Below are 55,719 nucleotides of genomic sequence, written 5' to 3'. Positions count from 1 at the left end.
TTTCTTAAATCCGACCCGTCACAGGACCGGCCTGACCTGCAGTTGCACTTTGTGGTGGGCATCGTGGATGATCACATGCGCAAGATTCATTTTCAGTATGGATATTCCTGCCATGTCTGCGTGCTGCGTCCACATACGCGGGGCACGGTCGGTCTGAATTCAGCCAAGCCCGGTGATGCACCTCGTATTGATCCGCAATATCTATCTGACAAACGCGACCTTGAGCTTCTGATGAAAGGCGCTCGGCAGATGGAGCAAATCCTGACTGCCCCGCCACTCGATCCATGGCGCGGCAAACAGCTTTACGCTCATGATGGCAGCGACAGCGCACTGGAGGCTGATATTCGCAAGAGGGCCGATACGATCTATCATCCGACAGGCACCTGCAAGATGGGGACGGACGACATGGCTGTCGTCGACACCTCTGCACGGGTGCACGGCGTTGAGGGTTTGCGCGTGGTTGATGCGTCGGTGATGCCCCGTCTTGTAGGGGGCAACACCAATGCGCCGACGATCATGATCGCCGAGAAGATCGCGGATGAGATGCGGAAAGGCTAACCCATATCACCGCACCCGCGCAGCTTGGATCAATCGCGAGGTGGGGTGACCAGACCCTTCTGCACGGCGGGACGCGCCGTGAAACGGTCAAGGTAGTCCACAAGATTGCTTTGATCTTCCCAACCCACGGCCTCTTTGGCGCCGTAGAAATCCAGCGCGCGCAGCCACGGTGCGATGGCGATGTCCGCGATTGAATAGTCTCCCGCGATCCAGTCCTTGCCCGCCAGTTCAAGGTTCAGCACGTTCAGCAGGCGCTTGCCCTCGTCGATGTAGCGCTGCTGAGGGCGCTTGTCTTCCCATTCGGATCCGGCGAATTTATAGAAGAAACCAAGCTGGCCCAGCATTGGCCCCAATCCTCCCATCTGAAACATCAGCCACTGCGTGATCTGCGCCCGGTCTGACGCGCTGTTGCCCAAGAGTTTGCCAGACTTCTCAGCCAGATACAGCAGGATCGCGCCGGATTCGAAGATACCGACAGGCGCGCCATCCGGACCATTCGGATCGATGATCGCCGGGATCTTGTTGTTGGGATTCAGCGACAGGAATTCCGGGCTTTTCACATCCGCGTCGGCCAAGGTAACTTTATGGGCCTCATATGGAATTTCCATTTCTTCAAGCGCAATGGAGGCTTTCACCCCGTTGGGTGTCGGAAAGGAATACAGCTGCAAAACATCTGAATTCTGCGGAGGCCATTTCTTGGTAATCGGGAATGCGGAAAGATCGGCCATTTTTTGCTCCTGTTAATCTAAGGTGAAGAGATAGGCGATTTTCCCCATAAGAACAGCCTTCCCGATGTACATGAATATGTTAATTATTGTGCAGCGGCGAACCGTAGGGCGTGAACAACGGTCGTGCGTGACTGGAAAAGGGACAGAAAATGATTCAAGAATTCAAGGATTTCATCGCCAAGGGCAATGTCATGGACATGGCTGTTGGTATCATCATCGGCGCGGCGTTCACCGCGATCGTCAGCTCTTTGGTTGCTGACCTTATCAACCCGATCATCGGGCTTTTCACAGGTGGTCTGGACTTTACGAATAACTACGCCGTGCTGAGCGGTGAGGTGCCTGCGGGTGCATCTCTGGAAGCGGCCCGCGAAGCTGGCGCGTCGGTTTTTGCTTACGGTTCTTTCCTGATGGCCGTCGTTAACTTCCTGATCATTGCATGGGTCGTTTTCATGCTGGTCAAGATGGTGAACCGTGTCAAAGCGGCAGCCGAAAAGCCTGAAGAAGTAGCTCCAGCGGTTGAGACAGGCCCTTCCGAACTGGATGTTTTGCTCGAAATCCGGGACTCGTTGGCAAAGGGGAGCTAAAGCCCTCTTAGCGTTGAGACGTAAGGCCCGCCAGATTGGCGGGCCTTTTTCGTTTGTGCCGTACTATCGAGCCATTGTGCCACAGACCCGGCGTTGAAACCCCGTAGGTTACTGCTTGAGGGCAAGACGAGGCGACAGAACATCGATCCCCAATGCCTTGCCCACGGCGTGATACGTCAGTTTGCCAGCGTGCACGTTCAGACCGTTCAGAAGGTGTTCGTCCTCCGCACAGGCGTCGCGCCAGCCCTTGTTTGCCAGATCCAGCATGAATGGCATTGTCGCATTACCCAGTGCGATGGTCGAGGTTCGTGCCACGGCACCGGGCATATTGGCCACGCAATAGTGCATGATGCCGTCAACTTCGTAAATCGGATCCTGATGGGTGGTCGCCTTTGACGTCTCGAAACAGCCACCCTGGTCAATCGCCACGTCTACCAACGCCGCACCCGGCTTTAGCTCTGCCAACTGCGCCTTGGATATAAGCTTGGGCGCCGCTGCGCCGGGAATGAGAACTGCGCCGATGATCAGGTCCGCTTCACGCGCCAGTTCGATTGTGTTCTGAGCCGAAGCGTACCGTGTCTTGAACAGACCGCTAAAGGCGTCATCAAGATACCGCATCCGGGTGAGGGAGCGGTCCAGCACTGTCACATCCGCGCCCATGCCAGCGGCGACCCGCGCCGCATGGGTGCCAACGACACCGCCGCCGATCACCATGACGTTGGCGGGCCCTACGCCGGGGACACCGCCCATCAATACGCCGCGGCCTCCGTTCGCCTTTTGCAAGGTCCAGGCACCGACCTGCGGTGCAAGCTTGCCCGCAACTTCGGACATGGGCGCCAGCAGTGGCAAACCACCCATGCGGTCAGTCACGGTTTCATATGCGATTGCGGTGCAGCCAGAGTCCATCAGGTCCTTTGTCTGCTCCGGGTCCGGCGCAAGGTGCAGGTAGGTAAACAGCACCTGACCTTCGCGCAGCATCTTGCGCTCCACCGCTTGGGGTTCCTTTACCTTGACGATCATATCAGCGCTGGCAAAGATTTCTTCGGCAGTGTCGATGATCTTGGCACCAGCGGCAGTGTATTGCGCATCATCAAAGCCAGCGCCGATACCCGCACCTTTCTGGATAATGACCTCGTGACCTGCGTTCACTGCTTCCAGTGCTGCACTTGGCGTCACGCCGACGCGAAATTCCTGTGGTTTGATCTCTGTTGGGCAACCGATTTTCATGGTGCTCTCCCTGATGTTCATAGTCTGCCTGCTATTTAGGCAAAACCAACCGCAAAGAGGCGCGAATTTTCCCTGTGTTCGATGCTGCGAATGGGATAGTCTTGCGGAAAAGACAAACTTAACGCGAGAAAGTTGCGTATATGAGCCTTGATGAGATTGATCGGCGTATCCTTCGCGCACTTCAGCGCAATGGACGAATGTCGAATTCAGAGCTGTCTGACGACGTGCATCTGTCCCCCTCCGCCTGCCACCGCCGTGTGCAAAGGATGGAGAAGGAAGGCTACATCCGCGACTATGTTGCGCTTCTGGATGCGCGCAAGCTGTCGGTGCCAACGACGGTGTTTGTAGAGATCACATTGCGTGGTCAAGCCGATGACATTCTGGACGCTTTCGAGAAATCGGTCGCCCGGATACCTGACGTGCTGGAGTGTCACCTGATGGCTGGAACGGCGGACTACCTGCTTAAGGTCGTGGCAGAGAATACGGAAGATTTCGCGCGCATTCACCGGCAGTATCTGGCGCGCCTACCGGGGGTACAGGGGATGCAATCCAGCTTTGCGTTGCGCACCGTCTTCAAGACCACGGCGCTGCCGGTATGAGCGGAGATTTCGACTATATCGTTGTCGGAGCAGGGAGTGCCGGCTGTGTCGTGGCAAACCGTCTGGCAAATGCAGGCCACCGCGTGCTGGTGTTGGAAGCAGGTGGAAAGGACAATTACCACTGGGTGCATATCCCGATGGGATACCTCTATTGCATCGGCAATCCACGCACTGACTGGATGTACAAGACCGCCGCTGAGGACGGATTGAACGGGCGTTCCTTGCTCTATCCCCGGGGAAAAGTGCTGGGCGGTTGTTCTTCGATCAACGGGATGCTGTACCTGCGCGGACAGGCGGCAGATTACGACGGTTGGCGGCAGATGGGCCTGGCGGGGTGGGGGTGGGACGACGTGCTGCCCTATTTCAAGAAATCCGAGGATTACGTGGATGGCCCTTCGGAGATGCACGGCACGGGAGGTGAGTGGCGCGTGGAAAACCAGCGTCTGCATTGGGATGTGCTGGATCACTGGATCGCGGCAGCAGAGGCTTGGGGGCTGCCGAGGGTGTCCGATTTCAATGCCGGTGACAATGAGGGTGTCGGGTACTTCCGCGTGAACCAGCGCAGCGGTTGGCGGATGAATACCGCCAAGGCGTTTTTACGCACGGTGACAGGTCCGGGGCTCAAGGTTGAAACGCAGGCGCATACTCGGCGTATCCTGTTGGAAGGCGGGCGTGCCGTCGGGGTGGAATACGAACGTGGCGGACAGACCCATCAGGCACGCGCCTCAGCAGAGGTAATTCTGTCCGCCGGGGCGGTGAATTCCCCTCAAATCTTGCAGCTTAGCGGGATCGGTCCCGGCGCATTGTTGCAACAACACGGGATAGAGGTTGCAGTAGACGCCCCGCAAGTGGGCGCGAATTTGCAGGATCACCTGCAGTTGCGCTGTGCATGGCGGCTGGAGGGGGCCGTGACACTTAACACGCTGGCAAACTCGCTATGGGGCAAAGCAAAGATTGGCTTGGAATATGCACTGAAACGCAGTGGGCCGATGTCGATGGCCCCAAGTCAGCTGGGCGCATTCTCCAAATCCCGGCCTGATCTGGCGACAGCGGATCTGGAGTATCACGTGCAGCCCTTGTCACTGGAAGCATTCGGCCAGCCGCTTCATGATTTCCCGGCGATCACGGCAAGTGTCTGCAATCTTCGCCCTGAAAGCCGCGGAACGGTGCAAATTGCCTCGGGCAATCCGCACGACGCACCCGTGATTGCGCCCAATTACCTGAGCACAACAGGCGACCGGCGCGTTGCGCGGGATGCAATCCGTCAGGCCCGGGCGATCATGGGGCAGGGGCCGATGCAGCGTTACGCCCCGCAAGAGATGAAGCCGGGTATTGAAGCAGAGGATGATGCCGCACTGGATCGCGCGGCAGGGGACATTGGAACAACCATTTTCCATCCAACCTGTACGGTGCGGATGGGCGGTGACGATGCACCCTTGGACCGCGAAATGAAGGTGAGGGGCGTGCAAGCACTACGCGTGGTGGATGCAAGCGCGATGCCCGCCATTACCAGCGGCAACACAAACGCACCGACGATCATGATGGCGGAAAAGGCCAGTGATATGATCTTGGGTTCAGGGTAACGTGAGCCGGAGCAGATCGAGTAATGATGGATTCGCCGGGATCGTCGGGTGATTTGACTATAGTCACGGACCCATCCGCTGTGATGCGGATCGCCAAACGGCTGTAATGTAACGAGAGACAGAAGTTTCCAATGGATCAAGCCACATTCTTTCTGGAAGCGTCTCATGAACTGCGCCGCCTTTTTGATCAGACATTTGTACCGCAACGGCTTAAGGCTGGCGAAACGCTCTTCGAGCAAGAGGATTTCGACGACAGGCTCTATGTTCTGGATGAGGGATTGCTTGAGGTCAGTGTCTATTCGGCATCGGGACGCAAGTTGTCTTTAAATCTGCTCCGCGCGGGGAGTGTGTTTGGTGAAATCGCGATGTTCGATCCCGGCCCGCGCACGGCCCGGATCGCTGCTGTCGAAGACTGCAAGTTGCGATCCATCAGTCAGTCTGCTGTCATCGCAGGGATTGAAACCGCGCCTCACCTTGCTGCAGAATTGCTGAGCTTTGCGGGCAAGCGGATGCGCTGGCTGAGCCAGCAAGTGGAGCATCAGGTGTTTTTGCCTCCGGCAGCAAGGCTGGCCGCGAAAGTCCTGTACCTTGCGGGCGGGGGTAATGAGATCACCATGTCTCAGGCGCAGCTGGCCGATTATGTCGGTGTCACACGCGAGGTTGTGTCCAAGACGCTGGCCGAATGGCAGCGCGAGGGATTTGTGGCGCTTTCACGTGGACGGCTGCAATTGATCGACGAGCAAGCGCTCGAAAATATCAAAAATTCAGAAATTGTTTAATTTTCTTTCCATTGTGTGAACCGCTTCACAGAGCCACCAGTCAAAGCGTGTCAAAACTTCCCCATGGTCATTACAGGCCAGGTCATCATAAGCGGAGGGGAAGCCGGAAGAAAGATCCAGACAAAACAGACCTTTACCTCTTTCGGGTCCGGGTAGCGCCACGTTCAGCCACCACGTTCAGATCGTTTCTAAAAAGCAAGATACAGTCACGTTGCGTTCCAATGTCAGGAAACTCCCACCCGGTGTGATGCCGGGCCTGCCAAGGAATTGCTCCAAGTATCGCGCAGCTGGTTTTCCCAACCACCGCAATATGCATTTACCTTGCGGAGTGCCGGAGATGTCCGGTGCCCACTGGGACCCAAAACGCCTCGGGATTATCTTCCCGATGTTCTGGGGCGCTACCCGCAATTACGGGTTTGGGCCATCGCTGGATCGCAGCAGAATTACCTGCGTACCGACCAGCGGTGGCCCTACTATTTCTGCCTGCCCTTTGAACGACAGGCGTTCACTGCTTTGTTCATGCAAAGAAAAACCCCCGCAGGGCAAACCTTGCGGGGGTCTAAATTTCTCAGCTTGCGCGTCAGAGTGACTTACATCATACCTTCGCGTTGCGCTTTTTTACGAGCCAACTTACGGGCCCGACGGATCGCTTCAGCTTTCTCGCGCGCTTTTTTCTCGGACGGCTTCTCGAAATGTTGCTTGAGCTTCATTTCACGGAATACGCCTTCGCGCTGTAGCTTTTTCTTCAGGGCCCGGAGGGCCTGATCGACATTGTTGTCGCGAACACTAACCTGCATGTGGTTGTCACCACCTTTCTAGATAAAGTTGCAAGGATTTGCAGGAAATCGCCCTATATCAAGACGAAAGACGTTTGTCGAGTCGCTTAAGCCTCATGCGAAGGAAGAAATCATGACCGATCCCAAAGACAGATTGCTGGATGCCGCCCTGCCACACGTGCCGTTTGATGGCTGGTCCCCGGCCACATTCAAGGCCGCGATGGCCGATTCCGAAATGGATCCAATTGTCGCGCGTGCGGTGTGCCCAAGGGGCGCAGTTGATCTGGCCGTGGCGTTTCACCATCGCGGGGATGAGAAAATGCTTGAAGCGCTGAAAGCGGAAGACCTGAGCGCGCTGCGCTTTCGCGACCGGATTGCGCGTGCGGTGCGCCTGCGGCTGGAAGTGATCGAGGACAAGGAAGCTGTGCGGCGCGGCACGACGCTGTTTGCTTTGCCTCCGTATGCGCCGGATGGGGCCAAGCTGGTATGGGGTACCTGTGACAAGATCTGGGATGCGCTCGGCGATACATCGACGGATTACAACTGGTACACCAAGCGGGCGACGCTGAGCGGCGTCTATTCCGCCACGGTAATCTTTTGGCTGGGCGACACAAGTGAGGGTCACGAGGCGACATGGGCGTTTCTGGACCGGCGCATAGACAACGTGATGCAGATCGAAAAGATCAAAGCGCAGGTGCAAAAGAGTCCAACACTGAGCAAGCTTTTTGCAGGGCCAAACTGGGTACTGAGCCAGATCAAGGCGCCGACAAAATTTCCGAAAGGGGATTTTCCTGGTTCGTGGACCGCGCCGCGGGATTAGCCCGCGAGCAACGTAAGCGACAGAAGGGCGACCACGCAGAGATTTGCGATCACGACAGGATGTAGAACGCGCACGGCTGCTGCCGTAAGTACTTTGTAAATGATTTGAAGCGGGAACAACGTCAGGGCCACGTTACGAGCGACATCGACGTTGCCCGCCACCATCTGGCCAAGCGCATAGAGGCTGATCGCCCCAATGGCGATGTAGATACACATCAGGATGCGTCGGGCTGGCGTATCGCCCCCGTAGACTTCAGTTATGCCGGGATGGTCACGCCAGATGCCAAGGCTCACCGTGAAAGTCAGCGTGGCGTTCAATAAGAAAGACAAGGCGTACAATAACATGACGCAGGAGGTAGTCCTGCCTTGCGGGTGATCAAGCACCCCTGTAGAGCATCCCCGCCGCAGTTCACCGCCCTTCGTGAGACATATGCCCTCCGTAACTTCGCCCCTGATTGATTTGCACGATGTGGCCTATGCTGCAGAAGGCAAGCAGATCCTGTCCGGTGTCACGATAAGAGCAGACGAACGCCGTATCGGAATCGTAGGGCGCAATGGTTCAGGCAAAACAAGCCTCGCGCGCGTCATGGCAGGGCTGATCCCGACTGATCAGGGCCGGGTCAGGATAGACGGCGTGGAGGTCGCACAGGATCGCAGGGCAGCGCTGCGGCGGGTCGGTATCCTGTTTCAAAACCCGGATCATCAGATTATCTTTCCCACGGTCGAAGAAGAAATCGCCTTTGGCCTGACACAGATGGGCCTGTCCAAGTCTGATGTGAAACGCGGCGTTCACAATGTATTGCGGCGGTTTGACAAGCTGCACTGGGCTCCGGCGGCAATTCACCAGCTTTCACAAGGTCAGCGACAGTTGGTGTGCCTGATGTCCGTACTGTGCATGGTCCCCAAGGTGATCATTCTGGATGAACCGTTTGCAGGTCTCGACATTCCGACCACCCGCCAGTTGGAGCGGGTCTTGGCTTCGCTTGATCTGACAATTGTCCACATCACACATGCACCTGACGCGGTGCGCGCCTATGACAGGGTTCTGTGGATCGACCAAGGGCGCGTCTTGCAAGACGGCGCGCCGCTGCCGGTGCTGGCCGCATTCAGTCGGCGCATGATGGAAATCGGAGACAGTGATGATCTCTCTGACCTCGCCGGTTAAGACTGCCGCGCACGGCTGGCCGGCGGGGGGCAAGCTGGCGTTGTTGTGTGCGGCAACTCTGGTGCTGTTCGCGGTTGACGGCGCTGCATTGCATCTGGGATTTCTGGCAGCAACTGCGGTCCTTTATGCCTTGCCCGGACGGATATTTCTGGGCGCGGGGTTAAAGCGGCTATTCGTGCTTTGGCCCTTTGTAGCGTTGATTCTTCTATGGCACCTGATCACCGATGATGGTGCGGCAGGCGCGACCATAGCGTTGCGGATGGTCACGGCTGTTGCGCTTGCCAATCTGGTCACCATGACAACACGGTTGAGCGACATGATGACAGTCGTGCGTTGGCTGACAACGCCGCTGCGCCGCTTTGGCGTGGGAACGCAAAGCATCGAATTGGCGATGGCGCTGGTCATACGCTTCACGCCAGTGTTGGCGAATAAGGGGCAGGCGCTGTCCATGGCGTGGCGTGCGCGGTCAGTGCGGCGACCGGGATGGCGGATTGTACTGCCCTTTGCAGTGACCGCCATTGATGACGCAGAGCATGTGGCCGAGGCATTGCGTGCGCGTGGGGGACTTTAGGTAACCGGTTGAAGACACGAGTGTTTCGGGCTAGCGCCTCCGCGAGTCAAATAAAAGGAATTCCCATGGAACGCTCTGTCGCCCTGATCGCCATTTTCGCCGCCCTGATCGCTGCGCTTGGCTTGTTGCCCAACCTGATGTTGACCTCCGGTGTGCCAATCACCGCGCAAAGCCTTGGCGTAATGCTATGCGGTACGGTTCTGGGGGCCAAGCGAGGCGGGCTCGCAGTGCTTCTTTTTGTTGGGTTGGTTGCCCTTGGACTTCCTCTTTTGTCCGGTGGGCGCGGTGGTCTTGGGGTCTTTGCCGGACCGACAATGGGTTTTGTCGTGGGCTTCCCCATCGCAGCGTTTACGGCAGGCTTCGTGATGGAGCAGTTGCGGTCCTTGCCTGTCGGGTTGGCAGCGGGGATTGCTGCCGCCGTGGGTGGCATTCTGGTGCTTAATATCTTTGGGGTCGCGGGCTTTATGATGGTGCTCAACAAAAGCTTGATTGAAACGCTCACGGTTTTCAGCGTTTATATTCCCGGCGATATCATCAAGGTCGTGCTGACTGGGCTGATTACATCAGGTCTGGCCCGCGCCCGACCTGCAAGTGTCCTGTCCCGAACAGAATAATTCGGCTGCGGTCCAAACCCTGCACATTGGCAGGTTGCACTAACTGGGTGCGCCCGCCGCCGCGACGTTCTAGGTTAAGGAAAGAACGAATGAAATGGAGGTTCAGATGACCGGAACTATGCGCGCAATGGAAATCACCGAAGCAGGTGGGCCAGAAGTACTGCAGCTTTGTGAACGCCCCATGCCTGAGCCTAAGCACGGCCAAGTTGTGATCAAGGTGGCCTATGCCGGGGTCAATCGCCCTGACGCGCTTCAACGTGCCGGCATGTACGCACCGCCCCCCACGGCCAGTGATCTGCCGGGGCTTGAGGCGTCGGGCGAGGTTGTTCAAGTCGGCGAAGGCGTCGCGGATGTCGCGGTGGGTGATCAGGTCTGTGCGCTGTTACCGGGCGGTGGTTACGCTGAATATGTCGCCACCCCTGCGGCACATTGCCTGCGCGTGCCAAAGGGCATGGGGATGAAAGAGGCTGCTTGCCTGCCCGAAACCTTTTATACCGTCTGGTCAAATGTATTCATGCGCGGCGGACTGAAGGCCGGAGAGCGGTTTCTGGTGCATGGCGGATCGTCTGGTATCGGAACGACGGCAATCCAGTTGGCACATACCTTCGGCGCACGGGTTTTCGCCACGGCAGGGACAGATCGCAAATGTGCTGCCTGCGTTGATCTCGGGGCTGAGGCTGCGATCAACTACCGCGATACGGACTTCGTGGATGTGATGCAGGCCGAGGGCGGGGCGGACCTGATCCTTGATATGGTCGGCGGTGGTTATATTCCGCGCAACCTGACTGCGTTGGCCGAAGACGGTCGCCTTGTACAGATCGCCTTTCTGCAAGGCCCAAAGGTCGAAGTGAACTTTGCGACGCTGATGACCCGACGGCTGACGATGACCGGATCGACCCTGCGCCCACAAAGCGATCTGGCCAAGGCACGCATCGCGCAAGAGCTGCGCGAGGCGGTGTGGCCGCTGTTGGATGAGGGTCGCGTTGCCCCGGTGATGGACAGTACTTTTGATCTGGAGGCAGCGGCAGAGGCCCATGCGCGGATGGAAAGTAGCGGGCATATCGGAAAGATCGTGCTTGGAGTAGGCGGCTAATGCAGGTGGCGCAGGCAGGCTTGCGCCACTCGATATTTCCGTTTCCGCGTTGAATCACTCGGTCAAGAACGGGTGGTCCGATCCACCAGCATCGGTGCTACAGCGTCCCCGTTCAAAATGAGTAACCTTTTGTTAACCAGAATCAGGGTTTTTTGCGCCTCCGGTACAGGCTGAAGAGCCGATGAAGGTACCACGAGTAAGCGGTTGCTTTCTTGGAAAAGAGGAGAGGCGCACACCTCTCCTCTTTTTGTCTTCAACGGGAAGCTGACGGCGCCTTTTGACGTTGTCTATTGTTGCTTATCTTACCGGCGCAAACAGCGCTTTTTTCAGTTTGCAATCGCGCACCACGTCTTGCCCGCAAGGCACCGGGTCCAGCGATTTGGAAAGGCAAATCCGAGCCTCGTGTATTTGATCCGCGCGGCAGGTGATGGTGACGCCGTCGGCTTCCATCGCGGGATTGGACTGCAGAAAGGCGTCTTCGACCACGGTTGCGGGCAACCTCACATGCCGCTTGAGTTTGCGGAAGATTTCAGGCCGGGTGACCCGGGCATATGCATCACGGGACAAGGCATAATAGCTTGTCGCTGAAAGCCCGGTGCAGGTGCCATGTTTCTTCCACTGATGCCAAGCCAGGCCACTGGTGCCCATGATATCGGCCATGTCGCGTGTCATGCGGCGGGTTGGTGGGCGCTCGGCGGTTTGGCAAAATGACGGATAGCCTCGATGAAACTGGGGCCAGAGGCCATGGAGAATCCACCCATGACCAGTGCCTTTCTCGCATTGCGGTGAATCGCGCGCGTCGCCTTCGCGCAGGCACCAGTTTGGCGACCAGCTGAGCGAGACGACATAGTAATCGAACTCTCCCGCACGTTCGCCTTCAGCGGCGGCAGTCACGGCAATGAGCGCGGCCAGCAGGCCAGCGAGGAGCATGCGCATTGGGTCTTTCCTTATTTCTCGACCCTCAGTATAAGGCGGCCAAGTTCCCCGACAATGGAAACCGTCTCGGCCCACCGAGACAGCCCTTTCAGGCGACGGGAAAGTTGCGTTTTGAAGGAGAGATCATCATGGCAAAACCTATTATGGCCAAAGCGACCGCGGTATGGCTGGTCGACAACACCACCATCAGCTTCAAACAGATTGCTGACTTTGTCGGCATGCATGAGCTGGAAGTGCAGGGCATTGCCGATGGCGACGTGGCGCAGGGTGTCAAAGGCTTCGATCCGATTGCGAACAACCAGCTGACCCAGGAAGAAATTAATGCAGCGCAGGAGAATCCGCTGCATAAACTGACGCTGAAGTTCAACGCTGCGGCGCAAGGCGAAGAAAAGCGGCGCGGACCTCGGTATACACCGTTGTCCAAGCGGCAGGACCGTCCTGCATCCATTCTTTGGCTGGTGAAATTCCACCCGGAACTTACCGACGGTCAGATCGGTAAGCTGGTAGGGACAACAAAACCCACCATTCAGGCGATCCGCGAGCGGACCCATTGGAACATTTCGAACATCCAGCCTATCGATCCCGTCGCACTCGGGCTGTGCAAACAATCCGAGCTTGATGCGGCCGTGCAGAAAGCTGCAGCCAAGAAAGCCGCCGCCGGCGATGTCATGAGCGATGATGAACGTCGCAAACTGGTCAGCACCGAGCAGAGCCTTGAAATGGAAGCTGAGCCGAAGATCCCGACAGCGATTGAAGGGCTGGAAACCTTTACCCTGTCCGGTGACGACGCGGATGGCGAAGAGAAAGACGACAGCAACTATGCGGACGCGGACAGTTTCTTCTCTTTGCCTGAAGGGGATGACGACGCGGATGAGGATGATAGCAAGTCTTGACCTGATGGCGGTTGAGCGGAACAAATGTCCTTAGTTATCGTTGAATGATATGAAAGGCGCGGACGATTGGGTCTGCGCCTTTTTTGCAGTCCCGGTCCAGGTGAACAGAAGGGCGCGATCATGAACATCTGGGGTTATGGCCTTTTCGGACTTCTGACCACCTTCCTTGTGTTCGCGACGATCCTACCGCTCAGCAAGGTGCCATTTGGCGCGATCCGTGGTCTGGACTTCCCGCGTCAGCAATATTTCGTTTTGTCGATCATATTGTTTGCATCTTCTATTGCTTTCATACCCGGATTGGCAGGCGTCTCATTGGCCGTGCTTGCGTTCGTCTTGGGTGCGGTTCAACTTCTCTACATTGTCAAATTCACGCCGGTGTGGGCAAAGCAATCCGTTGACGCGTCAGACGCCTTGAGGCGTGGCGTGGATCATCAGGTCAGCATGTTGGCGTCGAATATCAAGATGTCCAATCGCGACTATGACGCGCTGGTCCGGCTTGTACTTGAGCGTAAACCCGACATCGTGATGGCCATTGAGGTGGATAAGCACTGGGTGGATGCCCTGAAATCGGCCCTTGGAGATCATTTTGATCATTGGATCGAAGTACCCAGGGACAACGGATACGGTCTGCTCATCATGTCAAAGCTGCCTTTGACAGAGGTAGAGGTGCGCGATCTGATCACAAAGGACGTCCCATCGGCGCGGATGCGGGTGACACTTCGCAATGGCGAGGCGTTCCGGCTTTATGTCGTGCATCCTGAACCGCCGGTCATGAGCCACGACACCAAGGGCCGCGACGGAGAGATTGCCATGGTGGGCCTTGAGGCTGCGAATGATAATTTGCCAGCGGTTGTCGCGGGCGATCTGAACGATGTCGCGTGGTCGACGACGACGCGGCGTTTTCAGCGGCTTTCAGGTCTGCTTGATCCGCGGGTCGGCCGGGGGTTTTTCAACACGTTCAGTGCCACAATGCCATGGATGCGGTGGCCGCTGGATCATCTGTTCCACGATCCAAAGTTCCGATTGATCGAGATGCGGCGGTTGACCAAAGTCGGCTCGGATCATTTTCCAATGTGGTTTGTGCTGGCGCTGGCCACGACGGAGGCAGAAGAAGCCTCTCCGGGAGAGGCTGGCGATGGCGAAGCATTTGAGGCCAAGCGAATGATTGTAGAAGAACAAAAGCGCGATCGTGGGCCAATTGGAAGCGATTGGGAAGATGACTAGATATTTGGATCTAGAGCCTTTTTGCTGCGCCAAAGAGAGCACAGGATTTGGGGTATCAAATTTATTTTTGTCACAAGCAATTTTCGGACTTGTACGAATCTGAAACTGGCGTAAATGGCGCAACACAGACGCCAACGCACGCACCTCTGGCCGGTCAGATCATACCCTGACTGACCCGCGTTTATGTAGCGACGGTAACGTCTCTTGAAATGACATATGGGGGCACTCTTGCCCCATCTGCTCTTTGGAGATGACCATGAACGCTACAGTCCCCGGCGCCCTGCGCGCCGCCTCCCCTGTTTACGCTGATCCTGCTGCGGCCTATATCGCGGCGAATGAATTCGACCGCCCGACACTGGTGGTCAGCCGCGACCGTATTGCCGCACAATATGACGCCTTGCACGCGGGTCTGGGACGCGCGCACATCCATTACGCGGTAAAGGCAAACCCGGCAGCTCAGGTCATTCGCACTTTGGTTGCCAAGGGTTCCGGTTTCGATTGCGCCTCACGTGGTGAGATCGAGCTGTGCCTGTCGCAGGGCGCAAAACCCGACCACATCTCGTTTGGCAACACGATCAAGCGCGCATCTGATGTAGCTTATGCGCATAGTGTTGGCGTTACGCTGTTCGCCGCCGATAGCGAGGCGGAGCTGGACAAGATCGCGGCACACGCACCCGGTGCCCGCGTATACATTCGCCTGATCGTCGAAAATTCGATGGCTGACTGGCCGCTGAGCCGCAAGTTTGGCTGTGCTGCTTCTGCCCTGCCGGATCTGCTCGACTACGCAAAGGCGCTGGGTTTGACGCCTTATGGGCTGTCTTTTCACGTCGGTTCTCAGACCCGCAAATCTGAATTCTGGAATCCTGTTCTGGATCAGGTGGCGCCGCTTTGGCACGCAGCGCGTGCTGCCGGTCATGACTTGCAGCTGTTGAACCTTGGTGGCGGTTTCCCTGCTTTTTACGGTGAAAGCATCGAAGCGCCCCGCCTTTATGCTGCCCGCGTCATTGAGGCAGTTGAGGCGCGTTTTGGCTTTGTCCCGCACCTGATGGCAGAGCCCGGTCGCGGGCTGGTGGCCGAAGCGGGACACATTGCGTCCGAGGTTATGCTGGTGTCACGCAAATCTGCGGATGACGTGCACCGTTGGGTCTATCTGGACGTCGGTCGCTTTTCTGGCCTGGCCGAAACAGAGGGTGAGGCAATCCGCTATCAGCTGGTGACGCCGCATGATGGTGGTGAAGTTGGCCCATGTGTACTTGCAGGACCCTCTTGCGATAGCGCTGATATCTTGTATGAAAATAGACCAGTGTTGTTGCCAATCGCCTTGCGCGACGGTGACAAGGTGATGATCCGGAACTGCGGCGCGTACACAAGTTCGTACAGCTCTGTTGGTTTCAACGGATTTCCCCCGCTGGATGTGATCGTTCTCTGAACGGATCGCGTCGCGGAGGATCAGGCCGTCTGCTTTGGGAGGGGCAGGCGGCCGTCTTATTTTCGGAACAGTTGGCTGGTGCCTTGCCTTGAATGGCTTTGGCGCTGTCCGATTGCGAAACTCGGCTACAGCGATTTCCGCGCGCGCATCGCGGCGGTGATGGTGCCATCGTCGAGGTAATCCAGTTCTCCTCCGATGGGGACACCTTGGGCGAGTGACGTAAGCGTGACCTGACCGTCAAGCTGATCAGCGATATAATGCGCCGTGGTTTGCCCATCGATGGTCGCGTTCAGGGCAAGGATCACTTCGGTGATGTTCTCGGTCGACACACGGTCGATGAGCCTTGGGATACGCAGCTCTTGTGGTCCGATGGCATCAAGCGCGGACAGTGTGCCGCCAAGGACGTGGTAGCGTCCCTTGAATACGCCCGAGCGTTCCATCGCCCAAAGGTCCGCCACATCCTCAACCACGCACAATTCTCCGTTCGCGCGTTTCTCTGAGGTGCAAATGTCGCAAATATCCGACGTGCCCACGTTGCCGCAGTTCAGGCATTCGCGTGCTGTTACCGCGACTGTTTGCATCAGATCTGCCAAAGGGGTCAGCAACAGCGCACGTTTGCGTATAAGGTGCAGCACCGCGCGACGGGCCGACCTTGGGCCAAGCCCCGGCAGCTTGGCCATCATGTCGATCAGGGCGTCGATTTCGCGGGTTGAACTCACGGCAAGGACCCTGTGTTGAAAGACCGGATCAGAACGGCAGCTTCATGTCCGCAGGCAGCCCCATGCCTTCTGTTAGCTTTGCCATTTCTTCCTGCGCGCGCTGGGTCGCCTTGGCCTGTGCGTCTTTGATCGCCGCAAGGATCAGGTCTTCGACAACTTCCTTGTCATCGCCATTAAAGATCGATGGGTCGATGTCGAGTGATTTCAGCTCGCCTTTGGCGGTGCAGGTTGCTTTGACCAGACCCGCGCCGCTTTCGCCGGTCACCATGATATTGGCCATGTCTTCCTGCAACTGGGCCATCTTGCCCTGCATTTCCTGCGCTTTTTTCATCATGCCGGCCATATCGCCAAGCGCACCTAGTCCTTTGAGCATTGCTCTCTCCTGATCTGGTTTGTTTCTATATGCGGTTCTGTTCGACCGGGATCAACCGTCCTCGAAAGGGTCCCATTCATCTTCGACCTCTGGCAACGCCTCCTCGACCGCCTCGGCGGCGATCTGTTCGGGGGTGCGGATGGCAGTGATCTTGGCGTGCGGGAACTTGGCCAGGACGGCTTGCATCAACGGATGTGCCTCTGCATCAGCCTTGAGAGCCAGTTCCTTGGCGTCGCGCACTTCTGCGATGGTTTCCCTGCCTCCATCGTTCACAATCGTCACGGCCCAACGGTTGCCTGTCCAGCCCTGCAGGCGGTGGCCGAGGCGCTGGGCAAGGTCGCGGGGGGCCTTGTCGGTCGGGACGAATTCGATGCGTCCGGGTTGATAGGCGGCAAGGCGCAGGGTGGTTTCTACTTCGACCAGCAGTTTCACGTCGCGGTTGGCACGGATCAATTCAACTACGTGGTCAAAGGTCGGAAAGCGGGAGAGCGCAGCGTCAATGTCTTGTGCCAGGGCTGTGGTTTGCCCGGCGGCCGTCGGGTTGGACGCCATGCGTGTCTGGGCCTGCTGGACAGCTTGGGCGCCGGACGGTGCGGACGACGAGCCTCCACCTAACGGCGAAGAGGCGGGTGGCGGTGTGGTGTTATGCAGCTTGCGCACCAGTTCTTCGGGGCTGGGCAGATCGGCCACATGTGTCAGACGGATAATTGCCATTTCCGCAGCCATCATCGCATTGGGCGCATTGGCGACCTCATCAAGCGCCTTAAGCAGCATTTGCCACAGGCGGGTGAGCACACGCATGGGCAGCGCGTCGGCCATCTGCTTGCCGCGGTCCCGCTCTTCCGGAGAGATCGTCGGGTCTTCGGCGGCGTCCGGTGTGATTTTGACGACCGACACCCAATGCGTGATCTCGGCAAGGTCACGGAGGACGGCCATCGGATCAGCACCATCGGCATATTGCGCCGATAGCTCGGTCAGGGCACCAGCGGCGTCGCCCTTCAGGATCATATCAAACAGGTCCAGCACGCGGCCCCGGTCGGCAAGACCCAGCATCGCGCGGACCTGATCTGCGGTGGTTTCGCCCGCGCCGTGGCTGATGGCCTGATCCAGCAGCGACAGCGCGTCGCGCACAGATCCTTCTGCCGCGCGGGTGATCAGGGCGTAGGCATCCTGTGCCACCTCTGCCCCTTCGGCCGCCGCAATCTTTTTCAACAGGGCAATCATTACTTCCGGCTCAATCCGGCGCAAATCGAAGCGCTGGCAGCGGGACAGGACCGTGACGGGCACCTTGCGGATTTCCGTGGTCGCAAAGATGAACTTGACGTGCTCTGGTGGTTCTTCCAGCGTTTTGAGCAGCGCGTTAAACGCCCCGGTGGACAGCATGTGCACTTCGTCGATGATGTACACTTTGTACCGGGCGGAAGCGGCGCGGTAATGCACGCTGTCGATGATCTCGCGGATGTTGGCGACGCCGGTGTTCGATGCGGCGTCCATTTCCATCACGTCAACATGGCGGCCTTCCATGATGGCGGTGCAATGCTCGCACACGCCACAGGGTTCGGTCGTCGGGCCGCTGTTGCCGTCAGGCCCAATGCAGTTCATGCCTTTTGCGATGATCCGGGCGGTCGTCGTCTTACCAGTCCCGCGGATGCCCGTCATGATGAAGGCCTGCGCGATGCGATCAGCCTCGAACGCATTTTTCAGCGTGCGCACCATTGCGTCCTGCCCCACCAGATCGGCAAAGGTTTCGGGCCGGTATTTACGGGCCAATACGCGATATGCGGATGTGTCGGACATGAAGGCTCCGTGAGCGGGGGATTCGGATCAGAGGCGCAGGGTAGGACGGGTGGACAGGCGCGGCAACCGGTTCAGAGAGCCCAAAGGATGGCGCCCACGGCGATGGCCCCGAAACCGAATACAATCGAAAGAATGCGCATGCGGTTCATCGGCTGGGCATGGGCCTCGTTATCATTCAGGCGACCCAGCGTTTTGCACGCGGCCTCTTGCGCGGCCCAAAAGATGTAGACCGCCAAGATGATGAAGATTGTCGCAATGCCCTTGGCCACCCAAGTTGGCTCAAATTCGCCAAATACGGCGCGCAAACCCACTGCCAGCGCCACCGACGCCATACCGGTGCGCATCCAGCCCGCAAAAGTACGTTCATTTGCCAGAATGGTGCGGTCTTCGGCCCAGTCGGTGCGGTCTTGTGCCAGTTCATTGCTACTGCTCATTGAACTATTGTGCGGGCGGCGCGTTCGACTGACAATAGGCGCTACTGAAAAAGGGAGCATCGCATGCGGCTCAGAGGAATCAGGCGCAGTCGGAACGTTGAAGTGCGGGGCGGGCGCCGTGGCGGTAGGGTAGGCGGCATAGGAATTGCCGGTGTGCTGGTCGTCTTGGCAATCGGATATTTCACCGGAATTGATGTCAGCCCGCTGTTGCAGGGCGCAGGTCAGCCCCAGACCCAGCAAAGTACGCCGGTTACCGAAGGCGACAGCCGCGCGACGCAGTTTTCGGCGCAGGTTCTGGCCACGACCGAAGATGTCTGGACGCAGGTGTTTCAAGAACAGTTGGGCCGGGACTACGTTCCCCCCAAGCTTGTTGTGTTCTCGGGCGTGACACAAAGCCCTTGTGGCGGCGCATCCGGTGCGACTGGGCCGTTTTACTGCCCGGCAGACAGCAAGGCCTATCTGGATACGCAATTTTTCACCATGCTGGACCGTCAGATGGGGGCGGGGGGCGATTTCGCGGCGGCCTATGTGATCGCCCATGAGGTCGCGCATCATGTTCAAAACGAATTGGGTATCCTGCCCAAGGTCAATGCGGCCCGCCAGCAATCAAGCAAGGCCGAAGCCAATGCACTTACGGTACGGCTGGAGCTGATGGCGGATTGCCTGTCGGGCGTCTGGGCACGAAATGTGCAAGGCTTGATGGAACGGGGCGACCTGCAGGAAGCGTTGAACGCCGCCCGCAAGATTGGGGATGATTACTTGCAGCAACGGGCCGGACGTGTGCCTCAGCCGCATACCTTCACCCACGGTACATCAGAGCAACGTGCGCGGTGGTTCGCGCAAGGTTATGAGACCGGTGCGGTGGGCCAATGTGATACGTTTGCGGCTGATCAGCTTTAGCAGACCACCAACACCCTCGGCATGCGCAGAACACAAATTAATCGCGCAGCCTCAAGGTATCCAATGAACTTTCAGACGTGCGATGTAATTCTTCTGGAGTTTTCTCAGCACAGACACGTCGTGTATCACAGGCCGTGCGCTGTACTGGTGAGAGATTGATAACGACCCAAGCGGGACTCGTTACGGCTGCTTCCTTCCGGATCTGACCGGGTTGGCGAGGCGCCTGCCCGCACCAACCTCTCGATGCCCATATAGGATGCTAGATGCCCAAACGCAAGCGTCAGAGAGACAGTCGAATGCGTGCTAAACCCTCAGGGTCAGTGCCTTGGTAAATTGGCGAAAGATGCACAATGTCGCGCAGGTACTTGCGGCTTTCGGGGGCGCTTCTGATCACGGCGCTCACAGGATACGGGGTGGCAAACTGCCAAGGCCTGCCCGCCAGATCATACGCATAGTCGCCTTCTTTCAACAGGTCGATCAGGGCAGAGGAAACTGAGGTTTCGCTGCGCAGAATGATCTGGCTTTCGTCAAACTGATGTCCCCCACCGCCACCTGCGGCACGGAACTGAATGGTCGCAAGGACGAAGCTTTGATCCGGTGTTACAGGGCGGCCTTTGTACATGAAACGTACCAGCCGCGTGCCGGCGGGGCGGGTGGGGTCGATGGCGTAATCCAGTCCAAAGATCGTGTCGAAATCAAAGGCAGGGCGGTCCTGTCGCAAAAGCGGCTGATCCGGGTTTTCAGGGGTCAATTGATGAAAAACCCCTGCCGTATGTTCCAGCCAGCGGCGTAAGTCATCACCGTTGACGCGCAGGGCCCAGATTGCATTTCCATAAGGGCTGAGACCCGCCAGATGGCGACGATAGACCGTTCCGGGCGGGATGTGCAGAAAATGCGCAGGGCCGCCGCGTCCGCCAGCGGTATGCGCTGACGCGGTGGCAAGGATGGGCAGATCACGCTCTGGCAGGTCGGCTATGCCACGGGCGATGGCGCGGTACTTTGCGCAAGAGACAAGGGCGCAGGTTGCTGTTGGCGTCGCAAGTGAAAAGAAATTGTGAATTGGTAGGTCGCTGTGACCGCAAGCACGTGCCAGATCCGATCGAAGCGCGTCATGGGCGGGTTTGCAGCGGGCGACGATCCGGGGATCGGGCGGTGTGTCAGGCAGGTTCGGGCGCAGGCAGGCCTGGTGATCCAGCACGCGCCAGCCCAGACCTTCTGACCAGCCAAGTTTTAGGTCTAGAACGGCAAGATCAGACGCTTCAAATCCGGGCATGGCCGCAGGTCTGGAGGCCAAAGCGCCCTTGTCGGTATCCACATGTGCATACCCTTCATGATCTTGTCCGGGCAGGCGACGGTGGGTATGCCCGGATATGATCGCATCGATGCCGTGTATCGTGGCAAGTGCACGCGCGTCATCGGTATATCTCTTCTCAGCCGGACGGCCTTCAAGCCCCATGTGTGCCAGAAGGATCACAAGGTCTGCGCCCTGCTGTCGAAGACGACGCGTTTCCGCTGATACTCTTCTGCGGGCTGAAAGAACGCTGGCATTGCCGCGCAACTGATGTTCGTTCCACACCGCAGTCAGTTCCGGCAGGGCTGACACCAGACCGATATGCAGTACTGACGGGGTCGGATCACTGGCATCTGGAAGCCTGCAGCGGATCAGCGCGTGGTGCACCGCGGGAAATTCAGACGGAAATGCTAGATTGCTGCTGACCACAGGCGCAGAAAGGTGTTTTGCGATATCAGCCAGATAGGCCACGCCATGGTCAAGGTCATGATTGCCAAGCCCCAGGCCGTCATATTGCAGATCGTTCAGACAGGCGACCACAGGATGCGATGGAGTGACCGGCAGCCTGGCCAACTGCTGCCCCAGAACAGACCCTTGCAGCAGATCGCCGTTATCAATCAGAATTGAGGGCATCGCTTGTGCCTTGGCCTCGGCTCTGGCCTCGCGGATCAATGTGGCAAGGCCTGCCAGTCCGTGGTGCTGTGCTGGTCTGTCGAGAGTATAGTCATAACCCAGAAGCTGCATATGGATGTCGGTCGTGGCGAGCACCCGCAAGCAAGCAACGGATTGCCGTGTATCAGCATCGCGCTGACCAAAAGGGCGCACGCCGGGATCATGCAAAGTATGAAGATCGTCTCTCACAGCACCAATAACAACCATTGAGTGTTTTCATTCCTGCATATCAACTCTGGATTATCAAGACGGTTGCTTTGACGGGATTGTGCGTGAGGTGCAGATGGCACACAAAGGCGTTTGACGCGCGACTAAGGCAAAGGACAGCTCATGCGGCATGCGGAGAAGGTGACATTCGGCGGCTCAGGGCTGGACCGGGCAGGAGAGATCCGGGACAACCCGGCCGTGGTGAGATTTGCGCGGGATGCGGCGGACACCCTTGCCGTGGTATTCTGGCGCGGCAAACCCCTGATCAACCGGGCGCGCCCCGCGTCGCTGGTACGTCTGCCGATGGATCATCCCGTTCTTGCAGAGGCGATCGAGGACCCGATCCTGTTGGGCCGTGAGGATGGGGCTGCGCGGTTCGCCGTCGATATTTCAGCATGGGTGCCGGAGAACGTCGATGAGGCAAGCCTTGGTGGTTTTCTGGATCCAACTGAGCAGCAGCATCCCAAACTGTCCGAAGACATGGTGTTCGCAGAGTTACGCCGCGTGATGACTTGGCTGGATGCGCGCGATGCGGAATTGGCGGCAACCGGCAAGGCGATCCTGGGATGGCATCAGACCCATGGTTTTTGTGCGTGTTGCGGGGTGAAGACCGAGATCTGGCAAGCCGGATGGCAGCGTAAGTGTCCGGCCTGCAACGCGGGCCATTTCCCACGGACCGATCCGGTTGTGATCATGCTGATCACGCACGGCAATTCTGTACTGATGGGCCGGTCGCCCGGCTGGCCGCAAGGCATGTATTCATTGCTGGCTGGGTTCATCGAACCCGGCGAGACACTTGAAGCCGCGGTGCGGCGCGAGGTGTTTGAGGAGGCAGGCGTGCACGTCGGGGCCGTTAACTATCTTTCCAGTCAACCCTGGCCTTTCCCGGCCTCTTTGATGTTTGGATGTCAGGGCGAGGCTACAAGCACGCAGATCAATATTGATCCAATAGAAATCGAAGATGCGCTCTGGGTCAGCCGGGAAGAAATGATGGAGGTCTTTGCTGGAAATCACCCGAATATTTTGCCGGCACGTAAAGGGGCTATCGCACACTTTCTACTAGTAAACTGGCTTGCGGACACGTTGGAATGACGCAAGTATTGGTTAACAAAAGGTTAACGAGTATAAGTTGTCGACGTTACGCAGGGCCGTGGTATGAAATTCTCGACCAATGAGGACATCGAAGCACCGATCGATGAGGTGTTTGAGATGTTTTGTGACTTCGAGTCTTTCGAGCGCTCTGCTATGCGGCGAGGGGCCGACGTGCAGCGAACTGACAGGATGACAGTACCTGGCGTTGGCATGACCTGGCGCGCGGCCTTTGAATTGCGCGGCAAACCACGCAAGATTGACCTTGAGATGGTCACTTTTGACCGTCCGCATGAGATTGTCCTTGAAAGCACCTCTCCGGGGATGGTGAGCAGAACAAGTTTTGAATTGATTGCCCTGTCGCGCAACCGCACGCGGATCAGGGTTGAGTTGGAGGTCAAGCCGCTGAACCTGTCGGCGCGTCTATTGGTGCAGTCGCTCAAATTGGCAAAGAATTCACTGACCAAGAAATTCAAGCTGCGTGTGGCAGAGCACGCCAAGGTCATGGAAGAACGCTACGCCCGGCAGGCGTGAGTTTCCGTTAGTTCCGCTGCTGTAACAAATAGGCTGATATCTATCCTGCGTGTCGGTTCGGATTTATCGCATCATTATGTGCAAAGTCGTCTGACATCAGCTCTTCCATGAAAAGACTGATGAACTGCGCACGTCCGTCACTGCCTGACTTGGCATAAACGCGGGTCGCCTGCGCGCGGACAGTGCCGGGGGCGGTATGTCTGACTTGAGCAATGGTTTCATTGTCGAGCCCTTTCAGGATCATGATGGCGACGTCGCGCTCTGCCTCGGTCAGGTTCCAGCCGTCAAAGAAGTCTTGCATGACGTCGGCCATCTGTCCCTGCGCAGCCCGCAACCCTGTGTCCATATCCCCCATGCGGATCAGCAGTCTGCGCAACTCATTCATCAGAAACAGAATACCTGCAATCAGCGATACTGCGGCCAAGGCCTCTAATCCCAGATGTACGTCAGCAATCTGGGCAACCGCTGTGATGTCGGCGAGGACGTCACCTACGAAGAATAATGCGCAAATGGCCTGCAAAAGAATGATCCCGGCAAGCACGGTCGCGCGGCGTTCTTTCGTCTTTGCAAGCCTTCTGGGTCGTTTCATTCCACCTTCGATCCTTGAGGTATGCGCTTGCGTCCACTTACCATGGCGCGGACCAGATTGACACCAGACCGCCACGTATCAAAGCCGACACCGGCAATATGCAGCGCAACGGACAGCAACAGCCAATTGAAAACCACCTCGTGCAGCTCTTCGACCCAGTCGATGCCAAAAAAGCGCAGCGTGGTCATCATGTATCCCGTCACACCAAGGGCGATGATTGTCAGCCACAGATTATAGACCATCAGCGCCCCTAACGGATTGTGTGAGAGATGAACGGTCCTGTCACCGCGAACCACGGATCTTGCGTAGCGCATGGCCCGCGCCGGACTGGGTGGGAATGCAGAAAATCGCGCCTGCGCCGGCCCTATGTTTGCCCAGACAAGACGAATGATCACCAGACCCAAGGCGACGTAGCCAATCCATTCGTGTAGGTCTCCTTCCGGGTCTGTGACAGCGCCGTTCAGCAGGATCATCAGTGCAAGTGATCAGTGGATCATTCGGACCAACGGGTCCCAGACCTGCACCTCGCGGGCGCTGTTGCGCCCGCCCTGTGCATCAGATGTGACTGACATGATCAGCTCTTCAGGTCGAGTTTGGTGATCTTGCCAGTTGCGGGACTGACATAGACTTCGCCCATTTTGCCATCCTTGACAAAATAGACCTCGATTTTGCCGTCTTCCATTTCGGCCTTGCGGACTTCGTAGCCCATCTCAGTCAGTTTGGATTGGACTTCTTCCATGGTGGTGCCAAGCATGGTGTCCATGTTCAGGTCTTCTGCAAATGCAGGCGTCGCCAGCGCGAGAAGTGTGATCAAAGCAAGTTTACGCATATCAATGTCCTTTTCATTGCGGGGGGCGGCGGCAAACTGTGTTGTCGCTCCCTGCAGAACTGGACTGCGAAGGCGTATCGTACCATTGATCCAAAGCTTACGAGACGGCGCATAAGCTCAAGCTTAGAGCGACAAACCGCCCAAAACTGGCTGACTTTGCCTGAACCTCAATGGAAAAGGAAAGTGGGAGGCCTTACCCCCGGCCGGGATGCGCCGGATAAACGCCCAGAATGTCCAATTCGTTTGTGAAGTACCGCAATTCTTCCAGTGCGCGCTGAACGGGCGGATCATCCGGATGGCCTTCGATGTCTGAATAGAACTGCGTTGCCGTGAAGGAACCCCCGACCATATAGCTTTCCAGCTTGGTCATGTTCACACCATTCGTGGCAAAACCGCCCATCGCCTTGTACAGCGCGGCGGGGATGTTCCGGACTTCAAAAACGAAAGTGGTCAGCATCTTTTCGGCACGACGGGACATATCGAGATCGGGTGACATCAGCAGAAACCGGGTGGTGTTGTGATCCAGATCCTCAACATCGCGGGCAAGCACTTTGAGGCCGTGAATGTCTGCCGCGACTTCGCTGGCCAGCACGCCCTCGGTTGAGCCATCGGCGAGCGCCAGTTCCTCGGCGGCACCAGCGCTGTCAGCGGCGGCCTCAAAGGTGATGCCGTGCGCGTCCAGAAAACTGCGCGCCTGTGGCAAAAGGACCATATGGGCACGCACGTGTTTAACGTCAGACAGTTTCACGCCGGGGCGGGCCATCAATGCGATGCGCACGCGCACGAAAGCCTCGGCGATGATGTGCAATCCGCTTTCGGGCAACAGGCGGTGAATGTCAGCAACGCGGCCATAGGTGGTGTTTTCGACCGGTAGCATTGCCAAATCAGCGCGACCGTCCTTCACGGCGCGGATCACCCCTTCGAACGTCGTGCAGGGGACGGGAATCATATCGGGCCGTGCCTGCAGGCAAGCCTCGTGGCTGTACGCGCCCAATGCCCCCTGAAAAGCAATGCGAGGCGTGGTTTTGTCGGACATGGATGCAATCCTTGGTAATAATGTCCCTATTGGGCGTTTGGTCGCGGTAACTACACCTTGCTTGGCGAGAGGGAAAGCAATAGATACCCGCTTGAAAAAGCCTCAATTGACGAAAGACGGACCTAAACATGTTCGACACAATGTTCATCACCAAAGTCGCTGCCGGCCTGTTTGGCGCTTGGCTCATCCTCCTGCTGGGCAAGTGGGGCGCAGAAGAGATTTATCACGCTGAAACACATGGTGAGGCGTCTTACGTGATCGAAGTCGCCGGTGCAGAAGTTGAAGAGCCCGCTGAAGAAATCGATGTCGTGGCACTGGTTGCTTCGGCAGATGTGGGCAAGGGCGAAGCAGTGTTCCGCAAGTGCAGCGCCTGCCACAAGGTTGACGGCACGGACGGTGTCGGTCCGCACCTCAATGGCGTTGTTGGCCGCAATATCGCGGCTGTTGATGGTTTTGGCTATTCGGGCGCGCTGGCGGGTATCGATGGCGATTGGACGGCAGAGAATTTGTACGGATTTCTGCTGAACCCCAAAGGTTGGGCGCCCGGCACGTCAATGGGCTTTGCCGGCCTGAAGAAGGCCGATGACAAGGCGAACGTGATTGCCTATCTCGCTTCTCTAGCGGAATAACCTTGATAAGAACAGTTTTTGGGCCGCCCTTGTTGGGGCGGCCTTTTTCGTTGGGTTGTTTCACTAGATAACATATTCGCAACTTGTATCTTGGCAGGCCCGGCCTTTAGCTTACATGAACCGACAAGCTGATTTGCGATGCAAAGGATGTGCCAGATGACAAAAGCCACGACACGTGCTGCAAGCGACCTCACCCACGAGAGAAACTGGAGAAACTGGATGGCGTTTCTGGTGTTTGGATTCGCTCTGATCGCCGCAAGCGGCACGCGGGCGCAGGAGGAAACGGTCAAGAGCCATGGCTACTCTTTTTTCGGTGATCTGAAATATGGTCCTGACTACACGCATTTTGATTACGTAAATCCCGATGCCCCCAAGGGTGGAGAAATTTCGATCGCCACGTTGGGCACATTCGATTCCATGAATCCCTACAGCCGCAAGGGCAGGGGGGGCGCACTGTCGACCGTGATGTACGAGAGTTTGTTGGGTGAGGGCGTCAACGTGGCGACTCCTGCTGACGTTTATGCCGAATACTACTGCCTTTTGTGCGAGAGCCTTGAATACGACGTCGATAAGAACTGGGTGATCTTTTACATGCGTCCTGAAGCGCGGTTCTCGGACGGGACACCCGTCACTGCACATGACGTGGCTTTCAGCCAGCAATTGATACTTGAGCAGGGGCTGCGCTCTTACGCCGATGCGGTCAGCAAGCGAATTCAGGACATTGAAGTCATCGACGATCATACGATCAAGTACTCCTTTACCCCCGGGATATCGCGGCGCAGCCTGATCGAGGTGGTGGGGGGCATGTCTGTCTGGTCCAAGAAGTGGTACGAAGAGACCGGTGCACGGCTTGATGAAAGCAGACTTGAGACGTCCCCCGGCTCCGGTGCCTACATGATTGAAGAAATCGATGTGAACCGCCGCATCACCTACAAACGGAACCCTGATTATTGGGGGGCTGATCTGCCCTTCAACAAGGGGCGGAACAACTTTGATCGCATCCGTATCGAGTATTTTGGTGACGAGAATTCCGCCTTCGAGGCCTTCAAGGCGGGCGAATATACATTCCGTAACGAAGGCAATTCGCGTCAGTGGGCAAAGGCCTATGATTTTCCAAAAGTTCAGAACGGCCACATCGTAAAGAAAGAATTGCCTGATGGCGCCCCTCCGACGCCGAACGGGATCATTTTCAACCTTGGTCGCGAAGTTCTCAAGGACAAGAGAGTGCGCGAAGCGGTCTCGTTGGGATTCAATTTCGAATGGACAAATGAATCTCTTCAGTATGGGCTTTTCAAGCCGCGTGCGTCGTTCAATCAGGACACACCCTTGATGGCCACCGGCACGCCTCAAGGGGCGGAGTTGGCCTTCCTGCAGTCTTTGGGTGATCTGGTGCCACCGGACATGCTGACCGAAGAGGCGCGGATCCCGCACACGTCAAGCGCGTCACGGCTGCTGGACCGGCGTAATTTGCGCAAGGCGATGTCCTTGCTGGATGAGGCCGGATGGGCAGTCGGGGACGATGGCAAGCGGCGGAACGCGGCAGGGCAGCCTCTGCGCCTGACGTTTCTGCTGAACTCCGCCGGGTCCGCAACGTTGTCGGCAGTGATCGAAAACTTCATGTCGAACCTTCAGGGGATGGGCATCGAAGCGGTGCTGGAGAAGGTCGATGCCTCTCAGTACACGGCGCGCGAGCGGGATCGGGATTATGATCTGGTGTTCGACTCCTACATTCCGTTCCTGAGCACCGGAGGTGGGTTGCAGCAGGTTTACGGGTCCGAGGCTTCGGAATACTCCGTCTTTAACCCTGCTGGACTGGCCAGCCCGCTGGTTGATGAGATCATTGAAGCCTCTCAGCGTGCGACAACCAAAGAAGACACCGATGTCACGCTGATCGCACTGGACCGGGCCTTGCGCCATGAGCTGTTCATGATCCCCGTTTGGTACAACGACGCGCATTGGGTTGCCTATTATGACCAGTACGAGCACCCGGACGTCATCCCGTCCTACGGGTTGGGCTACCTGGACTTCTGGTGGTACAACCAAGACAAGGCCCAGGCCTTGCGCGCCGCTGGTGCACTGAGGTAAGCGCGACCCATGGGCGCCTACATTCTAAGACGGCTTTTGCTGATCATTCCGACGTTGTTCGGGATCATGCTGATCAACTTTGCGCTGGTGCAATTTGTCCCCGGTGGCCCGGTTGAGCAGGCTATCGCGCGGGCGCAGGGCGGAGGCGATGTCTTTGGCGGGTTCACCGGCGCCGGAAATGACGCGGGCGATACCGAGATTTCGGGCGGAAACGAGAATTACGTAGGTGCACGGGGGTTGCCTCCGGAATTCATCGCAGAGCTTGAACGCGAGTTCGGCTTTGACAAACCACCTGTTGAACGGTTCTTCAATATGATGTGGAACTACATGCGCCTCGACTTTGGAGAGAGCTATTTCAGGTCGATCGGTGTGATTGATCTTGTGAAGGAAAAGCTGCCTGTGTCGATCACGCTTGGCTTGTGGTCAACATTGATTGCCTATCTGGTGTCGATCCCCTTGGGCATCCGCAAGGCGATCAAGGACGGCAGCGGGTTCGATACCTGGACCTCTGGCATGATAATCATCGCATATGCGATACCCGGGTTTTTGTTCGCGATTATGCTGCTGGTCCTGTTCGCGGGCGGGTCTTACTGGCAGATTTTCCCGCTTAGGGGGCTGACCTCTGACAACTTTGAGCAGTTGTCATTGCTTGGCAAAGTGGCAGATTATTTCTGGCATATCACCCTGCCGGTGCTTGCCTCGACAATCAGTGCCTTCGCGACGTTAACACTGCTGACCAAGAACAGCTTTCTGGATGAGATCAAGAAACACTACGTGATGACAGCGCGGGCCAAGGGCCTGTCAGAGCGCAAGGTGCTTTATGGTCATGTCTTCCGCAACGCGATGTTGATCGTGATCGCGGGTTTCCCGGCGGTGTTTATCGGGGTCTTCTTTGGCGGGTCGCTGATTATTGAGACAATCTTCAGCCTGGATGGCCTCGGGCGTCTGGGGTTTGAGGCAGCGGTCGCGCGGGACTATCCAATCGTCTTTGGCACCCTCTTTATCTTTGGCCTTATCGGTCTGTTGGTCGGTATCCTGTCAGACCTGATGTACGTTTTGGTCGATCCGCGCATCGACTTTGAGCGGAGGGAAGGCTGATGGCACTGTCTCCGCTGAATGAACGCCGCTGGCGCAACTTCAAGAAAAACCGGCGCGCCTATTGGTCGCTTTGGATTTTCGCGGTGCTTTTCACCGTCTCGCTGTTTGCGGAGTTTGTTGCGAACGACAAACCGATCCTGGTGAACTATCGCGGCGACTATTACATGCCGATCTTTAATTTCTATGCCGAGACAGAGTTTGGCGGTGATTTTCAGACTGAAGCGGTCTACCGCGACCCTGAGGTGAAATGCCTGATCGCGACGGGTGGTCTGGACCTTTGCTTTGACGATCCCGAAGGATACATCGAAGACGCACAAGACGGCATGATCGAGGGTGAACAGATCGAGAAAGGATGGTCCATCTGGCCCATCATTCCGTATTCCTTCAACACGGCTGTGGACCGGCCGGGTGCCGCGCCGCTGCCACCGAATGAGCAGAACTGGCTTGGGACCGATGGCACCAAACGGGACGTAATGGCCCGCGTCATTCATGGTTTCCGCCTGTCGATCCTTTTCACCCTGATCGTGACTGGGCTCGCATCCTTGATCGGTATTTTTGCCGGAGCGGTACAAGGGTTCTTTGGCGGGTGGCTGGACCTTATTTTTCAGCGGATCATCGAGATATGGTCATCTACACCATCGCTTTACGTGATCATCATCATGTTCGCGATCCTGGGGCGAAGTTTTTGGTTGCTGGTCTTTCTGTTGGTGCTGTTCAGCTGGACGTCACTGGTCGGGGTCGTCAGGGCAGAGTTTCTCCGGGCGCGTAACCTTGAATATGTCCGCGCGGCGCGGGCGCTTGGGGTGTCCAACGGCACGATCATGTTCCGCCATATGCTGCCGAATGCGATGGTCGCGACATTGACGATGCTGCCGTTTATCATCACCGGCACGATATCCACGCTGGCGATTCTCGACTATCTTGGCTTTGGCCTGCCGTCCTCTGCCCCCTCATTGGGAGAGCTGACATTGCAGGCCACGCAGAACCTGCAAGCCCCGTGGCTCGCGTTCACGGCATTCTTTACGTTTGCCATCATGCTGTCGCTGCTTGTCTTTATCTTTGAAGGTATCCGCGATGCCTTTGATCCTCGAAAGACCTTCTCATGAGCGCGCTGTTAGAGGTCAAAGACCTGTCGGTGTCGTTCCGACAGGATGGCAAGCTTACCCAGGCGGTGCGCAACGTGAGCTTTGCGGTCGAGCGGGGCGAAACGGTGGCGCTGGTGGGTGAATCTGGATCTGGCAAATCGGTTTCTGCGCTCTCCACCGTGTCACTGCTTGGTGACAGCGCACAGGTAACTGGCTCCGTCACCTATGACGGCCAGCAGATGATTGGTGCCGATGAAAAGATGCTCCGCAAGGTGCGCGGCAACGACATCAGCTTTATCTTTCAGGAGCCGATGACATCGCTGAACCCGCTGCACACCATTGAAAAGCAGTTGGCCGAAAGTCTGGCACTGCATCAGGGGATTGCGGGCGCGACGGCGCGCGCGCGCATTCTTGAACTGCTTGAGAAAGTAGGGATTCAGGACGCGCAAAGCCGTCTGGGGGCCTATCCCCACCAGTTGTCCGGCGGTCAGCGACAACGCGTTATGATCGCGATGGCGCTGGCGAACAAGCCCGATGTACTGATCGCGGACGAGCCGACGACGGCGCTGGACGTGACGATACAGGCACAGATCCTCGACCTTTTAAAAGAACTCAAGGACAGCGAGGGGATGGGGCTGCTGTTCATCACACACGATCTTGGCATCGTGCGCCGCATTGCTGATCGCGTCTGTGTCATGCAGCAGGGCGAGATCGTTGAGCAGGGTCCGACGAAAGACATTTTCGAGAACCCCCAACATCCATACACAATAAAGCTGCTGAGCGCCGAACCGACGGGGGAGCCTGCCCCGGTCCCGGAGGGCGCAGAAGAGATTGTAAAGACAGATCACCTCAAGATCTGGTTCCCCATTACCGAAGGTTTGCTGCGGCGCACTGTCGGACACGTGAAGGCTGTGAACGACGCTACGCTTTCTGTGCGTGCGGGCGAAACATTGGGGATCGTGGGCGAGTCTGGCTCTGGCAAGACGACGCTTGCACTTGGTATCATGCGCTTGATCGCTTCTGACGGCGGCATCACGTTCATGGATCAGGACGTGCGCAAATGGTCCACGCGGGAATTGCGGCGGTTGCGCAAGGACATGCAGATCGTTTTTCAGGACCCTTTCGGATCGCTCAGCCCGCGGATGACCTGCTTTCAGATCATCGCGGAGGGGCTGACCATCCACAAGGTAGACCCGGACCGCAATCAGCGCGAGCTGGTCCATGAGGTGATGCTTGAAGTTGGTCTCGACCCCGCAACGATGGATCGGTATCCGCATGAGTTCTCAGGCGGACAGCGCCAGCGTATCGCGATTGCCCGCGCCATGGTGTTGCGCCCGCGGCTGTTGGTGTTGGATGAGCCGACCTCCGCGCTTGATATGACGGTACAGGTACAGATCGTCGATTTGCTGCGCAGTCTGCAGGTGAAATACGGTCTGGCCTATCTGTTCATCAGCCACGATCTGAACGTTGTCCGCGCAATGTCGCACAAGGTGCTGGTGATGAAGCGCGGCGATGTCGTGGAATACGGACCGGTTGCCGATCTCTATGAGCGCCCACAGTCCAGCTACACCCGGACGCTACTTCAGGCGGCAACCTGACCGTCAGAGGGCATTTTGCGGTGCCTTTCCCTCTGATCATGGACACGTGACCGACAAGACTTTGATTTTGACCTAGAACAGTGTCACTGCTTGCTGGGAAGAACGAGAGCAAGCCTATGCCCCCGCGCGAAATGCCCCAGTCGGTTTACCGTTACATCTTTCGCTATTCAAAATGGCGGCAAATCGTCGTCATCTGCATGACACTCGCACTCTTACCACTTGCGCCGGTGCCGTTGGAGCTTCAGCGGCGGATGCTGGATGATGCCGTTGCAAACGGCAACGTCAGCCTGTTGATCCAGCTTGCGGGCCTTTACGTTCTTGCTCTTTTGACCGCTGCGGGCCTCAAGTTTGCCATGCGCGTCCAGCGAGAGTTGATATCAGCGCGAATTGTCCACGCTCTGCGGCGCTCTGTTTACTATCATATCTACACCATCACGCCGCCGTCGCTGATGACGGCCAGTGAGAACGGCGATGACGTGGTCGATGAAGGGGCTGTGGTGTCGATGCTGTCCAGCGAAACCGAAAAACTGGGCGGGTTTGCAGGATCGGCAATCTCCGGGCCGTTGCTGCAGATCGGGACGCTCTGCACCGTGCTGGGGTACATGTTTTACATCGAACCGATGGTCGCAGGCATCGCGCTGGCGCTCTACACCCCGCAGTTCATTATCGTGCCGATCTTTCAGGCGCGCATGAACCGGCTGGCGGCGGAAAAGGCGATTACCGTGCGCAGCTTGGGTAATTTCATCGTCGATAATGCAGAACCTGACTTGCTCGACAAACCGCCGCCAGACGGGTTCACGAAGCTGACGGACCAGATTTTGCAATTACGAACGCGCTTTTTGATGGTCAAGAACATCATGAAAACACTGAATAATCTGCTCATCTCTCTGGGGCCATTCGGCGTTATCGCCTGGGGCGGTTATCTGGTGATCCAGGGAGAAGTCGAAGTGGGCGTGATCCTGGCCTTCGTGTCTGGCCTTGAACGTCTGGGTGGACCCATACGTGAACTGATCGGGTCATATGGTGCCATCACGGACGCGCATATGCGGTACGGCATCCTGATTGACAGCTTTCCCAAAGGCATGGATCCAGAAGTGACAGAGCCGATGCCCCCCTTGGCCGGGCAGCGCAAGAAAAGTTGAACACGAGTGTCAGACATCAGAAAGTTTTGATTTTTCCTGAAATCGGGCGATAGTGTCTGCATGACTGAAAGACCTCATGGCCCGCCATCACTGCGTCGTCCAACGCCCAGTGATTTCACTTCTGCCCTGTCGATGGGATTTCGCGACTTCATTGCCAATCCCATCCCGGATCTTGTGTTTGCCAGCTTCTTCGTCATCGCCGGATTGTTGATGACCTGGATCACATATGTGACGGGTCATACCTTTTGGTTGATCTTGGCCGTCATGGGATTTCCGCTTGTCGGCACGCTGGGCGCGGTGGGGTTTTATGAGCTCAGCCGTCGCCGGTCCGAAGGGGATGCAGCCGGCTTTGGTGAGGTGTTCAGCGAGGTCTGGTCACAACGCGGCGGGCAATTACCATGGCTCTCTGCCATCATCATCGTCACGTTCATGTTCTGGTTCTTTCTGGGCCATATGATCTTTGCGCTTTTTCTCGGGCTTTCCCCGATGACCAATGTGTCGTCGTCACTGGAGGTTTTCCTGACCGCTGAAGGGCTGTCGATGCTGGGGTTTGGCAGTGCTGTCGGCGCGATCTTTGCGATCTTTGTTTTTGCAATCAGCGTTTTGGGCATGCCGATGCTGCTGGACCGTGACGTGGATTTTATCACGGCACTTCTCAAATCCATTGGCGCGGTGGCTGAAACCTTCGGTGCCTACTTGATGTGGGGATTGTTCATCGCTGCCGTGACATTGGCGGCGATGATGCCGTTGTTTCTGGGGCTTTTTATCGCCATGCCCGTGCTTGGGCACGCGACGTGGCATCTTTATAAATTGGTATCTGACACGGACGCTTAGGCGGTGATCAGTCCGGCGATCATGGCGGCCAGGGCCACGACGTGAATGAGCATGATCGCTTTGTCACGCCACAACAGGCCCACGCTGAACCAGCCAACAAGGCCAATCAGGAACAGATAGATGTTGAGGGGCGTGAACCCGAACGCTGTCGCTGAATAACCCATGATCTGCAAGATAGAGGCTATCCACTTGACGATGAGGATAAAGTGTTCGCGTTCGATCAGGCGCGAGGAGGCAGGAAAGTGATGAGTAGAAGACATCTCAAATAACCTTTGCATATGACATGGCGAGCGGCCCGAGGAACGCCGCCTGAACCTGCTCTGAGCTCATATTTACGCAGCCAAATGACTGTACTTTGGCGCCGCGTGCATCAGCGATAACCGTGACCTCGTAGCCAAAATCTCGGCGGCCTTGGCCGCCATATGGTCCATCTGGTCAACGGACCACAGGCCGCCGGTGAAATAGTCGTTCTGGATATCAATGATGATCAACGCGTTGTTTTGAGGCAATGGCTTGCTCACAGTTTTCTGAGATCAACCAGAACGGTCTTGGGGCGAGAGAACCAGCGGCGGCGCGCGCCCTTGTTCTTTGAGGGAACCTCGTGAAGCTCGACCCCGGTCGTGCGGGTCGCGGTCATAAAGGACTGCGCATAGATATTTAACATTTCATTTCCTTTCGTGATTGACTTGGTGCCATCATTTATGGGGAAATGACGCATCTATACGAGTCATCGAAATTCAATTTATGTAAGCTGAGATTTAATATGAACTGGCGTATCCTGCCCCCGCTTTCTGCTTTGCGCGCCTTTGCGGCCTTTGCGGAGACGCGCAATGTCACAGCAGCAGGCGAGGCGTTGGGCGTCAGCCATGCAGCAATCAGCCAGCAATTGCGCGCGTTGGAGCAACATCTTGATGTGACTTTGCTGGACCGGTCGGGCCGCAATCTTGAACTGACAACTGACGGGGGCCGATTGGCATCCGTGCTGCAAGATGTGTTTGGGGACATGATCGAGGTCGTCGAAGAGATCACCGGTCAACAAGCCACGCGCCCGCTGCATATTTCTGTTACCCCAACCTTTGCCGCATCATGGCTGATGCCGCGCTTGCCAAAGTTTCGGGCCATTCATCCCAATGTGGATCTGATGATTGATCCTTCAGCAAATGTGGTTTCCCTGGGCGCGGACGGGATTGATGTGGCCGTCCGCTATGGCACCGGCCCGTGGCCCGGCGTGGAGGCCGAAATGCTGCTGCAATCGCCCATGGTTGTTGTCGCGGCGCCGTCACTGGTTGGAGACAAGCCAATTACTGACCTGAACCAGTTGGCCGAGTACCCTTGGCTCGAAGAATTCGGCACCTCGGAAGGTACCCGTTGGTTGCGGCGGTTTGGCGTATCGGAAATGACAAAGGGAATGATGCAGGTGCCGGGCAACCTGATGCTGGATGGCGCTCGGGACGGTCAGGGGGTTGCTGTCACAGTGCGCGAATTTGTGGCCCGCGATGTCGCGGCGGGCCGCCTCAGGGAATTGCATGTCGAGGAAACGCCAGACGCCGGGTATCACATCGTCACGCGCCCCGGCGTGTTGCGGCAGTCGGTCAAGGATTTTGTATCCTGGCTGCGCCGCGAGGCGCGGGAGGCAGGGGTCAACCCGGCCCGATCATAAAGCAACTGATGTTGCGTGCCGCCAAGCGACGACAGGCCAGGTCAGCGCTCTCACGGGTCATGCCAAGGAAGTTGGCGTCGAACCCCTGCGGTCGGCGTACGACCTTCCTTAGGGTGCCATCCAGTGTCGCCATCTCGGTCAGTGCCGTCTTCAGCAAGATCTTTTCAGCGGCGTAGCGGCTGGGGTAGCGGCCAACGTTCACACCCCAATGACGTCCTCCAGAGGTTGAGACGCGGGTAACGATCTCTTGTTCAACCACACGCTTCTTGCGGGCGGCCGTTACAACGGGGGTGGTTCTGGGTCGTAATGCGGGGCGAATGGACGCGTTCGCCGAAACCCGTGTCACTTGTGGTTTCGGGGCGGGGGCAGGGGTTGTCACCGCTTCTTGCAGCGCTGCGGTGATGTCGGCGTTTGTCACAGGTGCTTCGGCAGCCGTGGCAACCAGGACCGGGGCCTGTGTTCCAGGGCGCAACATCGGGCGTTTGGAGGTCTTTACAGCGCCAACAAGACGAATGGTTTTGCCCGCGCCACCCGCGGTGGAACCGGGGTTCACGCTTGGCTTCGCCGGGGCGGCTTCGACATCCGCGTAAACAGGTGCCTTCGGTTTGCGCAGCGGCGCACGCGACGGTGCGCGACGAAAACCAAGATCCATCAGTTCGGCTACCTTGGCGTTGCGCGAGGTTGTGGACTTGCCCCCAAAGACCGTTACGATGATCCGCTCATTCCCGCGTTCGGCGGAGGCTGTCAGATTGAAACCTGCGGCGCGGGTGTAGCCGGTTTTGATACCGTCTGCACCCTTGTAGGAGTTCAGGAAGCGGCGATTGGTATGGCTGACCTTGCGCACACCGGCATCGGCGGTGATCCGGGAGAACAGATTGTAGTACTGAGGGAAATCATAGAGCAGATGCCGCCCCATGATGGTCATGTCGTGCGCGGTGGACAGATGTCCGGCTTCGGTCAGGCCGTGCATGTTCTTAAAGGTTGTGCGCGTCATGCCCAAGGCCTTGGCCGTGCGGTTCATCCGGCGGGCAAAGCGTGCTTCGGAGCCTGAAATGGCCTCGCCGATCGCGGTGGCGGCATCATTGGCGGATTTCACAGCCGCCGCGCGGATGAGATAGCGCAAAGCGATGCGTTGGCCGGGGCGCAGGCCAAGTTTGCTGGGGGGCTCCGCTGCGGCCTTCTTCGAAATCGTAACCTTGCTGTCGAGAGAGATTTCGCCCCGCTTGATCGCTTCAAAGGCAACGTAGAGCGTCATCATCTTGGTCAGCGATGCAGGATGCAGGCGTGTATCCGCGTTGCGGGAATGCAGTACCTTTCCGGTGCGGGCATCCATCACATAGGCAGCATAGGGCGCTGCGATCGCGCTGAGGGGCACGAGTACAAGTAACCAAATCGCAGTAATGAAAAACAACCCGAAACGGGCCGACGATACGCGTCGCGCCTTCATGATAACCTGCCTTTTTCTGCCTCAGACCGCCGATTTTTCGACTGGCCATATTTTTATAAGAAAATGCTAACACAGGTCGGGTTTTCGATAAACCCTTTGAATCAAGGGAATTAGGCAAAATTGCCGCTGTGCGGTGTCAACATTTTGCGGTATGCGCGAAGGGCCCCACCATAGGGGGTATTATGGCAGGAATGTGGCGGGAATGAGGCCGGATTGCCCCGGTTTGAGTCTCGGATTTTGAGGGTCAGGCACGGGTGACAGATCGAATATGATCGGGCAGCGCGCCAAGGTCTGGCAGTTCGGTAAATCGGGCCGTATCTGCGGGGGGCTGCGCATGTTCAATGGCCCAGGTCAGTGCATGCGGGACATATACGCCCCAGCCGCCCGCTGTGATCATCGGTACCACGTCCGATGCCATCGAATTGCCTGCCATCAACCCCTGATCGGCTCCGGTGCCGTGGCGGATGAATATTTCGGCATAGACTGCCGGTGTCTTGTCCGACACGATCTCGATCGCGTCAAAATGATCACGCAATCCGGACTGCGCCAGCTTGCGTTCCTGATCGAGGAGGTCGCCCTTGGTGATCAGGATCAATTTGTAATCATTTCGCAGTGCCCGCACCGTGTCCTCGGCGTGCGGCAGCAGTTCAATCGGATGCGAGAGCATATCACGCCCCGCATCAAGGATTTCCGCAATCACGCTGGCAGGCACTTTGCCCTCGGTAACCTCGACCGCCGTTTCGATCATCGACAGGGTGAAGCCTTTGATCCCAAAGCCATAATGCGGCAGGTTGCGGCGTTCAGCAGCCAAAAGCCGCTCCATCAGGTGATCTTTCTCAGTATGGTCGCGCAGCAGGTCGGCGAAATGGTCCTGCGTCATCGCGAAAAACCGTTCGTTGTGCCAAAGCGTGTCATCTGCATCAAGGCCGACAGTTGTCAGTGTCACGCTCATTTGCCGCATCCCTCTTTTCTAAATCCCGCAGGAGGTTATATAACGCCTCTCACGACTCGTAACCACGTAACTCAACCCATCGGAGCAGCAATGCGCCTTGATGACTTCATGATGGCAGATCGGTCGGACGAAGACGGTGAAACCGGCCTTCTGACCAAAGCCAAGCCCAAGACCAAGCGGCCACCACTATATAAGGTGTTGCTGCTTAACGATGATTTCACGCCAATGGAATTTGTAGTGCATGTGCTTGAGCGGTTTTTTGGACTCAACCACGCCCAGGCGTTCGAGATCATGCTGACAGTCCATAAGAAGGGTCTGGCGGTGGTTGGCGTGTTTAGCCACGAGATTGCCGAGACAAAGGTTGCGCAGGTGATGGATTTTGCGCGGCGTCATCAGCACCCGCTGCAATGCACCATGGAAAAAGAAGAATAGCGCGTGATTGACGCGCGATTGCAGGTGGCGCTTGGCGGCGGGGGACTGGATCTGCCGGAAGAAGGGCGGATTGCCGTTTACAGGCCACCAGTGGATGCGGATCTGGCCGGGTTGACGCCCGACCGGTGCGACATCATCCACGACTTCAAACCATTCTACGATGCCTGGGAAGGGCGTGGATACGATGCGCGTGTCGAAGCTGAGGGGCGCTATGCGGTGTCAATTGTCTGTTTACCCCGCGCCAAGGCCGAAGCGCGTGCCCTGATTGCGGATGCCTGTGGGCGGACGGATGGCATTATCGTCGTAGACGGGCAAAAGACCGACGGTGCGGATTCAATCCTGAAAGAGATGAAATCGCGGGTCACGGTTCAAGGCACGATCTCAAAAGCACATGGCAAGTTGTTCTGGATTTCCGAACCTGCTGCCGATTTCTTTGCCGATTGGATGCAGGGACCCACGCAGACCGAAGGCGGTTTCTGGACCGCGCCGGGGGTGTTCTCTGCCGATGATGTTGACCTTGCTTCGGCACTTTTGGTCGATGCGCTGCCAGAAAAGATAAGCGGTGAGGTGGCTGATCTGGGTGCTGGTTGGGGATTCTTGTCAGCTCATGTACTGACGCGTCCCGACGTGACCCATGTGCATCTGGTCGAAGCGGGTCACATGGCGCTGGAATGTGCCCGTCGCAATGTCACAGACCCACGTGCGGTTTTTCATTGGGCGGATGTCGTCAATTGGGAACCCGCGCACAAGATGGATGCGGTGGTCATGAACCCTCCCTTTCACACTGGCCGTGCGGCAGAACCTCAGGTGGGTCAGGCTTTTGTTGCGTCAGCGGCCCGTATCCTGTCTGCTCATGGGCATCTGTGGATGGTGGCCAACCGGCACCTGCCCTATGAGGCCGAGCTGAAGAAACGCTTTGCCCAGGTCGAAGAGATCGGCGGCGACGCACGGTTCAAACTATTTCATGCGACACGGCCTGCGCGCCGGCGCCGCTAGACGCTGCGGGCAGAAAATTTAAGGGAAACGACAATGTCTTTTTCGGTTCAAGGTAAGACGGCGATTGTTACAGGCGCGGCCAACGGGATTGGCCTGTCCATCGCGCGGCACCTGGCGGACAAGGGTGCCAATGTGATGTGCGCCGATGCGCATGAAAAAAAGTTGATGGAAGAACTGGGCGATGAACAGGAGGATGGAAACATCCGCACGTTTGCGGGCGACCTGCGCCAAAGGCTGACCATTGCGAACCTCGTCTCGGCGACCATCGACGCCTTTGATCAGGTCGATATTCTGGTTAATGCGTCAAGGCAGGTGCTGCCGACGGACGCGCTTGATGTTGAGGATACCTCTGTTCAGACCCTTTTGGATCAAAACCTGATGACGGCGCTGCAACTGACGCAATACGTGGCCAAGCGAATGATCAAGCAGGCCGAGGATCAGGAAGAGGGGCAGGTCGGGTCGATCATCAATCTCAGCTCGATCGCGGCGAACCACATTCAGCCAGAATTGATGGGCTATTCCATTGCAGCGGCAGCGGTACAGCAGATGACGCGTGCCATGGCGTTAGTGTTGGCCCCGCAGCGGATCAGGGTAAATGCCATCGCCTTCGGCTCGGTGATGAGCGAGTCATTGCGCGCCTCTGTTGCGGACAACAGAGAATGGCGTGACGATATCCGTCACCACACGCCTTTGGGCCGCATTGCAGCCCCGACAGAGCTGTGTGAGACCGTTCAATATCTTGCCGCAGACAGCTCTGCCTTTATGACCGGTGAAGTCATCGTGATGGACGGTGGCCGCACTCTGGTGGACGCGGTGCGTTCGCCCGCGCATTAATCCCTGGGTAGGGGCGCCATGTTGTCATTGGCGGGCAGGGCGACCTTGAACACGGATTTCTTGACCGCAGTTTGGGATCCTCGGCGCAAGGTAAGGACATTTGCGGGGTCTGATGTTGCCATCCAGTCAGGTTGAAATGCGTCAAGAATTACGCGTGTTTGGCCACCAAAATAGATAGCCTGTCCAGAAAATGAATGGCGAATACAAAGTGTCGGGCTGTTTGCGCGATTGGCTCCCATTTCAGACCTCCGGCCCTGTGACAGGCGCAGCGGGCACAAGTTTGACCGCGACCCAGAGCGCAATGGCAAAGACGAGGAACCCACCAAGCATATCTATCAGATGGTGCCCCCCGTGGGACAAGATGGATGGCAGCATACCCACATTCAGCAGGACCATCGGCCAGAAGACCCAGGTTCCATAGACAAACGCAACTGCCAGACAGACCATCACCGAATGATAAGAGGGGAATGCAATCGTCCCCATGATGATGTCGGGTGAGATGATCGGATTGCCCATCTCGGCCATTTGCAACATCCGCGCACCTTCTGCCTTACCGTGGACAAGGCCCAGTGCGCTTTCGATGTCGTGCGGCAGGGTGACATAGGCAGAGGGTCCAAGGCTGGGCCATGTCCACCAGATCGCTACCGCCAGCAAGAGCGACAGGATGCCCGTGATCAGGACCCGGTGCAGATCAACCACGCGGCCCATAAAACCAAGAACGAAGATCACAACAAAGAGTTGCAGCAGCGAGGTGCCGTAAATCCAGCCGATCGCCTTGCCGAACACGGGATAGGCGGCCATGCCCGACGTAAAGGTTGCCCATTCGTAGCCGAAGAGGCTGGCATCCATCTGCATTAGCTGCATGTCGATCATCGGCCCCTCAAAGGGGAACCGCAAATAGATCAGTATGGCGATCACGCCCGAGAACCCTATGTAGATACCCGTCGCGACTGCTGACATCCCTGCGCGTGGCATGTCCTTGGCCAGCCGAACGTAACAGCCCAGCAGGATCAGCCCCACACTCGGAGCAAAGCTGATCATGAACTTGTCCCAGGCGACAGCCTGTTCAAAGGCAACCGACAAAACGTAGGCGAGCATTCCGATACCCAGCGTCAGCGCAATCAAAAGGGATTCGGCCGGTGCGAGCGCCTTGATCAGGGCCAGGCCGGACAAATCATTGCTGGGTTGCCCCGGCCCGTTTGCGGCGAAGTCCGTCGTTATGTCGGTTGGCATGAAAGGTCCTCACCTGCGTTATTCTGGCCAATTGAAACTATGGTATCCCATATATTTCGGGCCAGATTGGGGCATTGGCTGGGCATTAGAATGAGGCAAATGCCGCGGAGGGCGGTAGGGGAAATTCGCGACAGCAGTCTCAAAACGGGTTTTAGGCTTGACGGCATGCGAGCGCTGGCATAGTCCACGCGCCGATGGCGTTATAGCTCAGTTGGTTAGAGCGAACGACTCATAATCGTTAGGTCGGTGGTTCAAGTCCACCTAACGCCACCACTCCTCAAATCTGGAAAAACCGACCAGGCGTTGTGCATGATACTGCACAACCGCGACGTCAATAATGATGATCATGAGATCGGTTTCGCGGCACTTTGCCATAAGTGCCTGATATCATGTGCATTCAATTCAGGGCTGTACTTGCACCAAAACGCCCAATTCAGCCGTGACAAGCTGCTGAGCATCGCTTAGCGTGTTGGAAAGACAAGCGGCCCAAGCCGCGCAAGGGAGAAACAAGCCAGAATCTGATGCCAATGAAACATGGTCTTTGCCTTTCGGCATTTGACTGGTGGAAGATATCAACAAGACCGCGCGAAGCCAGCGCGGCGCAATTAAACCAACCAAGGGAGAAAACAATGATTTCACGCAGAACACTGATGGGTGTGGCCGGCGCCGCTGTCGCCGCGACCCTGATGGCGACGACCGCGATGGCGCAGGAAGTGACCCTGCGCATGCACCAGTTCCTGCCACCGCAGGCCAATGTGCCAAAGCTGGTGCTGGATGTCTGGGCAGACAACGTTGAGGAAGCCAGCGGTGGCCGCATCAAGGTCGAGCGCTATCCGTCAATGCAGCTGGGTGGGCGCCCCCCGGAACTGATGGACCAAGCCATCGAAGGTGTCGCGGACATTGTCTGGACCGTGGTCGGATATACACCGGGCCGCTATCCATCGACCGAAGTGTTTGAATTGCCATTCATGATGACAAACGCACGGGCGATGTCCTCTGCCTATTGGCAGATGTTTGAAAAGCACATGAAGGACACGGAGTTCAAGGATGTGCATATTCTGGGCACATGGGTGCACGGCCCTGGCATGATCCATGCCAATAAGGAAGTCCGCACACCATCCGACATGGAAGGCCTGAAAATCCGCGGTGGCTCACGGCTTGTGAACTCACTGCTTGAGAAAGTGGGTGCGACACCTGTCGGTATGCCTGTTCCTGCCGTACCAGAGGGCCTGTCCAAGGGCGTGATCGACGGTACAACAATCCCATGGGAAGTGACCGCAGCGCTGAAAGTGCCTGAGCTGGTGTCGAACCACACGGAATTTGAAGGCAACGCACTTTACGTGCTGACATTTGTTCTGGCGATGAACAAGGACCGCTACGACGGCCTGCCTGATGATCTCAAGAAGGTGATCGATGACAACTCCGGTCTTGAATTCTCGATCTTTGCTGGCGGCACACAAGCTGACAGCGATGGTCCCGCCCGCCAGGCGGCTGTGGATCGCGGCAACAACATCGTCACCGTGTCAGGCGATGATGTGCAGGCGTGGCGCGAAGCGGCGCAGCCGATCTATGACGAATGGATCGCGGACATGAACAGCAAAGGCATCGACGGTCAGGCCCTGATCGATGAGGCCCGCGCGCTCATGGAAGCTTACGACAAGTAAGCTCTCGAACGGAAAACCAATCTGCGGCAGCCCTGTGCTGTCGCAGATTTTCTATCTGAACTGCGAGAATTTCTGATGCATCGGCTGATCCAGTCCCTTGCCCGCCTCACCGCACTGGCCGGGGGCGTTGTGCTGCTCGCGTTGATTGTCCTGACCACGCTGTCCATCGTCGGTCGCTCGATCAACAAGTTTTTCCACAACGACTTCTTTGAAAGCGCGTTCACCGGTTTGTCCGAGTGGGTGCTCAATTCCGGGGTTGGAGAGATCAACGGCAGCTACGAGTTGCTTGAAGCAGGCGTTGCCTTTGCAATCTTTTCCTTTCTGCCTGTCTGCCAGTTCTACGGCGCGCATGCGACGGTCGATGTGTTCACGTCCTTCTTGTCCAACCGGTTCAACCGCTGGATTGCCGCATTCTGGGAGGTCATTCTGGCCGCTGTGATCCTGCTGATCATTAACCAGCTCTACGGCGGAATGGAGCGGTACATCCGGAACGGTCAGACAACTCTGTTCCTGCAATTCCCGGTTTGGTGGGCTTATGCCGCCAGCTTTGCCGCCGGCGTGGTCGCCTGTATCACGGCCATCTATTGCGCCTTTGTGCGGATCGTGGAAGCGATGCGCAATCAGCAGATCCTCCCTTCCGAGCATGGGGAGCACTGAGATGAGCAGCCTTGAACTTGGTTTCTGGTCCTTCCCGGTCCTGTTGTTGATGGTCTTTTTGCGTGCGCCCATCGGGCTCGCCATGCTTCTGTGCGGTTTCGGTGGTTGGTACATGGCGATGGGCGGCAACCCGACGCCGCTTTTGGCCAAGATGAAGTCTGAGACCTATACGACCTTCTCCAGCTATTCTCTCAGCATCATCCCGATGTTCCTGTTGATGGGGCAATTCGCGACCCTGTCGGGCATGTCGCAGGCGCTTTTCAAAGCCGCTGAAAGTTTCCTTGGCCATCGGCGCGGTGGCGTTGCGATGTCTGCGGTGGGGGCTTGTGCGGGCTTTGGCGCGATCTGTGGATCCTCCCTGGCGACGGCGGCGACCATGTCCAAGGTCGCCCTGCCGGAGCTCAAGCGCTACGGCTATTCCGGGGGCTTTTCGACGGCGACGCTGGCGGCTGGCGGTACTCTTGGTATCCTGATCCCTCCATCGGTCATCCTCGTGATTTATGCGATACTGACCGAACAGAATATTGCCAAGCTGTTTCTTGCGGCCTTCATTCCCGGCATCCTTGCCGCGCTTGGATATATCCTCACCATCTCGATCTACGTGCGCTTGCACCCCGATTCCGCAGGCACGCGCGAACCCGTGCCGATGGGTGAACGTTTTCGGGCGCTCGCGGACTGCTGGCCGGTCCTGACGATCTTTCTGGTGGTGGTCGGCGGCATCTATGCGGGTTGGTTCACACCCACCGAAGGCTCGGCCATCGGCGCGGCGGCCACGGGGCTTGCCGCCCTGCTGTCGGGCAGCCTGAACTGGCGCGTGCTGGGCGAGAGCCTGATAGGCACTGCGCGCACAACTGCAATGATCTTTTTCATCGTGCTGGGTGCGGGTTTCTACAATGGCTTTCTGGCGCTGTCGGGCGTGCCGCAATTCATGGCTGAATGGGTTGTCACTCAGGGCTTTAGCCCGATCTTTGTGCTGTGCGTGATCCTTGGGTTCTATCTGATCTTTGGTTGCCTGATGGACAGCCTTTCGATGATCCTGCTGACCGTGCCGATCTTTTTCCCGGTCATCACGGCGATGGATTTCGGTATGACGCCAGAACATCTGGCAATCTGGTTCGGTATCTTGGTCCTGATCGTTGTCGAGGTCGGGTTGATCACACCCCCGGTTGGAATGAACCTGTTCATCATCAACTCGATGGACCGGGAAACACCGATGACACAGACCTACCGCGCTGTGATGTATTTTGTGGGCTCGGACATCGTGCGGGTGATCATCCTTGTGGCGTTCCCGGCGATCACCCTATTCCTGCTGCCTGATTAAGTCAGGACGCGGCCAAGGGGAGGCGTGATATGACAAACCACCTGAACTTGATGCCGCACAAGGTCACGCGCAGGGAACGGGCAGACGGCAGCATCCTGTTGACCTCGGATTATCCGTTGGGGCCGGTGGCACGGTGTACCGGCGACTGGCTGAACCACTGGGCGCAAGCGAGCCCGGATGCGGTATTTCTGGCAGAGCGCGCGGGCGACGGATGGCGCGAAGTGACCTATGCGCAAGCGCAGCGATCAGTTCATGCAATTGCAGGACATCTGTTGGCGCGAGATCTGGGGCCGGAGCGTCCGATCCTGATCATATCCGGCAATAGCGTGGACCATGGCTTGCTGACACTGGCGGCGCAGTACGTGGGTATCCCTACGGTGCCCGTAGCGGAACAATACGCCCTGATCCCTGCCGCCCATCCACGCCTGATTTACGCTGCCAATCTGGTAACGCCTGGCTTGGTCTATGCCTCTGACGCAGCGCAATATGCGGGCGCGCTGGCCCTTGATATCTTTCAGGGTGTTGAGGCGGTCAGCTCGAAGCCAGCCAACGGAGAGACGAACCTTGCAGACCTGCAACAGGCGAACAGTGCAGACATTGAAGCGGCCGCAACTGCAATAGGGCATGATACGCTGGCCAAGATCCTGCTGACCTCTGGCTCCACCTCGGACCCAAAGGGGGTTCTGACGACACAAGGTATGATGACGACCAATCAGGCACAGATCGCAGCCTGCCTGCCTTTCATTTCAACGCGTCCGCCCCGCATCGTGGATTGGCTGCCGTGGAACCACGTCTTTGGCGGTTCCTACAACTTCAACCTGATGCTGGCCAATGGCGGCAGTCTTTATATCGACGGTGGCAAGCCTGCGCCGGGGCTGTTTGATCAGACGCTTGATAATCTCGGACGGGTCTCTGGCACGATCAGTTTCAATGTACCCATCGGGTTTGCGCAGCTGGTCGCGGCGCTTGAGCAGGACGCGCAACTGCGCGAGACATATTTCTCAGATCTCGACATGATATTCTACGCGGGTGCATCGCTGCCGCAGAAAACATGGGAGGCGCTTGAGCGCTTGGCACAAGCCACCGGCAAACCCTTGCCACTGATCACGACGTCATGGGGCCTGACAGAGACTGCGCCGGGGGCGTTGATTGGCCACGAACCGGCAAAAGGCGCGGGGATTGTCGGTGTGCCGATGCCTGGCATCACGGTCAAGCTGGTGCCGGATGATACGGGACGCTGCGATGTGCGGATCAAAGGCGACAATGTCACGCCGGGCTACCTTAATGATGCAAAGAAAACGCGCGAAGCGTTCGATGAAGAAGGATTCTTTGTTACCGGAGATGCGATGCGGTTTGTCGACCCCGATGAACCGAACAAGGGCCTGCGTTTTGATGGTCGCCTGTCGGAAGACTTCAAACTGAGCACCGGGACTTGGGTTCAGGCGGCCAATCTGCGGCTTGATCTGCTTGCTGCTTTGGCGCCGTTCGCGCAGGACGTGGTCATCACCGGCGCTGGCCGGGATGAAGTCGGTGTTTTGATATTGCCCAACCGTGGCGCCATCGCGGCACGCGGGTGGGAGGTGAGCGAAGCGGACGGCATCCTGAGCTGTCCGCCTCTCAACGATGAAATCACGGACCGACTGAAGACGCTTGCCAAGACTGCGGCCGGGAGCGCCGGGCGGGTTGTCCATGCGCTGATCCTGTCAGAACCGCCCTCCATGGCTGAGGGCGAGGCGACCGCCAAGGGCAATATCAATTTCCCGCGTTTTCTGGAACGTCGATCCACCTTGGTTGATCTGCTTTATAACGCCGCAAATCCGCAACGGCTCTCGATCGTGCATTAAACTGCACGATCTGTGCTTGTTGATTGCCTATGCCCGAACAAGCTGCACAATGTTGCGTAATGAGGAGGAGCTTAATGTTATCTATCGATGCCAATGCGGCGACCTATTTCGTGGACCGTCATATCGGCGAAGGCCGCGGCGACAAGACTGCGTATCTGGAAGCAGAGACGGGCCGCACCCTTAGCTATGCGGCAATGGCCGAAGGATCAGCGCGGGTCGCAGGTGCGCTGGCCCGGGCTGGCATAAGGCCTGAGGAACGCGCTGCTCTTCTCGTTTTAGATCAGATCGAATTCCCGCAGCTTTTCTGGGGTGCGCTGAAATCAGGCGTGGTCCCGATCCCGCTCAATACGCTTTTGGCGACGCCGGTCTATGACGTGATCCTGCGCGACAGCCGGGCGTCGATCGTCTTTGTCTCTGCTCCCCTGTGGGATGTGGTGGCCCCTGCTGTGGCAGATAGCCCTTACATTCGGCACGTCGTGGTGATCGGCGATGCACCCGAAGGGACAACGCGGTTTGAGACCTTCGTTGAGGGCGCACCCTTGATGGACGCGGCTGCTGTAAATGCAGATGAAGTGGCGTTTTGGCTCTACTCTTCCGGCTCTACCGGTCAGCCAAAGGGCGTGGCGCACATTCACTCCGCGCTTCGGGCCACCTCGGATACTTACGGCGCGCAGGTCTTGGGCATACGCGAAGACGATGTGGTGCTTTCTGCGGCAAAGTTCTTTTTCGCATATGGGTTGGGCAATGAAATGACATTCCCGCTGTCTGTCGGCGCCACCAGCGTTCTATTCACTGGCAGGCCAACACCGCCCAGCATGATCGATACGATAGCCGCCCACAAACCGACGATCTTTTGTGGCGTGCCCACACTTTACGCAGCGATGGTGGCGCAGATGGATGCCACCGGCGCCCCCGATGCACCGCTGCGCCTGTGTATCTCAGCCGGGGAAGCGTTGCCGGAAGACGTGGGACAGCGCTGGGAGAAACATACCGGCGTCGGTATTCTGGATGGCGTCGGATCAACCGAAATGCTGCATATTTTCCTGAGCAACCGCCCCGGTGACATTGTTTATGGTACGTCAGGCACTGCGGTGCCGGGGTATGACCTGCGACTTGTAGACGAAGACGGCAATGAAGTTGGCGTCGGCGAAGTGGGAGAGCTTTTGGTCAATGGCGCTTCGGCCGCCAACTGTTACTGGAACCAGCGCGACAAGTCCCGGAACACGTTTGAAGGCGTGTGGACCCGGACGGGCGACAAGTATGAAAAACGCGAGGATGAACGGCTGGTCTACTGCGGACGCACGGACGATATGTTCAAGGTGTCTGGCATCTGGCTTTCGCCCTTCGAAGTGGAAGGTGCGCTGGTCAGCCATCCACAGGTGCTGGAAGCCGCTGTTGTGCCACAGCGGGACGAAGAGGGGCTGGAAAAACCAAAAGCCTATGTCGTTTTGCAGTCCGGCACCGGAGATCAGGCTCTCAAGGATGCGTTGAAAGACCACGTGAAATCAAAAATCGGACTTTGGAAGTATCCCCGCTGGATCGAAGTGGTGGATGAGCTGCCCAAGACGGCAACAGGTAAAATCCAGCGGTTCAAACTACGAGAGGATGCATGATGGCATTGGAGTGGACAAACGACCCCGCTCAACGGCTTGAAGCGAGCGGACAGTCGCTGGAGTATGCTTGCTGGGGACCGGCCCCGCACAAGGCTCCGACATTGGTTATGCTGCACGAGGGCCTTGGGTCAGTGGCACAGTGGAAGGGGTTACCCGAGGCCCTGGCGAAAGCGACCGGGTTTGGCGTTCTCGCCTACTCGCGTGCGGGTTATGGCGCGTCTGATCCTGCGGTGCTGCCGCGCCCGCTCGATTACATGACGCGGGAGGCTGAAGATGTACTTGGTCAGGTGCTGGATGCGGCCGGGATCCAACATTGCGTTCTGCTGGGCCATTCTGACGGGGCGACGATTGCAACGATTTATGCAGGTTCCGTTTCGGACATGCGGGTGCGCGGGCTTGTCCTGATCGCGCCGCATTTCTTTACGGAACCCCAGGGTCTGGCGGCCATTCGTGCCGCTGGTGAGGCCTATGCCAAGGGGGATCTGAAAGAAAAGCTGGCCCGCTATCACACTCATGTCGACGTTGCCTTCAACGGCTGGCACGACGCGTGGACACACCCGGATTTTGTCGAATGGAACGTCGCGGACGCCATCGATCATCTGCGCATTCCCGTGCTTGCCATTCAGGGCCGCGACGATCCTTACGGCACGTTGGCGCAGATATCCGAAATTGAAGACCGTATCTATTCTCCGGTTGAGACGCTGATCCTGGACGATTGTGGACATGCGCCGCACCTTGAAAAGCCTGCACCGACCCAAGCTGCGATTGAAGAATTTTGTGCGCGTCTGGACCGGTTGGAACGTGAAGAGGTGTCGCTTGCCTGACCTGCCCGGCGGCATCCCCTTGCCGCCGCATGCCTACGTTCCCGGCCAGAATGCGCGGCATCCCGAAGACTGGTTCGACGAGATCAAAAGCAGTGTAGAAACAGGAATGTCCGTGAACGCGCTGGCGCAGACACAGGCATTTCAGGCCGGGCTTGCGTATCTTGAAGCCGGTTATTTTTGGGAATGTCACGAGGTGTTGGAGGCTGTCTGGCTTCAAACGCCTGAGGGTACATCAGAGCGAGAGGTGGTTCAGGCGCTTATTCAACTTGCCAATGCGCAACTGAAGGTGCGGATGCACAAACCCAAAGCAGCAAGGCGTTTGTGCAAGATGGTGGAAGGACATTTGGATCGATTGTCGGGGGAAGATGCGATTCTCGGACAGCGGCCCCAGAACGTCCAAGTGATGGTGGATAGGGTGATGCAGTCACTGCTGTGCGAATAAGTGCAATATAATGCATAATTAGTGCCATTTTTGGTTACATCTTTGGCTTTTGTTACTGCAGATTGGAATTATATTACCATTCAACATCATTCCCTGTGCGAAGGAACCTTTCCCATGACCAAAGTGATCGATTTTCAGACCGATCCATCGAAGTACCGTCATTGGAAAGTAGACTACGATGGCCCGATCGCGTGGCTTTCCATGGACGTGGATGAAAAGGGCGGGTTGTTCGACGGGTATGAACTCAAGCTTAACAGCTACGATCTGGGCGTTGATATCGAACTGGCTGACGTGGTTCAGCGGATGCGGTTCGAGCACCCGGAGGTGAAGGTCGTGGTGATGAAATCGGCCAAGGACAAGGTTTTCTGTGCCGGGGCCAACATCCGCATGCTGGGCGGGGCGGCGCATAGCCACAAGGTGAACTTCTGTAAATTTACCAACGAGACCCGCAATACTTTTGAATCCGCGCTCGCGGACAGCGGACAGAATTACATCTGTGCGGTGAAGGGTGCCTGTGCGGGCGGTGGCTATGAACTCGCCCTGGCGTGCAACCATATTATGCTGACGGACGATTCAACATCTTCTGTGGCGCTGCCCGAGGTGCCCTTGCTGGCCGTGCTGCCCGGCACGGGCGGGCTCACCCGTGTGACGGACAAGCGCAAGGTGCGCCGTGATCTGGCTGACGTTTTTTGTTCCATCGAGGAAGGCGTACGTGGCAAGCGTGCAGTGCAGTGGCGTCTGGTTGACGAAGTTTTCCCAAACTCGACGTTTGACGAAAGTGTTGTCGAGCGCGCCAAGGAGTTTGCCGAGAAGTCCGACAAGGCTGATGTTGCAAAAGGCATCGACCTGACACCGATTGAGCGCAGCTTTGCAGAGGATGGTGTCACTTATTCGACCGTGGAAGTTGCGCTGAACCGAGAAGAGAACCGCGCGACCGTCACGATCAAGGGGCCGGACGCCGACGCACCCGCGGATATGGATGCGTTTGTAACTGAGGGGGCGGCCACATGGATGCTGCGGTGTGCACGGGAACTGGATGACGCAATCCTGCACTTGCGCAACAACGAAAAAGAACTGGGCCTGATCGAATTCCAGACGCAGGGCGATCCTGAGAAGGTGATCGAACACGAAGCGCTATTGCTGGCAAACAAGGATCATTGGTTGGCCAACGAAGTGCTGCAATACTGGAAGCGGGTCCTGAAGCGGGTTGATATGACGTCGCGGTCGCTGGTGGCGATTGTTGAGCATGGGTCATGCTTTGCCGGTCCGCTGGCAGAACTGCTGTGGTCGGTCGACCGCAGCTATATGATGCTTGAGGAATTTGACGGGGATAACCGTCCGCTGGCAACGGTCACCATGTCCGAGGGCAATTTTGGCACCTATCCGATGAGCAATGACCTGACCCGGCTTGAGACACGGTTCTTGGGTACGCCTGAGCAGGTGGAAAAGCTTAAGAGTTCGATCGGTGAGGCGCTGGAAGCGGATGCAGCAGAAGAGCTGGGTCTGGTCACCTACGCCTACGATGACATCGACTGGGAAGACGAAGTGCGTCTTTTCATGGAAGAGCGCGCGAGCTTCTCCCCTGATGCAATGACGGGGATGGAAGCAAACCTGCGGTTTGCGGGGCCAGAGACGATGGAGACCCGCATCTTTGGCCGTCTGACCGCTTGGCAGAACTGGATTTTTCAGCGCCCCAATGCGGTGGGTCCCGAAGGGGCACTGCAACGCTACGGCACGGGTGTGCGCGGCAAATACGACATGGAACGCGTCTGAATGCAGGGTGGGCGGTATGCCTGTCTTACGCGACGCACAAGGTAAGGTGGACGTATCGTCCGCTCATGAGGGAGAACTGAAATGCTCGATCTGATCAATGTAAGCTACGACACGCAAATCCCGAACAACGTGGGGCTGTCTCAGGACAAGAAGGTGCTGAAAGCGCTGGAAAAATGGCACCCCGGTTATATCAACTGGTGGAATGACCTGATCCCCCAGAACTTTCAGGAATCTATGGTGTATCTGCGCACCGCAGTCAGTGTGGACCCGAAAGGCTGGGCCAAGTTCGACTACGTGAAGATGCCGGAATACCGGTGGGGCGTTCTGCTGGCACCTGCTGTTGAAGATCGCAAGATCCCTATGGGTGAGCATATGGGCGAACCTGCGTGGCAGGAAGTGCCGGGTGAATACCGCAACATGCTGAAACGTCTGATCGTCATTCAGGGCGACACTGAGCCGGGGTCGGTTGAGCAGCAGAAGTTTCTTGGTCTGACGGCACCGTCGCTTTACGACATGCGCAATCTGTTTCAGGTGAACGTGGAAGAGGGCCGTCACCTTTGGGCCATGGTCTACCTGCTGCAAAAGTACTTTGGCCGGGATGGTCGCGAAGAGGCAAATGAATTGCTGGTCCGGTCTTCGGGGTCCGAAGACGCACCCCGGATGCTGGGCGCGTTCAATGAGGAGACGCCTGATTGGCTGTCTTTCTTCATGTTCACCTATTTCACGGACCGCGACGGAAAGATGCAGCTTGAATCGCTGGCGCAGTCGGGCTTCGACCCGCTCAGCCGCACGTGCCGCTTTATGCTGACCGAAGAAGCGCACCATATGTTCGTAGGCGAAACCGGTGTTGGCCGTACCATTCAGGCCACGGTCGAAGCGATGAATAAGGCGGGGATCACTGACCCGTATGACGTGGGCAAGATCCGCGATCTGGGCGTGATTGATCTGCCCACGATCCAGAAGAAACTGAATCTGCACTATACGCTGTCGCTGGACCTTTTCGGTCAGGAAGTGTCGACCAACGCGGCGAACGCCTTCAATGCGGGCATCAAGGGCCGGTACATGGAGCAGCGGATCGACGATGATCACAAGCTTCAGAATGACACCTATGCGGTGACCTCCATCAAGGAGGGCAAAATCGTGACCGAGGACGTGCCCGCGCTGACTGCGATCAACATGCGGCTGCGTGACGATTATGTCCGCGACGCCGCTGGTGGTGTAGGACGCTGGAACAAGCAGATTGCCAAGGCCGGTGTCGATTTCCAGCTGAAGCTGCCGCATGAAGGGTTCCACCGCCAGATCGGTGTGTTCTCAAGCGTGGCCGTTGATCCGGATGGCAACATCATGTCGGCGGATGAATGGAACAAGCGCAAGGATGAATGGTTGCCCACGAAGGCAGACGGTGATTTCATCCAGTCACTGATGGTGCCTTGCTATGAAGCCGGCAAATACGCGTCCTGGATTGCCGCGCCCAAGGTCGGGATCGACAATAAACCGGGTGATTACGAGTATGTGAAGTTGCACATGGCCTGAACCTTTGGCCCTGTCACGCATGGCGTGGCGGGGCATCCAAATATGACGAAAGGGAGCCTCTCTCATGCAATTGCAACGGAAAATTGCTTACGCTCCGCGCAGCCGCGCCTTGGCCAAAGACTTGTCGCAACTGCCCGGACCCTGCGTTGGATGCGAAGGGTGTCAGGGCGTCTGTGCTGCGTTGATCGACGCAATGCTGTTGCCTGAAATCGTGCTGCGGGACCGTCCGGCATGAACACACCCGTCAAGCAGCACCTGATTGACCCTGAAATCTGCATCCGCTGCTACACCTGCGAGATGACGTGTCCGATCGGCGCGATCGAGCATGACGACAATAACGTCGTGGTGAACGCGGATGTCTGCAATTTCTGCATGGATTGCATCCCGGTTTGCCCGACCGGTTCTATCGATGAATGGCGCGTAGTCGAGACCCCCTATACGCTGGAACAGCAGTACGAGTTTGATGAGCTTCCAGAGCAGGAAGACATAGAAGTAGCGCCGCCAAGCGCCGATGAAGAAGCCGCTGATCCGGTCTCGGCCCTGTTGGCCGAAGCGCACAAGGGCGCTGGCGGCAAGGCCAAGGCACCTGCGTCTGCGGCTAAACCGGCTGTGAACATGTACAACCTTGGCAAACCGGCCAAGATGACGGTCCAAGGTAACTATCGCCTGACCAAGGATCCCGATCATGATGTGCGCCACATCATCCTTGACCCCGGAGCGCTGCCGTTTCCTGTGCTTGAGGGGCAGTCCGTCGGGATCATCCCACCGGGCACGGATGCGGATGGCAATCCCCACCTGCCGCGGCTTTATTCTATCTCAAGCCCTCGCGATGGCGAGCGGCCGGGCTATCACAACATTTCGCTTACGGTAAAGCGTGAGGACAAGGGACTGGCGTCCAACTATCTCTGCGATCTTGAGCAGGGAGCAGAGGTTGAGGTGACAGGACCGTTCGGTGCCACCTTCCTGATGCCGTCAACGCCTGATGCGCATTTGCTGCTGATTTGCACCGGAACTGGGTCTGCGCCCATGCGCGCCTTTACCATGCAGCGCCAGCGGAGCGGAGCGACGGGCGGCATGACCATGTTCTTTGGCGCGCGTACGCCTGACAGCCTGCCTTACTTTGGTCCACTCAAGAAAGTGCCGGAAAGTCTGCTGAAACAACACTTGGTCTTCAGCCGGCAAGAAGGACAGGAAAAAGAATACGTACAGGACCGTATGGTTGCCGAGGAAGAGGAGATCGCGGAACTGTTGCAGAAGGAAAACCTGCACATTTACATCTGTGGTCTGCGTGGGATGGAAGAGGGTGTAGAGCGTGCTCTGACCTCGATCTCTGAAAGCATCGGTGTGCAGTGGAGGGCTATGCGTGACGTCATGCGTGAGGACGGGCGCTATCACGTGGAAACGTACTGAATGGCGGCCGAACCGTATATCCATGAAGTGAATGTTACTTGGGGCGATTGCGACCCGGCCAAAATCGCCTATACCGCGCGGCTGCCATACTTCGCTCTTGATGCGATAAACGGCTGGTGGGAAACGCATCTGGACGGTGATGGCTGGTTCCAGATGGAGTTGGACCGCAATATCGGCACGCCGTTCGTAAAGCTGGAGATGGAGTTTCTGAGCCCCGTCACTCCGCGTCATAAACTGATGTGTGAAACATACCCGGTGAAACTGGGTTCAAAGTCGATCACCTTTGCCGTCAAAGGACGACAGAACGGTACGTTGTGTTTCGAGGGAACTTTTACTTGTGTGTTCACCATCGCGGATCAGTTCAAGAGCCAGGTTGTCCCCGACGACCTGCGGCAAATTATTGAGCCGTGCATCCGTCCGGCTTGACGCGGTTATGTGAAGAGCCGTGGTTTGAGAGGCAATATGGCGAAACAGAACGACGCCCTGACTGAAATGCGCAGCCTGATCGACCCTGCCAAGGTTGCTGATCCGGGCTCAGAGTTGATTGACCGTCTGGCCACGCGCG

Annotated in this window: 60 protein-coding genes, 1 tRNA gene and 1 other RNA gene (2 of these 62 cut by a window edge); 41 read left to right on the top strand and 21 right to left on the bottom strand. The window is 57.3% G+C overall.

Annotation, left to right across the window (positions count from 1 at the left end):
* Positions 1-558: the 3' portion of a GMC family oxidoreductase gene (locus GV827_RS12220; protein WP_164354080.1), read on the top strand. It extends 1,047 nt beyond the left edge of the window; 558 of the gene's 1,605 nt are visible here — the last part of the coding sequence; its start codon lies off the left edge, out of view; its stop codon occupies positions 556-558.
* Positions 559-587: 29 nt separating this feature from the next.
* On the opposite strand, the gene GV827_RS12215 is transcribed toward GV827_RS12220, so the two are convergent.
* Positions 588-1,286: a glutathione S-transferase family protein gene (locus tag GV827_RS12215; RefSeq protein ID WP_164354079.1), complete on the bottom strand. Its 699-nt coding sequence runs from the start codon at positions 1,284-1,286 to the stop codon at positions 588-590.
* A gap of 149 nt (positions 1,287-1,435) precedes the next feature.
* On the opposite strand from GV827_RS12215, the gene mscL reads away from it, so the two are divergent.
* Positions 1,436-1,870, top strand: coding sequence for a large conductance mechanosensitive channel protein MscL (mscL, locus tag GV827_RS12210; RefSeq protein WP_164354078.1), 435 nt, complete (start codon positions 1,436-1,438; stop codon positions 1,868-1,870).
* 108 nt (positions 1,871-1,978) lie between these two features.
* Here mscL and ald read toward each other — a convergent pair whose 3' ends face one another.
* Entirely contained in the window at positions 1,979-3,097 is a 1,119-nt protein-coding gene (gene ald / locus GV827_RS12205) for an alanine dehydrogenase (protein WP_164354077.1), read from the bottom strand.
* A 140-nt stretch (positions 3,098-3,237) separates the two neighbouring features.
* Between ald and GV827_RS12200 the strand changes: the two genes are divergently transcribed.
* The 3 genes from GV827_RS12200 to GV827_RS12190 all read left to right on the top strand — a co-directional run bounded on the left by GV827_RS12200 (position 3,238) and on the right by GV827_RS12190 (position 6,058).
* Complete coding sequence (locus GV827_RS12200) at positions 3,238-3,696, top strand: Lrp/AsnC family transcriptional regulator (RefSeq protein WP_164354075.1); 459 nt, start codon at positions 3,238-3,240, stop codon at positions 3,694-3,696.
* Positions 3,693-5,279 carry a GMC family oxidoreductase gene (locus GV827_RS12195; protein ID WP_164354074.1) on the top strand — a complete coding sequence of 529 codons (1,587 nt, stop codon included), beginning with the start codon at positions 3,693-3,695 and terminating at the stop codon, positions 5,277-5,279. Before GV827_RS12200 ends, GV827_RS12195 begins: the two co-directional genes overlap by 4 nt.
* 131 nt (positions 5,280-5,410) lie before the next feature.
* Positions 5,411-6,058, top strand: a complete 648-nt coding sequence (locus GV827_RS12190; RefSeq protein ID WP_164354073.1) for a Crp/Fnr family transcriptional regulator — start codon at positions 5,411-5,413, stop codon at positions 6,056-6,058.
* Positions 6,059-6,648: 590 nt separating this feature from the next.
* Here the strand turns inward: GV827_RS12190 and rpsU are convergent.
* Entirely contained in the window at positions 6,649-6,855 is a 207-nt protein-coding gene (rpsU, locus tag GV827_RS12185) for a 30S ribosomal protein S21 (protein WP_007118112.1), read from the bottom strand.
* Positions 6,856-6,967: 112 nt separating this feature from the next.
* On the opposite strand from rpsU, the gene GV827_RS12180 reads away from it, so the two are divergent.
* Positions 6,968-7,654 carry a COQ9 family protein gene (locus GV827_RS12180; RefSeq protein WP_164354072.1) on the top strand — a complete coding sequence of 229 codons (687 nt, stop codon included), beginning with the start codon at positions 6,968-6,970 and terminating at the stop codon, positions 7,652-7,654.
* Here the strand turns inward: GV827_RS12180 and GV827_RS12175 are convergent.
* On the bottom strand, positions 7,651-7,998 hold the full coding sequence (locus GV827_RS12175; protein WP_164354070.1) for a hypothetical protein: 348 nt from the start codon (positions 7,996-7,998) through the stop codon (positions 7,651-7,653). The genes GV827_RS12180 and GV827_RS12175 overlap by 4 nt on opposite strands.
* 85 nt (positions 7,999-8,083) lie before the next feature.
* Here GV827_RS12175 and GV827_RS12170 point away from each other — a divergent pair, with 85 nt between their 5' ends.
* The 4 genes from GV827_RS12170 to GV827_RS12155 all read left to right on the top strand — a co-directional run bounded on the left by GV827_RS12170 (position 8,084) and on the right by GV827_RS12155 (position 11,096).
* Complete coding sequence (locus tag GV827_RS12170) at positions 8,084-8,818, top strand: energy-coupling factor ABC transporter ATP-binding protein (protein WP_164354121.1); 735 nt, start codon at positions 8,084-8,086, stop codon at positions 8,816-8,818.
* Complete coding sequence (locus tag GV827_RS12165) at positions 8,793-9,389, top strand: energy-coupling factor transporter transmembrane component T family protein (RefSeq protein WP_164354069.1); 597 nt, start codon at positions 8,793-8,795, stop codon at positions 9,387-9,389. Before GV827_RS12170 ends, GV827_RS12165 begins: the two co-directional genes overlap by 26 nt.
* A gap of 65 nt (positions 9,390-9,454) precedes the next feature.
* Positions 9,455-10,003 (top strand): biotin transporter BioY, encoded by a 549-nt coding sequence (locus GV827_RS12160; RefSeq protein WP_164354068.1) that lies wholly within the window; start codon positions 9,455-9,457, stop codon positions 10,001-10,003.
* Positions 10,004-10,109: 106 nt separating this feature from the next.
* The gene (locus GV827_RS12155) at positions 10,110-11,096 is read left to right on the top strand and encodes an NAD(P)H-quinone oxidoreductase (protein ID WP_164354067.1); all 987 of its coding nucleotides are present in this window, start codon (positions 10,110-10,112) and stop codon (positions 11,094-11,096) included.
* 297 nt (positions 11,097-11,393) lie between these two features.
* Here GV827_RS12155 and GV827_RS12150 read toward each other — a convergent pair whose 3' ends face one another.
* Complete coding sequence (locus tag GV827_RS12150) at positions 11,394-12,032, bottom strand: ribonuclease T2 family protein (RefSeq protein ID WP_164354066.1); 639 nt, start codon at positions 12,030-12,032, stop codon at positions 11,394-11,396.
* A 128-nt stretch (positions 12,033-12,160) separates the two neighbouring features.
* Between GV827_RS12150 and GV827_RS12145 the strand changes: the two genes are divergently transcribed.
* The 3 genes from GV827_RS12145 (at position 12,161) to GV827_RS12135 (ending at position 15,578) form a co-directional block, all read left to right on the top strand.
* Entirely contained in the window at positions 12,161-12,925 is a 765-nt protein-coding gene (locus GV827_RS12145) for a DUF1013 domain-containing protein (RefSeq protein ID WP_164354065.1), read from the top strand.
* Positions 12,926-13,045: 120 nt separating this feature from the next.
* Complete coding sequence (locus GV827_RS12140; protein WP_164354064.1) at positions 13,046-14,149, top strand: endonuclease/exonuclease/phosphatase family protein; 1,104 nt, start codon at positions 13,046-13,048, stop codon at positions 14,147-14,149.
* A 250-nt stretch (positions 14,150-14,399) separates the two neighbouring features.
* Positions 14,400-15,578, top strand: a complete 1,179-nt coding sequence (locus tag GV827_RS12135) for a type III PLP-dependent enzyme (protein ID WP_164354063.1) — start codon at positions 14,400-14,402, stop codon at positions 15,576-15,578.
* Between the two features lie 125 nt (positions 15,579-15,703).
* Here GV827_RS12135 and recR read toward each other — a convergent pair whose 3' ends face one another.
* From recR to GV827_RS12115, 4 genes are all read right to left on the bottom strand, one after another.
* Entirely contained in the window at positions 15,704-16,297 is a 594-nt protein-coding gene (recR, locus tag GV827_RS12130) for a recombination mediator RecR (RefSeq protein ID WP_164354062.1), read from the bottom strand.
* Positions 16,298-16,325: 28 nt separating this feature from the next.
* Positions 16,326-16,670, bottom strand: a complete 345-nt coding sequence (locus GV827_RS12125) for a YbaB/EbfC family nucleoid-associated protein (protein ID WP_164354061.1) — start codon at positions 16,668-16,670, stop codon at positions 16,326-16,328.
* Positions 16,671-16,721: 51 nt separating this feature from the next.
* The gene (locus tag GV827_RS12120) at positions 16,722-18,467 is read right to left on the bottom strand and encodes a DNA polymerase III subunit gamma/tau (protein ID WP_164354060.1); all 1,746 of its coding nucleotides are present in this window, start codon (positions 18,465-18,467) and stop codon (positions 16,722-16,724) included.
* 71 nt (positions 18,468-18,538) lie between these two features.
* Positions 18,539-18,901 carry a YidH family protein gene (locus tag GV827_RS12115; RefSeq protein ID WP_164354059.1) on the bottom strand — a complete coding sequence of 121 codons (363 nt, stop codon included), beginning with the start codon at positions 18,899-18,901 and terminating at the stop codon, positions 18,539-18,541.
* 63 nt (positions 18,902-18,964) lie between these two features.
* Here GV827_RS12115 and ypfJ point away from each other — a divergent pair, with 63 nt between their 5' ends.
* Positions 18,965-19,801, top strand: a complete 837-nt coding sequence (gene ypfJ, locus GV827_RS12110) for a KPN_02809 family neutral zinc metallopeptidase (protein ID WP_164354058.1) — start codon at positions 18,965-18,967, stop codon at positions 19,799-19,801.
* Positions 19,802-19,946: 145 nt separating this feature from the next.
* On the opposite strand, the gene ffs is transcribed toward ypfJ, so the two are convergent.
* Both ffs and GV827_RS12100 read right to left on the bottom strand, forming a co-directional pair.
* An RNA gene (ffs, locus tag GV827_RS12105) (signal recognition particle sRNA small type) lies at positions 19,947-20,044 on the bottom strand.
* A 37-nt stretch (positions 20,045-20,081) separates the two neighbouring features.
* Complete coding sequence (locus tag GV827_RS12100) at positions 20,082-21,953, bottom strand: 5'-nucleotidase C-terminal domain-containing protein (protein WP_164354057.1); 1,872 nt, start codon at positions 21,951-21,953, stop codon at positions 20,082-20,084.
* A gap of 141 nt (positions 21,954-22,094) precedes the next feature.
* Here GV827_RS12100 and nudC point away from each other — a divergent pair, with 141 nt between their 5' ends.
* Both nudC and GV827_RS12090 read left to right on the top strand, forming a co-directional pair.
* Positions 22,095-23,063, top strand: a complete 969-nt coding sequence (gene nudC / locus GV827_RS12095; RefSeq protein ID WP_164354056.1) for an NAD(+) diphosphatase — start codon at positions 22,095-22,097, stop codon at positions 23,061-23,063.
* A gap of 63 nt (positions 23,064-23,126) precedes the next feature.
* A complete protein-coding gene (locus GV827_RS12090) occupies positions 23,127-23,594 on the top strand; it encodes an SRPBCC family protein (RefSeq protein WP_164354055.1) in 468 nt (155 codons plus the stop codon).
* Positions 23,595-23,634: 40 nt separating this feature from the next.
* Here GV827_RS12090 and GV827_RS12085 read toward each other — a convergent pair whose 3' ends face one another.
* From GV827_RS12085 to GV827_RS12070, 4 genes are all read right to left on the bottom strand, one after another.
* A complete protein-coding gene (locus GV827_RS12085) occupies positions 23,635-24,183 on the bottom strand; it encodes a helix-turn-helix transcriptional regulator (protein ID WP_164354054.1) in 549 nt (182 codons plus the stop codon).
* On the bottom strand, positions 24,180-24,656 hold the full coding sequence (locus tag GV827_RS12080) for a cytochrome b/b6 domain-containing protein (RefSeq protein ID WP_235930335.1): 477 nt from the start codon (positions 24,654-24,656) through the stop codon (positions 24,180-24,182). Before GV827_RS12080 ends, GV827_RS12085 begins: the two co-directional genes overlap by 4 nt.
* 101 nt (positions 24,657-24,757) lie before the next feature.
* Positions 24,758-25,012 (bottom strand): PepSY domain-containing protein, encoded by a 255-nt coding sequence (locus tag GV827_RS12075; protein ID WP_164354053.1) that lies wholly within the window; start codon positions 25,010-25,012, stop codon positions 24,758-24,760.
* 193 nt (positions 25,013-25,205) lie between these two features.
* On the bottom strand, positions 25,206-26,048 hold the full coding sequence (locus GV827_RS12070; protein WP_164354052.1) for a prephenate dehydratase: 843 nt from the start codon (positions 26,046-26,048) through the stop codon (positions 25,206-25,208).
* Between the two features lie 128 nt (positions 26,049-26,176).
* Here GV827_RS12070 and GV827_RS12065 point away from each other — a divergent pair, with 128 nt between their 5' ends.
* The 7 genes from GV827_RS12065 to GV827_RS12035 all read left to right on the top strand — a co-directional run bounded on the left by GV827_RS12065 (position 26,177) and on the right by GV827_RS12035 (position 34,519).
* The gene (locus tag GV827_RS12065; RefSeq protein ID WP_164354051.1) at positions 26,177-26,677 is read left to right on the top strand and encodes a c-type cytochrome; all 501 of its coding nucleotides are present in this window, start codon (positions 26,177-26,179) and stop codon (positions 26,675-26,677) included.
* A 156-nt stretch (positions 26,678-26,833) separates the two neighbouring features.
* The gene (locus GV827_RS12060) at positions 26,834-28,762 is read left to right on the top strand and encodes an extracellular solute-binding protein (RefSeq protein ID WP_164354050.1); all 1,929 of its coding nucleotides are present in this window, start codon (positions 26,834-26,836) and stop codon (positions 28,760-28,762) included.
* A gap of 9 nt (positions 28,763-28,771) precedes the next feature.
* Positions 28,772-29,860: a microcin C ABC transporter permease YejB gene (locus GV827_RS12055; RefSeq protein WP_164354049.1), complete on the top strand. Its 1,089-nt coding sequence runs from the start codon at positions 28,772-28,774 to the stop codon at positions 29,858-29,860.
* Entirely contained in the window at positions 29,860-30,966 is a 1,107-nt protein-coding gene (locus tag GV827_RS12050; protein WP_164354048.1) for an ABC transporter permease, read from the top strand. Before GV827_RS12055 ends, GV827_RS12050 begins: the two co-directional genes overlap by 1 nt.
* Complete coding sequence (locus tag GV827_RS12045) at positions 30,963-32,543, top strand: ABC transporter ATP-binding protein (protein ID WP_164354047.1); 1,581 nt, start codon at positions 30,963-30,965, stop codon at positions 32,541-32,543. The genes GV827_RS12050 and GV827_RS12045 overlap by 4 nt, the downstream gene beginning before the upstream one ends.
* Positions 32,544-32,659: 116 nt before the next feature.
* Complete coding sequence (locus GV827_RS12040; RefSeq protein ID WP_164354046.1) at positions 32,660-33,685, top strand: ABC transporter transmembrane domain-containing protein; 1,026 nt, start codon at positions 32,660-32,662, stop codon at positions 33,683-33,685.
* A 60-nt stretch (positions 33,686-33,745) separates the two neighbouring features.
* A complete protein-coding gene (locus GV827_RS12035) occupies positions 33,746-34,519 on the top strand; it encodes a DUF2189 domain-containing protein (RefSeq protein ID WP_164354045.1) in 774 nt (257 codons plus the stop codon).
* Here the strand turns inward: GV827_RS12035 and GV827_RS12030 are convergent.
* From GV827_RS12030 to GV827_RS12020, 3 genes are all read right to left on the bottom strand, one after another.
* Complete coding sequence (locus GV827_RS12030; RefSeq protein ID WP_235930334.1) at positions 34,516-34,779, bottom strand: DUF6552 family protein; 264 nt, start codon at positions 34,777-34,779, stop codon at positions 34,516-34,518. The genes GV827_RS12035 and GV827_RS12030 overlap by 4 nt on opposite strands.
* Positions 34,780-34,851: 72 nt before the next feature.
* A complete protein-coding gene (locus GV827_RS12025) occupies positions 34,852-35,010 on the bottom strand; it encodes a hypothetical protein (RefSeq protein WP_204325853.1) in 159 nt (52 codons plus the stop codon).
* 26 nt (positions 35,011-35,036) lie between these two features.
* Entirely contained in the window at positions 35,037-35,183 is a 147-nt protein-coding gene (locus tag GV827_RS12020; protein ID WP_164354043.1) for a hypothetical protein, read from the bottom strand.
* Positions 35,184-35,282: 99 nt separating this feature from the next.
* Here GV827_RS12020 and GV827_RS12015 point away from each other — a divergent pair, with 99 nt between their 5' ends.
* Complete coding sequence (locus tag GV827_RS12015; RefSeq protein WP_164354042.1) at positions 35,283-36,179, top strand: LysR family transcriptional regulator; 897 nt, start codon at positions 35,283-35,285, stop codon at positions 36,177-36,179.
* On the opposite strand, the gene GV827_RS12010 is transcribed toward GV827_RS12015, so the two are convergent.
* Entirely contained in the window at positions 36,160-37,626 is a 1,467-nt protein-coding gene (locus GV827_RS12010; protein WP_164354041.1) for a D-alanyl-D-alanine carboxypeptidase family protein, read from the bottom strand. The genes GV827_RS12015 and GV827_RS12010 overlap by 20 nt on opposite strands.
* A 244-nt stretch (positions 37,627-37,870) precedes the next feature.
* Complete coding sequence (locus tag GV827_RS12005) at positions 37,871-38,578, bottom strand: HAD family hydrolase (RefSeq protein ID WP_164354040.1); 708 nt, start codon at positions 38,576-38,578, stop codon at positions 37,871-37,873.
* Positions 38,579-38,668: 90 nt separating this feature from the next.
* On the opposite strand from GV827_RS12005, the gene clpS reads away from it, so the two are divergent.
* From clpS to GV827_RS11990, 3 genes are read left to right on the top strand one after another with little or no spacing between them, the layout of a single operon-like run.
* Entirely contained in the window at positions 38,669-39,010 is a 342-nt protein-coding gene (gene clpS, locus GV827_RS12000; protein WP_164354039.1) for an ATP-dependent Clp protease adapter ClpS, read from the top strand.
* A 3-nt stretch (positions 39,011-39,013) separates the two neighbouring features.
* Complete coding sequence (locus GV827_RS11995) at positions 39,014-40,006, top strand: class I SAM-dependent methyltransferase (protein ID WP_164354038.1); 993 nt, start codon at positions 39,014-39,016, stop codon at positions 40,004-40,006.
* A 33-nt stretch (positions 40,007-40,039) separates the two neighbouring features.
* Positions 40,040-40,840 (top strand): SDR family NAD(P)-dependent oxidoreductase, encoded by an 801-nt coding sequence (locus GV827_RS11990; RefSeq protein WP_164354037.1) that lies wholly within the window; start codon positions 40,040-40,042, stop codon positions 40,838-40,840.
* Positions 40,841-41,080: 240 nt separating this feature from the next.
* Here the strand turns inward: GV827_RS11990 and GV827_RS11985 are convergent, their stop codons facing one another.
* Positions 41,081-42,073 (bottom strand): phosphatase PAP2 family protein, encoded by a 993-nt coding sequence (locus GV827_RS11985; protein ID WP_164354036.1) that lies wholly within the window; start codon positions 42,071-42,073, stop codon positions 41,081-41,083.
* Positions 42,074-42,269: 196 nt separating this feature from the next.
* Between GV827_RS11985 and GV827_RS11980 the strand changes: the two genes are divergently transcribed.
* The 14 genes from GV827_RS11980 to GV827_RS11920 form a co-directional block, all read left to right on the top strand.
* Positions 42,270-42,346 (top strand) — tRNA-Met (locus GV827_RS11980).
* Between the two features lie 356 nt (positions 42,347-42,702).
* Complete coding sequence (locus GV827_RS11975) at positions 42,703-43,737, top strand: TRAP transporter substrate-binding protein (RefSeq protein WP_164354035.1); 1,035 nt, start codon at positions 42,703-42,705, stop codon at positions 43,735-43,737.
* A gap of 75 nt (positions 43,738-43,812) precedes the next feature.
* A complete protein-coding gene (locus tag GV827_RS11970; protein WP_164354034.1) occupies positions 43,813-44,394 on the top strand; it encodes a TRAP transporter small permease in 582 nt (193 codons plus the stop codon).
* A gap of 1 nt (position 44,395) precedes the next feature.
* Positions 44,396-45,715, top strand: coding sequence for a TRAP transporter large permease (locus GV827_RS11965; RefSeq protein WP_164354033.1), 1,320 nt, complete (start codon positions 44,396-44,398; stop codon positions 45,713-45,715).
* Between the two features lie 29 nt (positions 45,716-45,744).
* Positions 45,745-47,559: a feruloyl-CoA synthase gene (locus GV827_RS11960; protein ID WP_164354032.1), complete on the top strand. Its 1,815-nt coding sequence runs from the start codon at positions 45,745-45,747 to the stop codon at positions 47,557-47,559.
* Between the two features lie 74 nt (positions 47,560-47,633).
* On the top strand, positions 47,634-49,172 hold the full coding sequence (locus GV827_RS11955) for a benzoate-CoA ligase family protein (protein ID WP_164354031.1): 1,539 nt from the start codon (positions 47,634-47,636) through the stop codon (positions 49,170-49,172).
* Complete coding sequence (locus tag GV827_RS11950) at positions 49,172-49,996, top strand: alpha/beta fold hydrolase (protein WP_164354030.1); 825 nt, start codon at positions 49,172-49,174, stop codon at positions 49,994-49,996. The genes GV827_RS11955 and GV827_RS11950 overlap by 1 nt, the downstream gene beginning before the upstream one ends.
* Positions 49,989-50,438 (top strand): DUF309 domain-containing protein, encoded by a 450-nt coding sequence (locus GV827_RS11945; RefSeq protein ID WP_235930333.1) that lies wholly within the window; start codon positions 49,989-49,991, stop codon positions 50,436-50,438. Before GV827_RS11950 ends, GV827_RS11945 begins: the two co-directional genes overlap by 8 nt.
* A 114-nt stretch (positions 50,439-50,552) precedes the next feature.
* Positions 50,553-52,211, top strand: a complete 1,659-nt coding sequence (gene boxC, locus GV827_RS11940; RefSeq protein WP_164354029.1) for a 2,3-epoxybenzoyl-CoA dihydrolase — start codon at positions 50,553-50,555, stop codon at positions 52,209-52,211.
* Between the two features lie 81 nt (positions 52,212-52,292).
* Positions 52,293-53,744 carry a benzoyl-CoA 2,3-epoxidase subunit BoxB gene (gene boxB / locus GV827_RS11935; protein WP_164354028.1) on the top strand — a complete coding sequence of 484 codons (1,452 nt, stop codon included), beginning with the start codon at positions 52,293-52,295 and terminating at the stop codon, positions 53,742-53,744.
* A 64-nt stretch (positions 53,745-53,808) separates the two neighbouring features.
* Positions 53,809-53,979, top strand: a complete 171-nt coding sequence (locus GV827_RS23395) for a hypothetical protein (RefSeq protein WP_204325851.1) — start codon at positions 53,809-53,811, stop codon at positions 53,977-53,979.
* Positions 53,976-55,154: a benzoyl-CoA 2,3-epoxidase subunit BoxA gene (gene boxA, locus GV827_RS11930; protein ID WP_164354027.1), complete on the top strand. Its 1,179-nt coding sequence runs from the start codon at positions 53,976-53,978 to the stop codon at positions 55,152-55,154. Before GV827_RS23395 ends, boxA begins: the two co-directional genes overlap by 4 nt.
* Positions 55,155-55,580 (top strand): acyl-CoA thioesterase, encoded by a 426-nt coding sequence (locus GV827_RS11925; protein WP_164354026.1) that lies wholly within the window; start codon positions 55,155-55,157, stop codon positions 55,578-55,580.
* Positions 55,581-55,616: 36 nt separating this feature from the next.
* A protein-coding gene (locus tag GV827_RS11920) for a helix-turn-helix transcriptional regulator (protein ID WP_235930332.1) crosses the window boundary here: on the top strand, positions 55,617-55,719 show its start. Its footprint extends 824 nt past the window's final position; 103 of the gene's 927 nt are visible here — the first part of the coding sequence; the start codon lies at positions 55,617-55,619; the stop codon falls past the right edge of the window.

This window comes from Sulfitobacter sediminilitoris (assembly GCF_010667575.1).
Lineage (GTDB): Bacteria > Pseudomonadota > Alphaproteobacteria > Rhodobacterales > Rhodobacteraceae > Sulfitobacter > Sulfitobacter sediminilitoris.
This window is presented reverse-complemented; position numbering and strand designations above follow the sequence as displayed.

Bases quoted from the DNA above. Each gene is read 5' to 3' on its own strand.
- GV827_RS12215 (WP_164354079.1), bottom strand. From the start codon at position 1,286: ATGGCCGATCTTTCCGCATTCCCGATTACCAAGAAATGGCCTCCGCAG.
- mscL (WP_164354078.1), top strand. From the start codon at position 1,436: ATGATTCAAGAATTCAAGGATTTCATCGCCAAGGGCAATGTCATGGAC.
- ald (WP_164354077.1), bottom strand. From the start codon at position 3,097: ATGAAAATCGGTTGCCCAACAGAGATCAAACCACAGGAATTTCGCGTC.
- GV827_RS12200 (WP_164354075.1), top strand. From the start codon at position 3,238: ATGAGCCTTGATGAGATTGATCGGCGTATCCTTCGCGCACTTCAGCGC.
- GV827_RS12195 (WP_164354074.1), top strand. From the start codon at position 3,693: ATGAGCGGAGATTTCGACTATATCGTTGTCGGAGCAGGGAGTGCCGGC.
- GV827_RS12190 (WP_164354073.1), top strand. From the start codon at position 5,411: ATGGATCAAGCCACATTCTTTCTGGAAGCGTCTCATGAACTGCGCCGC.
- rpsU (WP_007118112.1), bottom strand. From the start codon at position 6,855: ATGCAGGTTAGTGTTCGCGACAACAATGTCGATCAGGCCCTCCGGGCC.
- GV827_RS12180 (WP_164354072.1), top strand. From the start codon at position 6,968: ATGACCGATCCCAAAGACAGATTGCTGGATGCCGCCCTGCCACACGTG.
- GV827_RS12175 (WP_164354070.1), bottom strand. From the start codon at position 7,998: ATGTTATTGTACGCCTTGTCTTTCTTATTGAACGCCACGCTGACTTTC.
- GV827_RS12170 (WP_164354121.1), top strand. From the start codon at position 8,084: ATGCCCTCCGTAACTTCGCCCCTGATTGATTTGCACGATGTGGCCTAT.
- GV827_RS12165 (WP_164354069.1), top strand. From the start codon at position 8,793: ATGATCTCTCTGACCTCGCCGGTTAAGACTGCCGCGCACGGCTGGCCG.
- GV827_RS12160 (WP_164354068.1), top strand. From the start codon at position 9,455: ATGGAACGCTCTGTCGCCCTGATCGCCATTTTCGCCGCCCTGATCGCT.
- GV827_RS12155 (WP_164354067.1), top strand. From the start codon at position 10,110: ATGACCGGAACTATGCGCGCAATGGAAATCACCGAAGCAGGTGGGCCA.
- GV827_RS12150 (WP_164354066.1), bottom strand. From the start codon at position 12,032: ATGCGCATGCTCCTCGCTGGCCTGCTGGCCGCGCTCATTGCCGTGACT.
- GV827_RS12145 (WP_164354065.1), top strand. From the start codon at position 12,161: ATGGCAAAACCTATTATGGCCAAAGCGACCGCGGTATGGCTGGTCGAC.
- GV827_RS12140 (WP_164354064.1), top strand. From the start codon at position 13,046: ATGAACATCTGGGGTTATGGCCTTTTCGGACTTCTGACCACCTTCCTT.
- GV827_RS12135 (WP_164354063.1), top strand. From the start codon at position 14,400: ATGACCATGAACGCTACAGTCCCCGGCGCCCTGCGCGCCGCCTCCCCT.
- GV827_RS12125 (WP_164354061.1), bottom strand. From the start codon at position 16,670: ATGCTCAAAGGACTAGGTGCGCTTGGCGATATGGCCGGCATGATGAAA.
- GV827_RS12120 (WP_164354060.1), bottom strand. From the start codon at position 18,467: ATGTCCGACACATCCGCATATCGCGTATTGGCCCGTAAATACCGGCCC.
- GV827_RS12115 (WP_164354059.1), bottom strand. From the start codon at position 18,901: ATGAGCAGTAGCAATGAACTGGCACAAGACCGCACCGACTGGGCCGAA.
- ypfJ (WP_164354058.1), top strand. From the start codon at position 18,965: ATGCGGCTCAGAGGAATCAGGCGCAGTCGGAACGTTGAAGTGCGGGGC.
- nudC (WP_164354056.1), top strand. From the start codon at position 22,095: ATGCGGCATGCGGAGAAGGTGACATTCGGCGGCTCAGGGCTGGACCGG.
- GV827_RS12090 (WP_164354055.1), top strand. From the start codon at position 23,127: ATGAAATTCTCGACCAATGAGGACATCGAAGCACCGATCGATGAGGTG.
- GV827_RS12085 (WP_164354054.1), bottom strand. From the start codon at position 24,183: ATGAAACGACCCAGAAGGCTTGCAAAGACGAAAGAACGCCGCGCGACC.
- GV827_RS12080 (WP_235930335.1), bottom strand. From the start codon at position 24,656: ATGATCCTGCTGAACGGCGCTGTCACAGACCCGGAAGGAGACCTACAC.
- GV827_RS12075 (WP_164354053.1), bottom strand. From the start codon at position 25,012: ATGCGTAAACTTGCTTTGATCACACTTCTCGCGCTGGCGACGCCTGCA.
- GV827_RS12070 (WP_164354052.1), bottom strand. From the start codon at position 26,048: ATGTCCGACAAAACCACGCCTCGCATTGCTTTTCAGGGGGCATTGGGC.
- GV827_RS12065 (WP_164354051.1), top strand. From the start codon at position 26,177: ATGTTCGACACAATGTTCATCACCAAAGTCGCTGCCGGCCTGTTTGGC.
- GV827_RS12060 (WP_164354050.1), top strand. From the start codon at position 26,834: ATGACAAAAGCCACGACACGTGCTGCAAGCGACCTCACCCACGAGAGA.
- GV827_RS12055 (WP_164354049.1), top strand. From the start codon at position 28,772: ATGGGCGCCTACATTCTAAGACGGCTTTTGCTGATCATTCCGACGTTG.
- GV827_RS12050 (WP_164354048.1), top strand. From the start codon at position 29,860: ATGGCACTGTCTCCGCTGAATGAACGCCGCTGGCGCAACTTCAAGAAA.
- GV827_RS12045 (WP_164354047.1), top strand. From the start codon at position 30,963: ATGAGCGCGCTGTTAGAGGTCAAAGACCTGTCGGTGTCGTTCCGACAG.
- GV827_RS12040 (WP_164354046.1), top strand. From the start codon at position 32,660: ATGCCCCCGCGCGAAATGCCCCAGTCGGTTTACCGTTACATCTTTCGC.
- GV827_RS12035 (WP_164354045.1), top strand. From the start codon at position 33,746: ATGACTGAAAGACCTCATGGCCCGCCATCACTGCGTCGTCCAACGCCC.
- GV827_RS12030 (WP_235930334.1), bottom strand. From the start codon at position 34,779: ATGTCTTCTACTCATCACTTTCCTGCCTCCTCGCGCCTGATCGAACGC.
- GV827_RS12020 (WP_164354043.1), bottom strand. From the start codon at position 35,183: ATGTTAAATATCTATGCGCAGTCCTTTATGACCGCGACCCGCACGACC.
- GV827_RS12015 (WP_164354042.1), top strand. From the start codon at position 35,283: ATGAACTGGCGTATCCTGCCCCCGCTTTCTGCTTTGCGCGCCTTTGCG.
- GV827_RS12010 (WP_164354041.1), bottom strand. From the start codon at position 37,626: ATGAAGGCGCGACGCGTATCGTCGGCCCGTTTCGGGTTGTTTTTCATT.
- GV827_RS12005 (WP_164354040.1), bottom strand. From the start codon at position 38,578: ATGAGCGTGACACTGACAACTGTCGGCCTTGATGCAGATGACACGCTT.
- clpS (WP_164354039.1), top strand. From the start codon at position 38,669: ATGCGCCTTGATGACTTCATGATGGCAGATCGGTCGGACGAAGACGGT.
- GV827_RS11990 (WP_164354037.1), top strand. From the start codon at position 40,040: ATGTCTTTTTCGGTTCAAGGTAAGACGGCGATTGTTACAGGCGCGGCC.
- GV827_RS11985 (WP_164354036.1), bottom strand. From the start codon at position 42,073: ATGCCAACCGACATAACGACGGACTTCGCCGCAAACGGGCCGGGGCAA.
- GV827_RS11975 (WP_164354035.1), top strand. From the start codon at position 42,703: ATGATTTCACGCAGAACACTGATGGGTGTGGCCGGCGCCGCTGTCGCC.
- GV827_RS11970 (WP_164354034.1), top strand. From the start codon at position 43,813: ATGCATCGGCTGATCCAGTCCCTTGCCCGCCTCACCGCACTGGCCGGG.
- GV827_RS11965 (WP_164354033.1), top strand. From the start codon at position 44,396: ATGAGCAGCCTTGAACTTGGTTTCTGGTCCTTCCCGGTCCTGTTGTTG.
- GV827_RS11960 (WP_164354032.1), top strand. From the start codon at position 45,745: ATGACAAACCACCTGAACTTGATGCCGCACAAGGTCACGCGCAGGGAA.
- GV827_RS11955 (WP_164354031.1), top strand. From the start codon at position 47,634: ATGTTATCTATCGATGCCAATGCGGCGACCTATTTCGTGGACCGTCAT.
- GV827_RS11950 (WP_164354030.1), top strand. From the start codon at position 49,172: ATGGCATTGGAGTGGACAAACGACCCCGCTCAACGGCTTGAAGCGAGC.
- boxC (WP_164354029.1), top strand. From the start codon at position 50,553: ATGACCAAAGTGATCGATTTTCAGACCGATCCATCGAAGTACCGTCAT.
- boxB (WP_164354028.1), top strand. From the start codon at position 52,293: ATGCTCGATCTGATCAATGTAAGCTACGACACGCAAATCCCGAACAAC.
- GV827_RS23395 (WP_204325851.1), top strand. From the start codon at position 53,809: ATGCAATTGCAACGGAAAATTGCTTACGCTCCGCGCAGCCGCGCCTTG.
- boxA (WP_164354027.1), top strand. From the start codon at position 53,976: ATGAACACACCCGTCAAGCAGCACCTGATTGACCCTGAAATCTGCATC.
- GV827_RS11925 (WP_164354026.1), top strand. From the start codon at position 55,155: ATGGCGGCCGAACCGTATATCCATGAAGTGAATGTTACTTGGGGCGAT.